Annotated in this window: 57 protein-coding genes and 1 tRNA gene (1 of these 58 only partly in view); 39 read left to right on the top strand and 19 right to left on the bottom strand. The window is 67.2% G+C overall.

The genetic code is table 11. The features are described from left to right. Positions 1–50: 50 nt before the first annotated feature. Positions 51–374, bottom strand: coding sequence for a ferredoxin FdxA (gene fdxA, locus FJU31_RS10095; RefSeq protein ID WP_079221482.1), 324 nt, complete (start codon positions 372–374; stop codon positions 51–53). Positions 375–562: 188 nt separating this feature from the next. On the opposite strand from fdxA, the gene FJU31_RS10090 reads away from it, so the two are divergent. Beyond that, complete coding sequence (locus FJU31_RS10090) at positions 563–1,987, top strand: sugar porter family MFS transporter (protein WP_150454632.1); 1,425 nt, start codon at positions 563–565, stop codon at positions 1,985–1,987. A gap of 523 nt (positions 1,988–2,510) precedes the next feature. On the opposite strand, the gene FJU31_RS10085 is transcribed toward FJU31_RS10090, so the two are convergent. Continuing rightward, a tRNA-Glu gene (locus FJU31_RS10085) sits at positions 2,511–2,585 on the bottom strand. Positions 2,586–2,637: 52 nt separating this feature from the next. Between FJU31_RS10085 and pcnB the strand changes: the two genes are divergently transcribed. The 6 genes from pcnB (at position 2,638) to pgi (ending at position 8,249) form a co-directional block, all read left to right on the top strand. Continuing rightward, positions 2,638–4,017 carry a polynucleotide adenylyltransferase PcnB gene (gene pcnB / locus FJU31_RS10080; protein WP_150454631.1) on the top strand — a complete coding sequence of 460 codons (1,380 nt, stop codon included), beginning with the start codon at positions 2,638–2,640 and terminating at the stop codon, positions 4,015–4,017. Between the two features lie 3 nt (positions 4,018–4,020). Next, positions 4,021–4,506, top strand: a complete 486-nt coding sequence (gene folK, locus FJU31_RS10075; protein WP_150454630.1) for a 2-amino-4-hydroxy-6-hydroxymethyldihydropteridine diphosphokinase — start codon at positions 4,021–4,023, stop codon at positions 4,504–4,506. 34 nt (positions 4,507–4,540) lie between these two features. After that, positions 4,541–5,356 (top strand): 3-methyl-2-oxobutanoate hydroxymethyltransferase, encoded by an 816-nt coding sequence (gene panB / locus FJU31_RS10070; protein ID WP_150454629.1) that lies wholly within the window; start codon positions 4,541–4,543, stop codon positions 5,354–5,356. Further along, positions 5,353–6,192: a pantoate--beta-alanine ligase gene (gene panC, locus FJU31_RS10065; protein ID WP_150454628.1), complete on the top strand. Its 840-nt coding sequence runs from the start codon at positions 5,353–5,355 to the stop codon at positions 6,190–6,192. Before panB ends, panC begins: the two co-directional genes overlap by 4 nt. A gap of 165 nt (positions 6,193–6,357) precedes the next feature. After that, complete coding sequence (panD, locus tag FJU31_RS10060; protein WP_006432456.1) at positions 6,358–6,738, top strand: aspartate 1-decarboxylase; 381 nt, start codon at positions 6,358–6,360, stop codon at positions 6,736–6,738. Then, positions 6,735–8,249: a glucose-6-phosphate isomerase gene (gene pgi, locus FJU31_RS10055; RefSeq protein ID WP_150454627.1), complete on the top strand. Its 1,515-nt coding sequence runs from the start codon at positions 6,735–6,737 to the stop codon at positions 8,247–8,249. Before panD ends, pgi begins: the two co-directional genes overlap by 4 nt. A gap of 318 nt (positions 8,250–8,567) precedes the next feature. On the opposite strand, the gene FJU31_RS10050 is transcribed toward pgi, so the two are convergent. After that, positions 8,568–9,131, bottom strand: coding sequence for a response regulator transcription factor (locus FJU31_RS10050; protein ID WP_005409063.1), 564 nt, complete (start codon positions 9,129–9,131; stop codon positions 8,568–8,570). After that, a complete protein-coding gene (locus tag FJU31_RS10045) occupies positions 9,128–10,354 on the bottom strand; it encodes an ATP-binding protein (protein WP_108768512.1) in 1,227 nt (408 codons plus the stop codon). The genes FJU31_RS10050 and FJU31_RS10045 overlap by 4 nt, the downstream gene beginning before the upstream one ends. 114 nt (positions 10,355–10,468) lie before the next feature. Between FJU31_RS10045 and ispG the strand changes: the two genes are divergently transcribed. The 3 genes from ispG to FJU31_RS10030 all read left to right on the top strand — a co-directional run bounded on the left by ispG (position 10,469) and on the right by FJU31_RS10030 (position 13,312). Continuing rightward, complete coding sequence (ispG, locus tag FJU31_RS10040) at positions 10,469–11,734, top strand: flavodoxin-dependent (E)-4-hydroxy-3-methylbut-2-enyl-diphosphate synthase (RefSeq protein ID WP_150454626.1); 1,266 nt, start codon at positions 10,469–10,471, stop codon at positions 11,732–11,734. Next, entirely contained in the window at positions 11,715–12,464 is a 750-nt protein-coding gene (locus FJU31_RS10035) for a phosphatase PAP2 family protein (protein WP_150454625.1), read from the top strand. Before ispG ends, FJU31_RS10035 begins: the two co-directional genes overlap by 20 nt. A gap of 200 nt (positions 12,465–12,664) precedes the next feature. Further along, complete coding sequence (locus FJU31_RS10030) at positions 12,665–13,312, top strand: response regulator (protein WP_116865046.1); 648 nt, start codon at positions 12,665–12,667, stop codon at positions 13,310–13,312. Positions 13,313–13,410: 98 nt separating this feature from the next. On the opposite strand, the gene eda is transcribed toward FJU31_RS10030, so the two are convergent. From eda to zwf, 5 genes are all read right to left on the bottom strand, one after another. Further along, on the bottom strand, positions 13,411–14,070 hold the full coding sequence (gene eda, locus FJU31_RS10025; protein WP_150454624.1) for a bifunctional 4-hydroxy-2-oxoglutarate aldolase/2-dehydro-3-deoxy-phosphogluconate aldolase: 660 nt from the start codon (positions 14,068–14,070) through the stop codon (positions 13,411–13,413). Positions 14,071–14,297: 227 nt separating this feature from the next. Continuing rightward, positions 14,298–16,214, bottom strand: a complete 1,917-nt coding sequence (edd, locus tag FJU31_RS10020) for a phosphogluconate dehydratase (RefSeq protein ID WP_150454623.1) — start codon at positions 16,212–16,214, stop codon at positions 14,298–14,300. Positions 16,215–16,271: 57 nt separating this feature from the next. Next, positions 16,272–16,994 (bottom strand): 6-phosphogluconolactonase, encoded by a 723-nt coding sequence (pgl, locus tag FJU31_RS10015; RefSeq protein ID WP_150454622.1) that lies wholly within the window; start codon positions 16,992–16,994, stop codon positions 16,272–16,274. Further along, on the bottom strand, positions 16,991–17,998 hold the full coding sequence (glk, locus tag FJU31_RS10010; RefSeq protein ID WP_150454621.1) for a glucokinase: 1,008 nt from the start codon (positions 17,996–17,998) through the stop codon (positions 16,991–16,993). The genes pgl and glk overlap by 4 nt, the downstream gene beginning before the upstream one ends. Further along, the gene (gene zwf / locus FJU31_RS10005; protein ID WP_150454620.1) at positions 17,995–19,431 is read right to left on the bottom strand and encodes a glucose-6-phosphate dehydrogenase; all 1,437 of its coding nucleotides are present in this window, start codon (positions 19,429–19,431) and stop codon (positions 17,995–17,997) included. Before zwf ends, glk begins: the two co-directional genes overlap by 4 nt. Positions 19,432–19,784: 353 nt before the next feature. On the opposite strand from zwf, the gene FJU31_RS10000 reads away from it, so the two are divergent. Beyond that, a complete protein-coding gene (locus tag FJU31_RS10000; RefSeq protein WP_150454619.1) occupies positions 19,785–20,867 on the top strand; it encodes an ABC transporter ATP-binding protein in 1,083 nt (360 codons plus the stop codon). Between the two features lie 117 nt (positions 20,868–20,984). Here the strand turns inward: FJU31_RS10000 and ygfZ are convergent, their stop codons facing one another. Further along, positions 20,985–21,860, bottom strand: coding sequence for a CAF17-like 4Fe-4S cluster assembly/insertion protein YgfZ (ygfZ, locus tag FJU31_RS09995; protein ID WP_150454618.1), 876 nt, complete (start codon positions 21,858–21,860; stop codon positions 20,985–20,987). 39 nt (positions 21,861–21,899) lie between these two features. Here ygfZ and FJU31_RS09990 point away from each other — a divergent pair, with 39 nt between their 5' ends. The 10 genes from FJU31_RS09990 (at position 21,900) to FJU31_RS09945 (ending at position 29,254) form a co-directional block, all read left to right on the top strand. Further along, positions 21,900–22,073, top strand: coding sequence for a DUF1674 domain-containing protein (locus FJU31_RS09990; RefSeq protein ID WP_150454617.1), 174 nt, complete (start codon positions 21,900–21,902; stop codon positions 22,071–22,073). A gap of 57 nt (positions 22,074–22,130) precedes the next feature. Beyond that, positions 22,131–22,523, top strand: a complete 393-nt coding sequence (gene sdhC / locus FJU31_RS09985) for a succinate dehydrogenase, cytochrome b556 subunit (RefSeq protein ID WP_079221502.1) — start codon at positions 22,131–22,133, stop codon at positions 22,521–22,523. After that, entirely contained in the window at positions 22,520–22,906 is a 387-nt protein-coding gene (gene sdhD / locus FJU31_RS09980) for a succinate dehydrogenase, hydrophobic membrane anchor protein (protein ID WP_079221503.1), read from the top strand. The genes sdhC and sdhD overlap by 4 nt, the downstream gene beginning before the upstream one ends. A 31-nt stretch (positions 22,907–22,937) precedes the next feature. Continuing rightward, entirely contained in the window at positions 22,938–24,728 is a 1,791-nt protein-coding gene (gene sdhA / locus FJU31_RS09975) for a succinate dehydrogenase flavoprotein subunit (protein ID WP_108768523.1), read from the top strand. Between the two features lie 69 nt (positions 24,729–24,797). Continuing rightward, positions 24,798–25,583, top strand: a complete 786-nt coding sequence (locus FJU31_RS09970) for a succinate dehydrogenase iron-sulfur subunit (RefSeq protein ID WP_079221505.1) — start codon at positions 24,798–24,800, stop codon at positions 25,581–25,583. A 73-nt stretch (positions 25,584–25,656) separates the two neighbouring features. Continuing rightward, positions 25,657–25,905: an FAD assembly factor SdhE gene (locus FJU31_RS09965; RefSeq protein WP_150454616.1), complete on the top strand. Its 249-nt coding sequence runs from the start codon at positions 25,657–25,659 to the stop codon at positions 25,903–25,905. Beyond that, positions 25,856–26,305 (top strand): hypothetical protein, encoded by a 450-nt coding sequence (locus FJU31_RS09960; RefSeq protein ID WP_150454615.1) that lies wholly within the window; start codon positions 25,856–25,858, stop codon positions 26,303–26,305. Before FJU31_RS09965 ends, FJU31_RS09960 begins: the two co-directional genes overlap by 50 nt. Before the next feature lie 23 nt (positions 26,306–26,328). Continuing rightward, entirely contained in the window at positions 26,329–27,570 is a 1,242-nt protein-coding gene (locus tag FJU31_RS09955) for a lipoprotein-releasing ABC transporter permease subunit (RefSeq protein ID WP_108768526.1), read from the top strand. Next, complete coding sequence (gene lolD, locus FJU31_RS09950) at positions 27,563–28,276, top strand: lipoprotein-releasing ABC transporter ATP-binding protein LolD (RefSeq protein ID WP_150454614.1); 714 nt, start codon at positions 27,563–27,565, stop codon at positions 28,274–28,276. Before FJU31_RS09955 ends, lolD begins: the two co-directional genes overlap by 8 nt. 531 nt (positions 28,277–28,807) lie before the next feature. Beyond that, positions 28,808–29,254: a DUF6491 family protein gene (locus FJU31_RS09945; RefSeq protein ID WP_150454613.1), complete on the top strand. Its 447-nt coding sequence runs from the start codon at positions 28,808–28,810 to the stop codon at positions 29,252–29,254. A 64-nt stretch (positions 29,255–29,318) separates the two neighbouring features. Here FJU31_RS09945 and FJU31_RS09940 read toward each other — a convergent pair whose 3' ends face one another. Genes FJU31_RS09940 through ftsY form a run of 3 tightly spaced genes read right to left on the bottom strand, consistent with a single transcriptional unit; the run spans position 29,319 to position 32,082 of the window. Further along, a complete protein-coding gene (locus FJU31_RS09940) occupies positions 29,319–29,588 on the bottom strand; it encodes an oxidative damage protection protein (RefSeq protein WP_150454612.1) in 270 nt (89 codons plus the stop codon). A 5-nt stretch (positions 29,589–29,593) separates the two neighbouring features. After that, positions 29,594–30,718, bottom strand: coding sequence for an A/G-specific adenine glycosylase (mutY, locus tag FJU31_RS09935; RefSeq protein ID WP_150454611.1), 1,125 nt, complete (start codon positions 30,716–30,718; stop codon positions 29,594–29,596). 53 nt (positions 30,719–30,771) lie between these two features. Beyond that, positions 30,772–32,082, bottom strand: coding sequence for a signal recognition particle-docking protein FtsY (gene ftsY / locus FJU31_RS09930; RefSeq protein ID WP_150454610.1), 1,311 nt, complete (start codon positions 32,080–32,082; stop codon positions 30,772–30,774). A 130-nt stretch (positions 32,083–32,212) separates the two neighbouring features. Here ftsY and FJU31_RS09925 point away from each other — a divergent pair, with 130 nt between their 5' ends. After that, on the top strand, positions 32,213–32,509 hold the full coding sequence (locus FJU31_RS09925; protein WP_150454609.1) for a flagellar basal body protein: 297 nt from the start codon (positions 32,213–32,215) through the stop codon (positions 32,507–32,509). A gap of 155 nt (positions 32,510–32,664) precedes the next feature. On the opposite strand, the gene htpG is transcribed toward FJU31_RS09925, so the two are convergent. Beyond that, positions 32,665–34,551: a molecular chaperone HtpG gene (htpG, locus tag FJU31_RS09920; RefSeq protein WP_150454608.1), complete on the bottom strand. Its 1,887-nt coding sequence runs from the start codon at positions 34,549–34,551 to the stop codon at positions 32,665–32,667. Between the two features lie 312 nt (positions 34,552–34,863). On the opposite strand from htpG, the gene FJU31_RS09915 reads away from it, so the two are divergent. From FJU31_RS09915 to FJU31_RS09880, 8 genes are all read left to right on the top strand, one after another. Continuing rightward, entirely contained in the window at positions 34,864–35,433 is a 570-nt protein-coding gene (locus FJU31_RS09915; RefSeq protein ID WP_150454607.1) for a hypothetical protein, read from the top strand. Continuing rightward, positions 35,411–35,956, top strand: a complete 546-nt coding sequence (locus FJU31_RS09910) for a hypothetical protein (protein ID WP_150454606.1) — start codon at positions 35,411–35,413, stop codon at positions 35,954–35,956. Before FJU31_RS09915 ends, FJU31_RS09910 begins: the two co-directional genes overlap by 23 nt. 160 nt (positions 35,957–36,116) lie before the next feature. Continuing rightward, on the top strand, positions 36,117–36,695 hold the full coding sequence (gene rsmD, locus FJU31_RS09905; protein ID WP_150454605.1) for a 16S rRNA (guanine(966)-N(2))-methyltransferase RsmD: 579 nt from the start codon (positions 36,117–36,119) through the stop codon (positions 36,693–36,695). A gap of 26 nt (positions 36,696–36,721) precedes the next feature. Beyond that, entirely contained in the window at positions 36,722–37,231 is a 510-nt protein-coding gene (gene coaD, locus FJU31_RS09900; RefSeq protein ID WP_008267036.1) for a pantetheine-phosphate adenylyltransferase, read from the top strand. 78 nt (positions 37,232–37,309) lie between these two features. Beyond that, a complete protein-coding gene (locus tag FJU31_RS09895) occupies positions 37,310–37,801 on the top strand; it encodes a hypothetical protein (RefSeq protein WP_150454604.1) in 492 nt (163 codons plus the stop codon). Positions 37,802–37,932: 131 nt separating this feature from the next. Beyond that, positions 37,933–38,214 carry a YfhL family 4Fe-4S dicluster ferredoxin gene (locus FJU31_RS09890; RefSeq protein ID WP_079221516.1) on the top strand — a complete coding sequence of 94 codons (282 nt, stop codon included), beginning with the start codon at positions 37,933–37,935 and terminating at the stop codon, positions 38,212–38,214. Beyond that, positions 38,211–39,941 carry a gamma-glutamyltransferase gene (ggt, locus tag FJU31_RS09885; protein ID WP_150454603.1) on the top strand — a complete coding sequence of 577 codons (1,731 nt, stop codon included), beginning with the start codon at positions 38,211–38,213 and terminating at the stop codon, positions 39,939–39,941. Before FJU31_RS09890 ends, ggt begins: the two co-directional genes overlap by 4 nt. A 119-nt stretch (positions 39,942–40,060) precedes the next feature. Beyond that, positions 40,061–40,951, top strand: coding sequence for an MBL fold metallo-hydrolase (locus FJU31_RS09880; protein ID WP_150454602.1), 891 nt, complete (start codon positions 40,061–40,063; stop codon positions 40,949–40,951). Positions 40,952–41,030: 79 nt separating this feature from the next. On the opposite strand, the gene FJU31_RS09875 is transcribed toward FJU31_RS09880, so the two are convergent. Both FJU31_RS09875 and upp read right to left on the bottom strand, forming a co-directional pair. Beyond that, positions 41,031–41,321 (bottom strand): PsiF family protein, encoded by a 291-nt coding sequence (locus FJU31_RS09875; protein WP_150454601.1) that lies wholly within the window; start codon positions 41,319–41,321, stop codon positions 41,031–41,033. A gap of 163 nt (positions 41,322–41,484) precedes the next feature. Then, a complete protein-coding gene (upp, locus tag FJU31_RS09870) occupies positions 41,485–42,117 on the bottom strand; it encodes a uracil phosphoribosyltransferase (protein ID WP_079221521.1) in 633 nt (210 codons plus the stop codon). 179 nt (positions 42,118–42,296) lie between these two features. On the opposite strand from upp, the gene FJU31_RS09865 reads away from it, so the two are divergent. The 4 genes from FJU31_RS09865 to FJU31_RS09850 are packed head-to-tail and all read left to right on the top strand — an operon-like array spanning position 42,297 to position 47,933. Then, the gene (locus FJU31_RS09865; RefSeq protein ID WP_425473677.1) at positions 42,297–44,831 is read left to right on the top strand and encodes a TonB-dependent receptor; all 2,535 of its coding nucleotides are present in this window, start codon (positions 42,297–42,299) and stop codon (positions 44,829–44,831) included. Further along, the gene (locus FJU31_RS09860) at positions 44,831–45,946 is read left to right on the top strand and encodes an NHL repeat-containing protein (protein ID WP_150454599.1); all 1,116 of its coding nucleotides are present in this window, start codon (positions 44,831–44,833) and stop codon (positions 45,944–45,946) included. The genes FJU31_RS09865 and FJU31_RS09860 overlap by 1 nt, the downstream gene beginning before the upstream one ends. 44 nt (positions 45,947–45,990) lie before the next feature. Then, a complete protein-coding gene (locus tag FJU31_RS09855; RefSeq protein WP_246161283.1) occupies positions 45,991–47,307 on the top strand; it encodes a purple acid phosphatase family protein in 1,317 nt (438 codons plus the stop codon). Between the two features lie 11 nt (positions 47,308–47,318). Beyond that, positions 47,319–47,933 (top strand): inorganic diphosphatase, encoded by a 615-nt coding sequence (locus FJU31_RS09850; RefSeq protein ID WP_150454597.1) that lies wholly within the window; start codon positions 47,319–47,321, stop codon positions 47,931–47,933. Positions 47,934–47,984: 51 nt separating this feature from the next. Here FJU31_RS09850 and FJU31_RS09845 read toward each other — a convergent pair whose 3' ends face one another. Beyond that, positions 47,985–48,569 (bottom strand): SMI1/KNR4 family protein, encoded by a 585-nt coding sequence (locus FJU31_RS09845; protein WP_150454596.1) that lies wholly within the window; start codon positions 48,567–48,569, stop codon positions 47,985–47,987. A gap of 109 nt (positions 48,570–48,678) precedes the next feature. On the opposite strand from FJU31_RS09845, the gene FJU31_RS09840 reads away from it, so the two are divergent. Further along, complete coding sequence (locus FJU31_RS09840; protein WP_150454595.1) at positions 48,679–50,094, top strand: cryptochrome/photolyase family protein; 1,416 nt, start codon at positions 48,679–48,681, stop codon at positions 50,092–50,094. Positions 50,095–50,232: 138 nt separating this feature from the next. Next, the gene (locus FJU31_RS09835) at positions 50,233–50,928 is read left to right on the top strand and encodes a YiaD family glycine zipper/OmpA-like lipoprotein (RefSeq protein WP_079221528.1); all 696 of its coding nucleotides are present in this window, start codon (positions 50,233–50,235) and stop codon (positions 50,926–50,928) included. A gap of 248 nt (positions 50,929–51,176) precedes the next feature. Here the strand turns inward: FJU31_RS09835 and FJU31_RS09830 are convergent, their stop codons facing one another. Continuing rightward, positions 51,177–51,902: an SDR family oxidoreductase gene (locus tag FJU31_RS09830; RefSeq protein WP_150454594.1), complete on the bottom strand. Its 726-nt coding sequence runs from the start codon at positions 51,900–51,902 to the stop codon at positions 51,177–51,179. Positions 51,903–52,021: 119 nt separating this feature from the next. Between FJU31_RS09830 and FJU31_RS09825 the strand changes: the two genes are divergently transcribed. Next, a complete protein-coding gene (locus tag FJU31_RS09825) occupies positions 52,022–52,912 on the top strand; it encodes a LysR family transcriptional regulator (protein ID WP_150454593.1) in 891 nt (296 codons plus the stop codon). Positions 52,913–53,070: 158 nt separating this feature from the next. Here FJU31_RS09825 and FJU31_RS09820 read toward each other — a convergent pair whose 3' ends face one another. After that, entirely contained in the window at positions 53,071–54,099 is a 1,029-nt protein-coding gene (locus FJU31_RS09820; RefSeq protein ID WP_150454592.1) for a LysR family transcriptional regulator, read from the bottom strand. Between the two features lie 146 nt (positions 54,100–54,245). Here FJU31_RS09820 and FJU31_RS09815 point away from each other — a divergent pair, with 146 nt between their 5' ends. Both FJU31_RS09815 and FJU31_RS09810 read left to right on the top strand, forming a co-directional pair. Continuing rightward, the gene (locus tag FJU31_RS09815; RefSeq protein ID WP_150454591.1) at positions 54,246–54,473 is read left to right on the top strand and encodes a hypothetical protein; all 228 of its coding nucleotides are present in this window, start codon (positions 54,246–54,248) and stop codon (positions 54,471–54,473) included. Continuing rightward, positions 54,470–54,749, top strand: the start of a protein-coding gene (locus FJU31_RS09810) for an SDR family NAD(P)-dependent oxidoreductase (RefSeq protein ID WP_150454590.1). The gene runs 491 nt beyond the window's last position; 280 of the gene's 771 nt are visible here — the first part of the coding sequence; the start codon lies at positions 54,470–54,472; its stop codon lies off the right edge, out of view. The genes FJU31_RS09815 and FJU31_RS09810 overlap by 4 nt, the downstream gene beginning before the upstream one ends.

Here is a 54,749-nt window from a genome sequence, read left to right as displayed (position 1 = left end):
CAGAAAAGGGCGCCGCAAGGCGCCCTTTTCGTTGCCGCAACAGGCGCTTCTCAGCGCTCCAGCAGCGGCAGCTTGTCCGGCTTGCCGTCCCACTCGCCGGCATCGGCGGGCGGATCCTTGCGCACGGTCAGCACCGGCCACTCCTTGGCGAGCTCGGCATTGAGGCCCACGAACACTTCCTGGCCGGCCGGCACATCGTCCTCCGGGAAGATCGCGTTGACCGGGCACTCCGGCTCACAGAGGGTGCAGTCGATGCACTCGTCCGGGTCGATCACCAGGAAGTTCGGGCCTTCATGGAAGCAGTCCACGGGGCACACTTCCACGCAATCGGTGTGTTTGCACTTGATGCAGTTTTCGGTGACGACAAAGGGCATGGGCGGGGCTGGAATCGCTTACTGAACGCGCCAATTCTAGAACAGGTTGGGCCCCGTTGTCGGCCCAGGGGCAGGGAAGGGCCGCCAAGGCTCGGGGGACGGCCCATTGGCGTGGTCGCGGGGCTGTGCGACGCTGCGCCGTCAGCCCGGCCTTGCGCGGCCGCTTTCCCATTCCAGCAGGATCTTCCATGAGCCCAGCCCAGACCGCCACCGCCGCCTACGGTGGTGAAAACACCGCCTTCATCGTCCTGATCAGCTGCGTGGCCACCCTCGGTGGCTTCCTGTTCGGCTTCGACAGTGGCGTGATCAACGGCACCGTCGACGGCCTGCGCCAGGCGTTCAATTCCAGCGAGGCGGCCCTGGGCTTCGAGGTGGCGTCGATGCTGCTGGGCTGCGCGATCGGTGCGCTCGTGGCCGGGCGCCTGGGTGACCTGCTGGGCCGGCGCAGCGTGCTGATCATCTCGGCGGTGCTGTTCCTGCTGTCGGCGCTGGGTGCCGGCGCGGCGCATGCTTCGTGGCTGTTCGTGGCCGCGCGCATGGTAGGCGGCTTCGCCGTGGGTGCGGCCAGTGTGATGTCGCCGGCCTACATCGCCGAAGTGGCCTCGGCCCGCTACCGCGGCAAGCTGGCCACAGTGCAGCAGATGGCGATCATCAGCGGCCTGTTCGCGGCTTTCCTCAGCAACTTTCTGCTTGCCCGCGCGGCGGGTGCCTCCACCGAGGTGCTGTGGTTGGGGCAGGAGGCGTGGCGCTGGATGTTCTGGATGCAGGCGATTCCGTCGCTGCTGTTCCTGGTGCTGCTGCTGGCCATCCCGGAAAGCCCACGCTTCCTGGTCGCCAAGGGCCGCCAGGCGCAGGCCGAGGCAGTGCTGGTGAAGTTGTACGGCGCGGCCGAGGCCCGCATCAAGCGCAGCGAGATCGAGGGCAGCCTGGCCCAGGACCAGCACCGGCCGAGCTTTGCCGACCTGAAGGACAAGGCCACGGGGCGCCTGCGCAGCATCGTCTGGGTGGGCATTGGCCTGGCCGTATTGCAGCAGCTGGTGGGCATCAACGTGGTGTTCTACTACGGCGCGGTGCTGTGGCAGGCGGTGGGCTTCTCGGAAAACGATGCGCTGCTGATCAACGTGCTGTCCGGCGCGCTGAGCATCGGTGCCTGCCTGGTGACGGTGCTCCTGATCGACCGCATCGGCCGCAAGCCGCTGCTGTGGGTCGGTTCGGTGGGCATGGCCGTTGCGCTGGCGCTGATGGTGGTGGCCTTTGCCAGCGGCAGTCTGGTCGATGGCAGGCTGCAGCTGTCCGACGGCATGGGCCGGTTGGCGCTGGTGGCGGCCAACGTCTACGTGGTCTTCTTCAACATGTCCTGGGGCCCGGTGATGTGGGTGATGCTGGGCGAGATGTTCCCGAACCAGATCCGCGGCTCGGCGCTGGCGGTGGCCGGCGCGGCGCAGTGGACGTCGAACTTCGCCATCACCGTCACCTTCCCGATGCTGCTGGCCGGCATCGGCCTGGCCGGCGCCTACGGCATCTATACCGTGGCGGCCTTCCTCTCCATCTTCTTCGTGGTCCGCTACGTGCGCGAAACCAAGGGCAAGGAACTGGAGCAGATGGAAGGCTGACGCGCCTTGGCTTCGGAGGCGCTGCGTTCGCGCCTCCCGGCTACGTGGGGGAGGGGGCAGGCCGCCCTCTCCAGGACACGCAAAATCCCCGCCATGGGGCTCGTTGGCGCCATCCATGGCGCCAATGGTCCTGGAGAGGGCGGCCTGCCCCCTCCTGACAGTTTTATGGTGCGTGCGGCAACCGCGGGTCAATGGCCGATTGCTGCCGCAGTGCGCGATCAACTGTCCGGAGACGGTGGGGTCACCCAGGCCAGGACCGCAGGCGCCATGGGTTGGGCGCATGCGCCCGACGGGTTGGGCAGGAGCCCAACCCCGGTCTTGCCGTGTGCGCAGGACAGCGCACGCGAGCAAGGCGCCATCGAGCACCATGGATGGGCTTTTGCGTGTCCAGGCCAGGGTGGCCCGCCCCCTCAAGCGCAGGAACAGGCGGGCGCCGCAGCGACCAACCCACCGCAGCCATCAAACCCCGGAAAACGGAAAAGCCCGCACGAAGGCGGGCTTTTTCGGTTCCTGCTGCTGCGACTGGTGCTCCCTAGGGGACTCGAACCCCTGTTTTAGCCTTGAGAGGGCCACGTCCTAACCACTAGACGAAGGGAGCATAAAATTGTCGCTGCCGAGGCAGGAGCGCTAGTATATGCACCTCGATGCCATTGGGCAATCCCGAAACTTCAACCGGAAGCGCCAACATCAATTCCTCTGCTCCATCACCGTTCAGCCTGCGCGTCATCCCGCGCGACCAGCACACGATCTCCCGCAAGGACATCAGCCCGAACGCTCTGCGCGTGCTGTACCGCCTGCGCGATTCCGGCTTCGGCGCCTATCTTGTCGGTGGCGCCGTGCGCGATCTGCTGGTCAATGGCCGCCCCAAGGATTTCGACGTCGCCACCGACGCCACGCCCGAACAGGTCAAGCAGCTGTTCCGCAACTGCCGCCTGATCGGCCGCCGTTTCCGCCTGGCCCACGTGGTCTTCGGCCGCGAGATCATCGAAGTCGCCACCTTCCGCGCCAACAGCGATGACGGCAGCGGCGACCGCGAAATGGAAAACGGCATGCTCGTGCGCGACAACGTGTACGGCACCATCGAAGACGACGCCGTCCGCCGCGACTTCACCTGCAACGCCCTGTACTACGCCATCGAGGATTTCTCGGTGCGCGATTACACCGGCGGCTTCGAAGACGTGCAGGCGCGCCTGATGAAGCTCATCGGCGACCCCGTGCAGCGCTACCAGGAAGACCCGGTGCGCATGCTGCGTGCGGTGCGCCTGGCCGCCAAGCTCGGCTTCCAGATCGAAGAAGGCACCGCCGCACCGATCCCGCACCTGGCCAACCTGCTCAACGAGGCCGCCCCGGCGCGCCTGTTCGAGGAAGTGCTGAAGCTGTTCCTGTCCGGGCACGGCGTCGCCAGCTTCGAGGGCCTGGAACGTTACGGCCTGTTCGACGTGCTGTTCCCGGAGAGTGGCAAGGCCCTCAAGTCCAACCGCACCGGTGCGCTGCGCCGCATGCTGGTGGAAGGCCTGGCCAATACCGATGCGCGCGTGGCCAATGACGAGCCTGTCTCGCCGGCGTTCCTGTTCGCACTGCTGCTGTGGCCGGCGTACTGCCGTGCCCAGGCAAGCCTGCTCAAGCAGGGCGTGGCGCCGGAAGAGGCGCAGCGTCGCGCCGCCGACCGGGTCACCGTGCAGCAGCTGAGCACCATCGCTCTGCCGCGCCGCTTCTCGCTGCCGATGCAGGAAATCTGGCTGCTGCAGTCGCGCTTCAGTTCGCGCCAGCGCAAGCGCGTGTTCCGCACGCTCACCCATCCGCGTCTCCGCGCCGCGTTCGATTTCCTGGCCCTGCGCCAGGTCGCCTCGGCCGAGCACGAAGCCGACGTGGCGTTCTGGCGCGAAGCGCAGGCGCAGTCCGGGCATGAGCTGGAATCCTCGCTGGATGCCATCCACACCGATGGCGGGGACGAAGAGGGTGGGGCACCGCGCAAGCGTCGCCGCCGTCGTCGTCGCACCGGTGCGGCCGCCGGCGGCGCCGCCGAGTAAGCCATGACCCTTGCCTGGATCGGCCTGGGGGCCAACCTGGGTGACGCGGTCACCACCGTCCGCGCGGCCATCGCCGCGCTGGATGGCCTGCCCGGCACGCAGCTGCGGCAGGCCTCGCGCCTGTACGCCACGCCGGCCTGGGGCAACGAAAACCAGCCGCCGTTCGTCAACGCGGTCGCGGGGGTCGAGACCACCCTGGCCGCCGGCGATCTGCTGCAGGCGATGCTCGCGCTGGAACAGCAGTTCGGCCGCGTGCGCGACCCCGCCGTGCACTGGGGCCCGCGCGCGCTCGACCTGGACCTGCTTCTGTACGGCCGGCAGGTGCTGGATGAGCCCTGCCTGCAGGTGCCGCATCCGTACCTGCACGAGCGTGCGTTCGTGCTGGTGCCGCTGGCCGAAATCGCCGTGGATCTGGTCATTCCCGGCCATGGCCGCGTACGGGATGCAGTGATGCGGGTGGATGCCTGCGGGATCGCGCCGATCAGGTGATAATGCCCGGGTTATCTCTTCCGGTTATCAGTACATGAGCACTCACGCAGACAGCAAGCCCTGGACCGTTCCTGCCCTGGTCGACGCCAAGCGCACTGGCCAGAAGCTGGTCATGTTGACCGCCTACGACGCTGGTTTCGCCCGCACCTTCGATGCAAACGGCGTTGATCTGATCCTGGTCGGCGATTCGCTGGGCATGGTGGTGCAGGGCCATGACTCCACTCTGCCGGTGACCGTGCCCGAGATGGTCTACCACACCCGTGCGGTGTCCAGCGTGCTGCAGCGTGCGCTGCTGGTGGCGGACCTGCCGTTCGGCGCCGACGCCACCCCGGAACGCGCGCTGGACGCTTCGCTGCAACTGCTGCAGGCCGGTGCGGAGATGGTCAAGATCGAAGGTGCCGGCTTCAAGGTCGACATCGTGCGCTACCTGGTCGAGCGAGAGATTCCGGTGTGCTCGCACCTGGGCCTGACTCCGCAGTCGGTGCTGCGCCTGGGCGGCTTCAAGATCCAGGGCCGTGGCGATGCCGCGCGCCAGCTGGTGGAAGACGCCAAGGCCGTGGCCGCGGCGGGTGCCACGCTGATCGTGCTCGAATGCATGCCGACCCCGGTGGCCGCGGAAGTGACCGCCGCCGTCGACGTGCCGACCATCGGTATCGGTGCCGGCCCGCACTGCGATGGCCAGGTGCTGGTGCTGCACGATTTCATCGGCCTGGACAGCGGCCACCGCCGTCCGAAGTTCGTCAAGGACTTCCTGGCCGAAGGCGGTTCGGTGGCCGGTGCCACCCGCGCCTATGCGGATGCCGTGCGCGACGGCAGCTTCCCCGACGAACAGCACGCCTACGCCCAATGATCCAGACCTTCAACGAGCTCGGCGCGCTGCGCGGGCAGATCGCGCAGTGGAAGCAGCAGGGCATGCGCGTGGCGCTGGTGCCGACCATGGGCAACCTGCACGGCGGCCACCATTCGCTGGTGACCCTGGCGCGGCAGTACGCCGACAAGGTCGTGGCCAGCATCTTCGTCAACCCGACCCAGTTCGGGCCGAACGAGGACTTCAGCCGCTACCCGCGCACGCCCGAGGCCGACGTGGCCGGGCTGGAGCAGGTGGGCTGCGATGCGGTGTGGCTGCCCAGCGTCGAGGCGATGTACCCGCTGGGCGTGGACAAGACCACGCAGATGCACGCCCCGGGCGTAAGCGAAGTGCTGGAGGGCGCCAGCCGCCCCGGTCACTTCGATGGCGTCTGCACGGTAGTCGCGCGCCTGTTCCTGCAGGTGCAGCCGGACGTGGCCGTGTTCGGCCGCAAGGACTACCAGCAGCTGGCCGTGATCAAGCAGATGGTGGCCGAGCTGTCTTTCCCGATCCAGATCGTCGGTGCCGAGATCGTGCGTGACGATGACGGCCTGGCCAAGAGCTCGCGCAACCAGTACCTGGACGCCGGCCAGCGCCCGCTGGCCACCACCCTCCACCGCACCCTGCTGGGCATGCGCGAGGGCTACGTGGCCGGGCAGGCGCGTGCGCAGATCGAGGCCGATGCCACTGCCGCGCTGCAGGCTGCCGGCTTCCTGGTCGACTACGCCGTGCTGCGCACCCCCGAGCTGACCGAGCCGACCTTTGACGGGGGCGGCCGGGTGGCGCTGATCGCTGCCCGCCTGGGCGGCACCCGGTTGATCGACAACCTGGAATTCTGAGTTCCGCTCGACGAGGGTAGCGCCGGGCCATGCCCGGCGGACCACGACCCGCTGCCGCTGTGCTCGCCGGGCATGGCCCGGCGCTACCTGAACGGGTTGCCGGCCGTGATGCCCCGCTCCGCGCGGGTGCTAGAATCCCCGCTTTCCTTTGCGTTGTGCCGTGCCATGCATCTGTCCCTGCTGAAGACCAAGATCCACCGCGCCACCGTTACCCATTCCGAGCTGAACTACGAAGGCTCGATCGCCATCGACGACAACCTGCTGGCTGCCACGGGCATCCGCGAGTTCGAGCAGGTGCACATCTGGGACGTGACCAACGGTGCGCGCTTCTCGACCTACGCCATCCGTGCCGAAGCCGGCAGCGGCGTGGTGTCGCTCAACGGTGGCGCTGCACGCCACGTGCAGGTCGGTGACATCATCATCATCGCTGCGTTTGCCAGCATGACCGAGCAGGAAGCCGACAGCTTCAAGCCGAAGCTGGTGTACGTGGACGGCAACAACCAGATCACCCACACCAACGACACGATCCCGACCCAGGCCGCATGACAAACAACAACGGATTCGACTCGCTGCATTCCCACGCCCAGCGCCTGAAGGGCGCAAGCATCCCCAGCCTCCTCGCCGCCGAGCCCGGCCGCGTGCAGGACCTGGCGCTGCGGGTCGGTCCGTTGTACGTCAATTTCGCCCGGCAGAAATACGATGCCGCGGCGCTGCAGGCGTTGCTGGCACTCGCCGCCGACCGGGATGTCGGCGGTGCCATCACCCGTCTGTTCCGCGGCGAGCAGGTCAACCTGACCGAAGGCCGCGCTGCGCTGCACACCGCGCTGCGTGGGGATGGGGTTGATGCGCCGGTGGCGGCCGAGGCCTATGCCACCGCGCGCGAAATCCGCCAGCGCATGGGGGTGCTGGTGCGCGCGCTGGAAGACAGCGGCGTGACCGACGTGGTCAGCGTCGGCATCGGCGGTTCCGACCTGGGCCCGCGTCTGGTGGCCGATGCGCTGCGCCCGGTCACCGGTGCGCGCCTGCGCGTACATTTCGTGTCGAACGTGGACGGCGCCGCCATGCAGCGCACGCTGGCCACGCTGGATCCGGCCAAGACTGCCGGCATCCTCATTTCCAAGACCTTCGGTACCCAGGAAACCCTGCTCAACGGGCAGATCCTGCACGACTGGCTGGGTGGCAGCGAGCGCCTGTACGCGGTCAGCGCCAACCCCGAGCGTGCGGCCAAGGCCTTCGCCATCGCCGCCGATCGCGTGCTGCCGATGTGGGACTGGGTGGGTGGCCGTTATTCGCTGTGGTCGGCGGTCGGTTTCCCGATCGCGCTGGCCATCGGTTTCGAGCGTTTCGAACAGCTGCTGGACGGTGCCGCGCAGATGGATGCGCACACGCTGGACGCGCCGCTGGAGCGCAACCTGCCGGTGCTGCACGGCCTGACCGACATCTGGAACCGCAACGTGCTGGGCCACGCCACGCACGCGGTGATGACCTATGACCAGCGCCTGGCGCTGTTGCCGGCCTACCTGCAGCAGCTGGTGATGGAAAGCCTGGGCAAGCGCGTGCAGCGCGACGGCCAGCCGGTCACCACCGACACCGTGCCGGTATGGTGGGGCGGGGCGGGTACGGATGTGCAGCACAGCTTCTTCCAGGCGCTGCACCAGGGCACCAGCATCATCCCGGCCGACTTCATCGGCTGCGTGCACAACGATGATCCGTACACGGTCAACCACCAGGCGCTGCTGGCCAACCTGCTGGCGCAGACCGAGGCGCTGGCCAATGGCCAGGGCAGCGATGACCCGCACCGTGATTATCCGGGTGGCCGCCCGAGCACGCTGATCCTGCTGGATGCACTGACCCCGCAGGCGCTGGGCGCGCTGATCGCCATGTACGAACACGCCGTGTACGTGCAGTCGGTCATCTGGAACATCAACGCCTTCGACCAGTTCGGTGTCGAGCTGGGCAAGCAGCTGGCCAGCGGCCTGCTGCCGGCGCTGCAGGGTGAGGAAGTGGCGATTGCCGATCCGATGACCCGCGAAATCCTGGCGCAGCTGAAGCGCTGAGGTACGGCCGCCGGGCATGGCCCGGCGCTACCCTCGTTACGCCGGTAGCGCCGGGCCACGCCCGGCGAACGCAATGCCCGCCTGGTAGCGCCGGGCCACGCCCGGCGAACGTAATGTCCGCCCGGTAGCGCCGGGCCGTGCCCGGCGAACGTAATGTCCGCCCGGTAGCGCCGGGCCGTGCCCGGCGAGCGTAATGTCCGCCCGGTAGCGCCGGGCCGTGCCCGGCGAACGTAATGTCCACCCGGTAGCGCCGGGCCATGCCCGGCGAACGCAATGCCCGCCTGGTAGCGCCGGGCCACGCCCGGCGGATTTGCCGCGTCAGCGGCTCGGGTCGCGTTCCGGGCTCGGCCGCTTGGCCAGCTTGCGCTGCAGCGAGCGTCGGTGCATGCCCAGCAGGCGCGCGGCGGCCGACACGTTGCCGCCCGTCTCATGCATCGCCTGCTGGATGTGTTCCCACTGCAGGCGGCTGATCGGCGTCATCGCGTCGGGCACTTCCATTTCGCCGTCATCGGCCGGGCCGTCGTCTTCCTCGCCCAGTGCACGCAGGATCATCGGGACCGTTGCCGGCTTCGGCAGGTAGTCGTCCGCCCCCAGCTTGATCGCCTCCACCGCGGTGGCGATGCTGGCGTAGCCGGTTACCAGCAGGATCCGCATGTCCGCGCGCAGGGCACGCAGCGGCTGGATCAGCGCCAGGCCCGAATCGCTGCCCAGCTTCAGATCGATCAGCGCGAACGCCGGCGGGTGCTGGCGGGCCAGAGCCAGCGCGCTGGCGGCATCCTGCGCGGTCTGCGTTTCCAGGCCCTTGCGGGCCAGGCTGCGCTGCAGCGTGCGCAGGTACAGTTCGTCGTCGTCGACCAGCAGGCCGAGGGTTGAGGCACTCATGGGGTTTCCTCGTGGGGAGCCAGGGGCAGGCGGAAGCCGACGCGGCTGCCGGCGCCTTGCGCCGGGCGCATCCACATTTCGCCCTGCAGGCGTTCAATGGTGGCGTGGGACAGGGCCAGGCCGACGCCCATGCCCTCACTCTTGCTGCTGCCGAACAGCTTGCCCGGCAGCACCGCGGCGCGCGCATTGAAGCCATGGCCGTAGTCGCGCACTTCGCCGATCAGGTCCTCGCCGTCGATGCGCAGCTCCAGGTCCACGCGCGGTCGCCCGGCCTGTTCGCCGGCATCGGCGGCGTTGTTCAGCAGCACCATCAGCAGGTGCCCAACGCCGGGGTCCAGCGGCAGGCGCAGCGGTGCATCGTCATTGCGGTGCAGATCGATGGTCGGGCGCACCAGGCGCCACTGTTCCAGCACCTGCTGGGCGCTGGAATGGCTGCGGCCCGGGCCGTCGGTGGAGGCCGGTGCGGCCAGCGCCAGCACGCGCTCACGGCATTGCACAAGCAGTTCGCGCAGGGTTTCCATGTCCTCGCGGACTTCCGGTTCTTCACTGCGCTCGGCCACATCGTCGGCGAGCAGGGTCATGGTCGCCAGCGGGGTGTTCAGCTCGTGCGCCACCGACGCGGCGTGCGTGGCCAGGGCGACGATGCCCTCGTTGCGGGCGAAGCGCTCGCGCAGCGCCGACAGTTCCAGTTCGCGCACGCGCAGGGCCATCGCCAAGCGGGTGGAGAAGGTCAGCACCACCGCCGCCGACAGCAGGAAGTTGGCGACCACGCCCCAGCGGTTGAGGTCGAGCGCGCGGAAGTAGCCGCTCGGCAGCGGCTGCCCGAACAGGCCGCTGGCGGCATAGCCGAGCAGGCAGGCGGTGGCCACCGCCAGGGCCCAGCGCAGGGGCAGGGCGAAGGCGGCCAGCGCGATCAGGATGAGAAACAGCGAGCCGAAGGGGTTGGCGATGCCGCCGCTCCAGCCGACCATCCAGGTCAGGATGATGACGTCGACCAGGATATGGCCGAACGCGGTCAGCGGCGCGGTGTCGTCGGGCTCCGGGCGCAGCTGCGTATACAGGTTGAACACGGCGAGCACGGCCACGCCCGCCCACAGCGGCAGCTGCGGCAGCGGCAGGCCAAGGACCCAGGTGGCGACCAGGATCGTCGCGGCCTGGCCGGCCACGGCCAGCCAGCGCAGGCTGCACAGGGTACGTAGGAAGGGGGCGTCGGGACCGGTCATGCCCGACCATCGTATGCGTTCACCGGGCAACCTGCCTGCGACAATCGGCCGCAGACGTGCCGACGGCTGAATGGGAATCGCCCGGAATGCAGGGCCGGGCGGTAGAATGCGCCCATGCACGACGCCGTCACCCGCCCGACCCAACCCTTCGATGCCACCGCCTGGTCCCGTCGCCAGACCCATGCCGTCCAGATCGGCGGGGTCACCGTAGGTGGCGGCAAGCCCGTGGTGGTGCAGTCGATGACCAACACCGACACCTCCGACGTTGCCTCCAGCGTGAAGCAGGTGGCCGAGTTGTGGCGGGCCGGTTCGGAAATGGTGCGCTTGACCGTCAACACTGTCGAGGCGGCCGCGGCCATTCCGCGCATCGTCGACAAGCTGGCGATGATGGGCATCGACGTACCCCTGATCGGCGACTTCCACTACAACGGCCATCAGCTGCTGACGGCCGAGCCGGCCTGCGCCGAAGCGCTGGCCAAATACCGCATTAACCCGGGCAACGTCGGCTTCGGCAAGAAGAAGGACCTGCAGTTCGCCCAGTTGATCGAATTCGCCATCCGCTACAACAAGCCGGTGCGCATCGGCGCCAACTGGGGTTCGTTGGACCAGGCCCTGGCGGCGAAGCTGATGGACGAGAACAACCACCGCGAACACCCCTGGGACGCCGGCCGCGTGCTGCGCGAGGCGCTGATCCGTTCGGCGCTGGATTCGGCCGAGCAGGCGGTGGAGATCGGCCTGCCGCGCGATCGCATCATTCTGTCGGCCAAGGTCAGCGGCGTGCAGGAACTGATCGCGGTGTACCGCGACCTGGCCCAGCGTTCGGATTTCGCCCTGCACCTGGGCCTGACCGAAGCCGGCATCGGCAGCAAGGGCATCGTCGCTTCGGCGGCGGCGCTGAGCGTGCTGCTGCAGGAGGGCATCGGTGACACCATCCGCATTTCGCTGACGCCCGAGCCGGGGCAGTCGCGTACGCAGGAAGTGATCGTCGCCCAGGAACTGCTGCAGACCACCGGCCAGCGCGCCTTCACCCCGCTGGTCACCGCCTGCCCGGGCTGCGGCCGCACCACCTCCGAGTTCTTCCAGGAACTGGCCAAGGTCGTGCAGAACCACGTGCGCGAGAAGATGCCGGTCTGGAAGGTGCAGCACCCCGGTGCGGAAAACATGACCCTGGCGGTGATGGGCTGCATCGTCAACGGCCCGGGTGAGTCGCGCCACGCCAACATCGGCATTTCCCTGCCGGGCACCGGCGAAACACCGGCCGCGCCGGTGTTCGTCGACGGCGAGAAGAAGGTGACCCTGCGTGGCGACAACATCGCCCAGGAATTCGTTGCCCTGATCGACGATTACGTCGAACAGAAGTATGTCCGGATCGGCGGGTAAGCCGCCTATCCTGGCCGCGCCGGAACCGGCGTCCGGCTTCCGACACTGGATGGGGCGCAATACGTGGCGCCTGGTGCTGCTGTTTGCCGGCGTGCTGCTGCCGCTGGCCGGCTTCGTCGCCCTGGCAGATGAAGTGCACGAGTTCGAGTCGTTCCACTTCGACGCCCCGCTGCTGTGGCAGATGCACGGGCTGCATTCGCCGTGGCTGGACCGTTGCTTCGTGCTGCTGTCGAAACTGGGGTACGAGTGGTTCCTGATCCCGACGGACGTGCTGATCGCTGGCGCGCTGCTGTGGCGGCGGCGCTGGCGCGAGGCGACCTTCGTGGCGGTGTGCTTCGTCGGCTCGGCGCTGCTGAACATGGGCAGCAAGCAATTCTTCCAGCGCGACCGCCCTAGCCTGTGGGAATCGATCGCGCCGGAATCGACGTTCAGCTTCCCCAGCGGCCACGCGATGGGCACCATGACCCTGGCCGCGACCCTGGTGCTGCTGGCGTGGAACACCCGCTGGCGCTGGCCGGTGCTGGTGCTGACGCCGCTGTTCAGCCTGCTGGTCAGCCTCTCGCGGGTCTATCTCGGGGTGCATTACCCCTCCGATATCCTCGCCGGATGGTGTGCGGCGCTGGTTTGGGTGGTAGGGTGCTATCTGGTCATGTTCAGTCGCCGGCAACCTTGGCGACGCAGCGGTTCGCCGCCATCAGCGGCCAGCGAAGCGATCGCAACAGGGGAGTGACGTGGATGCCCCTTCGGGGACGTCCATGCAGCAGCGGGTTGTTTCGTTGTTACGGGTTCTGTGGGACAGGGGGCAACATCGATGTGCGAAGAATGTGATGCGCAAGGCAGAACGCCGTTTTTGCGCAGTCATCGTGCTTGCGGTGCGCGCATGCCCTGCCTAGCGTGGCCCGCAATGGCCGCATTCGAAGAGGTACGTGAATGACGATTCGAGTCTACCTGGTGGACGACCACGCGCTGGTCCGCACCGGTATGAAGATGATCTTGTCGAGTGAAACCGACATCGAGGTGGTGGGCGAAGCCGAGACCGGCGAAGACGGCTTGCGCGAGATCCGCCAGCTGCTGCCGGACGTGGTGCTGTGCGACCTGCACCTGCCCGGCGTCAGCGGCATGGAAGTGACCGAACGCATCGTCCGAGGCCACCGTGCCACGCGCGTGGTGATCGTGTCCGTGCTGGAAGACGGCCCGCTGCCGAAGCGACTGCTGGAAGCGGGCGCCGCCGGCTACATCGGCAAGGGCTGCGATGCGCAGGAACTGCTGCGTGCGGTGCGTGACGTCGCGGCCGGGCGCCGTTACCTGGGCACCAGCATCGCGCAGAACCTGGCGCTGTCCACGGTGGAAGGCAATGCCTCGCCCTTCGATACGCTGTCGCCGCGCGAGCTGGAAGTGGCGCTGCTGCTGACCCAGGGCCTGCGCCAGGAAGACATCGCGCGGCGCTTGAGCCTGAGTGCGAAGACGGTGAACACGCACAAGGCGCGGTTGTTCGAGAAGATGGGGATCAGCGACAACATTGCGTTGGCGCGCATGGCCAGCCAGTACGGGTTGGTGGATCCGGCACGGCCGCTGTAACTGATTCGGACTTCTGTAGAGCCGAGCCCATGCTCGGCTGCCTTCCGGTCCGCAGGCGCGGAGCCGAGCGTTGGCTCGGCTCTACACCTGGGTTGGGCTCAGTGGCCGCGGACGCGCTTGATGATCTTCGCGGCGTCGGCGGCGCTGGCGCGCACCTTGTCCCACGCGCCGTCGGCGATCCAGTTGCCCGGGACCATCCACGAGCCACCGATGCAGACCACGTTCTTCTGCTCGAGGTACTCGGCGGCGGTGTTTTCGGTGATGCCACCGGTCGGGCACAGCTTGAGGTCGGCGACCGGGCCGGCCAGGCCCTTGATCATCGCCAGGCCACCCACGGCCGTGGCCGGGAACAGCTTGCACACGCGGAAACCGCGCGCGTAGAGCGAAAGCAGCTCGGTCGGCGTGGCCGCACCTGGCACCACCGGCAGCGGTGCCGCCGCCAGTGCATCGGCCAGCACTGGCGGCGTACCCGGCGTCACCAGGAAATCCGCGCCCGCATCGATCGACTGCTGCATCTGCTCCACGGTCAGCACCGTGCCCGCACCCACCACCACATCGGGCAGCTCGCGCTTGAGCATCGCCAGCGCTTCCATCGCCACCGGCGTACGCAGCGTCAGCTCGATGGCCGGCAGGCCACCCTCCAGCAGCGCCGCACTCACCGCACGCGCCTGGTCAAGCGTATGAATCGTCACCACCGGCAGGATGCCCGCCGCATGCAGCAGTTCCGCCGCCTTCACCTGATGTTGTTCGATACCCATGCTTTTGCCCTTGCTCTTGTTTGTGCTTTTCAGTGATCACTTCGCGGCGCGAGGGCGCCAGCAAACTGTCCGGAGGCGGTGGATAGGCCCCACCAGGACCGCAGGCGCCATGGATGGCGCCTACGAGCCCCCATGGATGGGTTCACGGCGTGTCCTGGTGGGGCCTATCCACCGCCTCAACCAGGACACTGACCGCCAACGCGAACCCGCAGCGCTCTTCCAACAACTCAGGCGTCTTTTGCCTCATGCGGCGCCGCCGCTGCCGCAGCATCGTGCCCCAGCTCATATTCCGCATCGTAATCCCACGGCCCACCATCGGCCGCCGCCGGCCCGCACGAAATCGAAATCGCCCCCTGGTCCGCCGGACCCACCACGCGACGGTTGATCGCGAACAGGTTGCGGCCGAGGTCATGCGCCGCCGGTGCCGTGTTCGGCGCCAGCGAACGCGCCGCCCACTCGGCCGCATCCACCAGCACTTCCAGCGTGCCGGCTTCACCGTCCAGGCGGATCATGTCGCCTTCGCGCACCTTGGCCAGCGGGCCACCGCGCGCCGCCTCCGGCGTCACGTGGATCGCCGCCGGGATCTTGCCCGATGCACCGGACAGACGACCGTCGGTGACCAGCGCCACGCGCCGGCCCTGGTTCTGCAGCAGGCCCAGCAGCGGCGCCAGCGAATGCAGTTCCGGCATGCCGTTCGCACGCGGGCCCTGGTAACGCACCACCGCCACGAAATGCTCGGGCAGCAGGCCACCGGCGTGCAGCTTGTTCAGCACCTGCGGCGCGTCGACCACCACGGCCGGTGCCTCGATGGTGCGGTACTGCGGCTTCACCGCCGACAGTTTGATCAGGGACTTGCCCAGGTTGCCGCGCAGCAGGCGCAGGCCACCCTGGCTTTCGAACGGGTTGTCGACGCTGCGCACCACTTCTTCATCGGCGCTGCGTTCCAGGCCCGGCAGGTACACCAGCTTGCCATCGCGCAGCTGCGGCTCGCGGGCGTAGTCGGCCATGCCGCCACGGGCCACGCTGACGATGTCGCCGTGCATCAGGCCGGCCTTGATCAGCTCGCCGAACACGAACGCCGGGCCACCGGCCGCGGCGAAGCGGTTCACGTCGGCTTCGCCGTTCGGATAGACGCGGGCCAGCAGCGGAACCAGCTGCGACAGCTCGTCGAAATCGTCCCAGGTCAGCACGATGCCGGCGGCGCGGGCCACGGCGACCCAGTGGATCGTGTGGTTGGTCGAACCGCCGGTGGCCATCAGCGCGATGACCGCGTTGAGGATCGCGCGCTCGTCGATGATGCGGCCCAGCGGACGGAAATCGTCGCCCAGCGCGGTGATGTCCAGCGCACGCTCGGTGGCTTCCCGGGTGAGCGCATCGCGCAGCGGCGTATCCGGGTTGACGAAGGATGCGCCTGGCAGCTGCACGCCCATCGCTTCCAGCAGCACCTGGTTGGAATTAGCGGTGCCGTAGAAGGTGCAGGTGCCGACGCCGTGGTACGAGGCGGACTCGGCTTCCAGCAGTTCCTCGCGGGTGGCTTCGCCGGCTGCATAGCGCTCGCGCACTTCGGCCTTCTGCTTGTTCGGGATGCCCGGGGTCATCGGGCCGGCCGGCACGAACACCGCTGGCAGATGGCCGAAGGCCAGTGCGCCGATCAGCAGGCCCGGCACGATCTTGTCGCACACACCAAGGTGGATCGTGGTGTCGAACATATCGTGGCTGAGGCCGATGGCCGTGGCCTGCGCGATCACATCGCGCGAGAACAGCGACAGTTCCATGCCGCCACGACCCTGGGTCACGCCGTCGCACATCGCCGGCACCGCGCCGGCCACCTGCGCGGTGGCGCCGAGTTCACGCGCGATCTCGCGGATCTGCTCCGGGTAGGTCTCGAACGGCTGATGCGCCGACAGCATGTCGTTGTAGGCGGTGATGATGCCCAGGTTCGGGGTCACGCCGCCGCGCAGGCGGCTCTTGTCGGTCGTGCCGCAGGCGGCGAAGCCGTGGGCGAGGTTGCCGCAGCTCAGGCGGCTGCGGAACGGGCCATCGCGCAGGGCGGCGTCGATCGCGGCCAGGTAGGCGGCGCGCGACGCGGCGCTGCGGCGGATGACGCGATCGGTGATGGCTTGCAGTTGCGGATGGAGGCTCATTGGCTACCAGCGTTCAAGGTGGCGAGAGGCAAGCGGCAGCGGACGCCGCCGCCGACGTCAATCAGCCCAGTGCACGCGCAGGCGCGCGCCGTCCAGGTTGATTGCATTGAGGATCGGGTACTGCTGCGGGTCGTTGCTGTCCAGCGCCTGGCGCAGGACCTGCAGCTTCTGCTTGCCGCGCAGCAGCAGCAGGCGCTGGCGGCACTGGCCCAGACCGCGCGGGGTCAGGGTGATGCGCAGCGGCCACTGGTTGGCACCGGGGCAGCCGGTGGCGTCCAGCGCGGCGTAGGGCAGGGTGCTTTCCAGGGCGCGGGCCAGATCCTTCGCGCCCGGGAACAGCGAGGCGGTATGGCCATCGTTGCCCATGCCCAGCGCCACGAGGGTCGGCGGCTGGCTGTGCTCGGCCTGCAGGTTGGCGGTGTATACGCATTCGGGCAGCGGCTTGCCGATGCGCACCAGCGGATCGAAGTGGGCACCTTCGGCGCGCTTGAGCAGGTGCTCGCGTACCAGCCAGGCATTGCTGTCGCGATCCTGCGGCGACAGCCAGCGCTCATCGGCCAGGCTCACTTCGACCCGGTCCCAGAGCACGTCCAGCTCGGCCAGCGCCTGGTACACCGGCGCCGGGGTGGTGCCACCGGACAGCAGGATGCGGGCGCGGCCCACTTCGTTGATGTCGTGGTTGATCGCCTGGGCCATTTCGGCGGCCACGGCTTCGATCCAGCCATCGGCATCGCCATGGCTGATGAAGTCGATGCGGTCGTCGTGGAAGACAGCATTCATACGGCAACTCCTGGTGCGTCACGTTCGGCGTCGGCAGCATAGGCGGCGGCACCCAGCAGCCCGGGGCAGGGGTGCATGATCGCCAGCGACGGCACCCGCGCCATGATCGAAGAGAACCGGCCCTTGTGTTCGAAGCGCTGGCGGAAGCCGGAATGCTGCAGCGAATCAAGCATCTTCGGCACCAGGCCACCGGTCAGGAACACGCCGTCCCAGGCACCCTGCACCAGCACCAGGTCACCGGCGATGGCGCCGAACACGGCACAGAACACGTCCACTGTGCGCATCGCCTGCGGGTCGCCCAGCGCGGCGCGGGCGGTGACATCGGCCGGCTGCAGCTGGCCCGGATCGAAGCCTGCCATTTCGCAGACCGCCCGATGGATGTTGACCAGGCCAGGCCCGCAGATCAGGCGCTCGTTGGAGACGCGGCCAAACTGCTCGGAGAGGATTTCCAGGATGCGGATCTCCTCGGGCGTGCCCGGCGGGAAGCTGACGTGGCCACCTTCGGTTTCCAGTGCGTAGCCACGGTGGTGGCGCACGATGAGCCCACCGACCCCGAGCCCGGTACCCGGTCCGATCACGCCGTAGTTGCGCGGCTCGCCCGGTGCGGCCGGGGCCCAGTGCGCGCCGCCGATCTGGACCACGTCATGCGGCTGCAGCAGGGCCACGGCCATCGCCTGGGCAGCGAAGTCATTGATCAGATGCAGTTCGTCGAAGCCGAGCATGGCGGCGGTGCGGCTGCGCGAGATCACCCACGGGTGGTTGGTGATGCGTGCTTCGTCACCGTCCACGCGGCCGGCCACCGCGAACACACCGCGGCGGGCGGTGGCACCCACCTGTTCCAGGTAGTGGCGCGCGGCATCACCCAGCGAGGGGAACTCGGCCACGGCGTACTCGCGGATGCTGTCCTTCTGCAGGGGCGCGTCCAGCGAGGTGTCGGCGAGGGCGAAGCGGGCGTTGGTGCCGCCGATGTCGGCGACCAGCACGGGCTGGCTGCCGACACTCATGCCGATGCTCCGCTGTCCGCGGCGTCAACACCCTGCGGCAGGAAGTCGGTGGCGTTGTCCGGACCCCACTGGCCGGCCGGGTAGGGTTCCAGCGGCAGGTTGGCGGCCTTCCAGGCATCGGCCACGCTGTCGATCCAGGCCCACGCCGCGCGCACTTCGTCATCGCGCACGAACAGGGTGTGGTTGCCGTTGAAGGCATCCAGGAACAGGCGCTCGTAGGCGATGCGGCGATGCAGGCCGGTCGGCACGGACAGTTCCAGTTCCAGCGGGTGCAGCTCCAGCGCGCCCCATTCCGGGCCGGCCAGGCTGCTCATCAGGCCCAGTTCGATGTTTTCCTGCGGCTGCAGCTGGAACACCAGGCGGTTCGGCGCGGCCTGTGCACGCTGCGGGCGCTCGAACAGCCAGTGGGTGACCGGCTTCAGCGTGACCACCACGCGGGTGGTGCGCTCGGGCAGGCGCTTGCCGGTGACCAGGTGGAACGGCACGCCGCTCCAGCGCCAGTTGTCGATGTGCGCGGTGACGCCGGCGAAGGTTTCCACGTCGCTGCCTTCCGGCGGCTGGTAGGCCTGGGCCGGCTGGCCGTTGATGCTGCCGGCGGTGTAGCGGCCGCGGATGCTGTCACGGGCGGCATGCTTGGCGTCCAGCGGGCGCAGGGCGCGCAGCACCTTGACCTTCTCGTCGCGGATGCGATCGGCTTCCAGCGAGGCCGGCGGTTCCATCGCCACCATGCACAGCAGCTGCAGGATGTGGCTCTGCACCATGTCGCGCAGCGCGCCGGAGCGGGCGTAGTACGCGTCGCGGCCGTCGACGCCTTCGCTTTCGGCCACCAGGATGTGCACCGATTCGATGTAGTTGCGGTTCCACACTGCTTCCAGCAGCGTGTTGCCGAAGCGCAGGGCGATCAGGTTCTGCACCGCCGCCTTGCCCAGGTAATGGTCCAGGCGGAACACGCGGTCTTCGTCGATCCACTGGCCGATGGTGGAGATGATCTCCTCGGCGCTTTCGCTGTCGCTGCCGATCGGCTTTTCCAGCATCAGGCGCGACGGCGCTGCGAGGGCGCCGCCCTTGGCCAGGCCCTCGCAGGTGGAGATGTACAGGCCCGGCGGGATGGCCAGGTAGCTGACGCAGCGGCGGTCGACCAGGTCGGAGACGGCGGCGGCGACCGAGTCGACGTCGCGCAGGTCCACCGAGCGGTAGTCGATGCGGCGCAGCAGGGAGGCGATGTCCTCCTGGCTGGCCATCGGCATGGCCTGCTGCAGGCGCGGCCGCAGGATATCGTGGAAGGCTTCGGTGTCATGGCCGGACAGGGCCAGCGCACGGATGCGGAAGTCCTCCGGCAGCAGGCCGTCGCCAAGCAGGCGCAGCAGCGAAGGGAACAGATAGCGCTGGGCCAGGTCGCCTGTGGCACCAAACAGGAAGAGGGTGTCGTGCATCGCTCGAGTTTCAGATCCGGGTGACATCGTTGTCAATCGCTTCATGGCTGGGTTCAGGGGACATCCGCGCTACTGTCTGTCCGAGGCTCGATGGGGGCGGATTTCCGGCGGGCCGGAACACCGTTCCATTCGTAACCACTACGACGATGACCTTTCGTCTGGTCGTCGAAGCAGATCGGCGCGCACCGACGTTCGGATAGTGCCACGTGAAAACGTTTACATGGCAGAATGGGCAACTGTATTCGATTGCAGTGGTCGCCGTCATGCGGCAGCTGCGCAATCATCACTGCCATCGGGAGGGCCGAGGCAGTCCCCAATGACAGCCCGGCGTCGGGCGGACTGGATAGATTGAAATGGCAAAAGTGCAGTTGCAGGGTGTGCGCAAGGTCTACGACAACGGCCAGGTCGCGGTGAAGGACGCCACCTTCGAGGTCGCCGATGGCGAGCTCATGGTGCTGGTCGGACCGTCCGGCTGTGGCAAGTCGACCCTGCTGCGGATGGTGGCGGGTCTTGAGGAGATCAGCGGTGGCACGCTGACCATCGGCGACCGGGTGGTCAACGATGTGGCGCCGAAGGATCGCGACATCGCCATGGTGTTCCAGAGTTATGCGCTGTACCCGCACATGACCGTGGCCGAGAACCTGGCCTTCGGCCTGAAGCTGCGCGGCCACGACAAGGCGACCATCGACAAGCGCATCGCCGAGGCGGCGCAGACGCTGGGCCTGACCGAGATGATGGACAAGCTGCCCAAGGCGATGTCCGGTGGCCAGCGCCAGCGCGTGGCCCTGGGCCGTGCACTGGTGCGCGAGCCGGCGGTGTTCCTGCTCGACGAGCCGCTGTCCAACCTGGATGCCAAGCTGCGCCACAGCGTGCGTACCGAGATCGCGCAGCTGCACCGCAAGCTGGGCACCACCATGATCTACGTGACGCATGACCAGGTCGAAGCGATGACCCTGGGCCAGCGCATCGTGGTGCTGAAGGACGGCATCATCCAGCAGATCGACACGCCGATGGCGCTGTACGACCGCCCGGCCAACCTGTTCGTGGCCGGCTTCCTCGGCAGCCCGGCAATGAACGTGCTGCGCGGCACGCTGCAGGGCGATGCCGGCGGCGTGACCGTGGTCGATGGCGAGTGGCGCGCGCCGCTGGGCCAGGCCACTATCGATCCGGCATGGCTGCAGAAGTCGATTGCCGTGGGCGTGCGTCCGGAGCACCTGCAGCCGGCGACCGCCGACGATACGCATGCGTTCACCGCACGCATCGAGGGCATCGAGCCGGTCGGCAACGAGATCTTCGTCAACCTCAGCAGTGGCAAGCATGCGCTGACGATGCGTGTGGCGCCGCAGTCGTTGCCGGGCGTGGGCGAGGACATCCGCGTGGCGATCCACCCGCAGGGCCTGCATTTCTTCGATGCGCAAAGCGGCGAACGTCTGTAAGCGGCGGTAGCGCCGGGCCATGCCCGGCGTCATGAACGGCGTGCGGACCAACGGTCCGCACCCTCCCGATTGTGTAGAGCCGAGCCCACGCTCGGCTGCTTCATCCGGGGTAAAACCTCAGCGCCCCAGGCCGTCCAGCAGCGGCATGCGCTGCGCGGCCACGCCGCCCACCTGCAGTTCGGCGTCGCTGGTTTCCAGCGGCAGCACTGCCAGGGCCAGGTCGCCGGCCACGCTGGCAATGCTGCCCAGCGCCGCACCGTCCTGCTGCACGCCATCGCCGGCCTGTGCCGGGGCGGCGGTATGCAGCAGCTGCACCGCACGCTTCGCTTTGCCAAGGAAATGGGTGCGGGCCACGATTTCCTGGCCCGGGTAGCAGCCCTTCTTCACGCTGTAGCCGTTCAGCCGGTCCAGGCCCAACTGCTGCGGCGTCCACACTTCGCGCTGGCTCTCATCCAGGCGCGGCAGGCCGAAGCGCAGGTCGGCCTGGCGCCAGGCCAGCGCGAACGCGGCTTCATCGGCCTCGCTGCCGGCCGCAAATCCCTCAGCCGGACCAATGCGCAGGGTGCGCGGCAGGGCATCGCTGCCCAGGTCCAGCTCCCAGCCCGCCTCGCCACCCCCGGTGATCGCTGCGCCACTGGCCGCTTCCGGTGCGGTGAAGGCACCGGCCACGGCCAGATCCGCGTGCACCTGCAGCTTCACCTTGCGGCGGAACACGAAGCGCTGCAGTTGCGACGCAATCGCATCTGCATCGCCATCGGCCAGCACCAGCATCACGTGATCCTCGGCCAGCCGCAGCAGCTGGAACACCGCCAGGGTGCGGCCCTTGGCGCTCAGCCACGCGCTCCATTGCCAGTGCTGCAGGGGCAGGGCGGTGACGTCGCTGCTGAACTGGGCATGGGCGAAAACGGCCGCATCCACGCCCTGCAGGCTCAGCAGCTGGTGGCCGGGCAGGCGCGGATATGCGACGAAAGCAGGGGGAAGGTTGTCAGGCACGTGAACGAGGTCTAAAATTTGTGCGTTGCGAGACCGAACATGATAGGCCAAACAACCCCCACTCCCGACGACGAAACTGAAGCCCCGCTGGCTCCCGCAGCACCTGTGCCCGTGGAAAAACCAGAGGTGGAAGAGGAATTCGGCGGCCGCGGCGGACTTGATCCGGTGCGGTATGGCGATTGGGAGAAAAACGGACGCTGCATCGATTTCTGATCAGCATTGAGCCAACGCGGCATCGTGCCGCCCAGCCGAGACAACGAGCCCAGCGAAATGGCGACCAGACAACGCCCCCTATCCCCGCACCTCCAGGTGTATCGCTGGCAGATTCAGATGGCCACCTCGATCCTGCATCGAGCCACTGGCGTCTTTCTGTCCGTGGGTGCCCTCATCATCGCTGCCGGCCTGCTGGCCCTGATGATGGGCCCCGATTCGTGGAACTGCTTCACCGGCCATGCCGGGGCCTGGTATGGCCGCGTGTTCCTGTTTGCGTGGACATGGTCGTTCGCCTATCACCTGTGCAATGGCATCCGCCACGTCGTGCAGGACTTCGCCGTTGGTTTCAGCATCCCGGCCTTCGTCCGCAGCAGCTGGATTTCGGTATTCGGCAGCCTGGTGATCACCGCGCTGGTCTGGGCCTACGTGTTGTTCGGAGGTGCCGCATGAGCAAGTTCCGTACCCCGCTGAAGAACGTGCGCGGCCTTGGCTCGGCCAAGACCGGTACCGAGCACTTCGTGCACCAGCGCCTGACCGCCGCCGCTCTGGTGGTGCTGGGCCTGTGGTTCCTGGTGTTCGTGGTGCGCATGGCCGGCGCCGATTACGCCACGGCTGTGGCCACCATCGCCAAGCCGTGGAATGCCGTACCGCTGATCGGCCTGCTGATCACCATGTTCTGGCACGCACAGCTCGGCATGCAGGTCGTGCTGGAAGATTACATCCACGAATCGCTGCTGGCCCTGGTGCTGCAGACCGCGGTGAAGTTCGTCGCCGTGCTCGGCATGATCGTCAGTGTGTTTGCGGTGGGCCGCATCGCCCTCGGCGTTGCCTGAGCCCAGGCACCAAGACAGGAATCCAGACTAGATGTCCGCTTACAAGATCACCGAACACAAGTACGACATGGTCGTGGTGGGCGCCGGCGGCGCCGGCCTGCGCGCCACGTTCGGCCTTGCCGCCAAGGGCCTGCAGACCGTGTGCCTGACCAAGGTCTTCCCGACCCGTTCGCACACCGTCGCTGCACAGGGTGGCATTTCCGCCGCGCTCGCCAACATGGGCGAAGACGATTGGCGCTACCACTTCTACGACACCATCAAGGGCTCGGACTGGCTGGGCGACCAGGACGCCATCGAGTACATGTGCCGTGAGGCCATCCCGGCCATCATCGAGCTCGAGCACTACGGCGTGCCGTTCAGCCGCACCGCCGAAGGCAAGATCTACCAGCGCCCGTTCGGCGGCATGACCACCAAGTACGGCGAAGGCCCGGCGGCGCAGCGTACCTGCGCGGCGGCCGACCGTACCGGTCACGCCATGCTGCACACCCTGTACCAGCAGTCGCTCAAGCACGACGCGCGCTTCATGATCGAGTACTTCGCACTCGACCTGATCTTCGATGACGAAGGCGTGTGCCGTGGCGTGCTGGCCCTGGACATGGCCGACGGCACGCTGCACCTGTTCCGCGCCCAGGGCGTGGTGCTGGCCACCGGCGGCTACGGCCGTGCGTACTTCAGCGCCACCTCGGCGCACACCTGCACCGGCGACGGTGGCGGCCTGGCCATGCGTGCCGGCATCGCCATGCAGGACATGGAGTTCGTGCAGTTCCACCCGACCGGCATCTACGGCGCCGGCTGCCTGATCACCGAGGGTGTCCGCGGTGAAGGCGGCATCCTGCGCAACAGCAGCGGCGAGCGCTTCATGGAGCGCTACGCACCGCACTACAAGGATCTGGCCTCGCGTGACGTGGTGGCCCGTTCGATGACCATCGAGATCCGCGAAGGCCGCGGCGTCGGCGAGCACAAGGATCACATCCTGCTCGACCTGACCCACCTCGGCCCGGGCGTGATCGACGAGAAGCTGCCGGGCATCGCCGAAAGCGCCCGCATCTTCGCCGGCGTCGACGTCCACAAGCAGCCGATCCCGGTCATCCCGACCGTGCACTACAACATGGGCGGCATCCCGACCAACTTCCACGGCGAAGTCGTGCGCAAGGATGGCGACAACCCCGATGCCGTGGTGCCGGGCCTGTACGCCATCGGCGAAGCGGCCTGCGTGTCCGTGCACGGCGCCAACCGCCTGGGCTCGAACTCGCTGCTCGACCTGGTGGTGTTCGGTCGTGCCGTGGCCAACCGCTGCGCGGAGACCATCAAGCCGGGCGCTGCGCACAAGCCGCTGCCGGCCGATGCCTGCGACAAGGCACTGGGCCTGCTGGACAAGCTGCGTTACGCCAATGGCGATACGCCGACCTCGGTCATCCGCGACAACATGCAGCGCACGATGCAGGCCGACGCCGCCGTCTTCCGTACCAGCCAGACGCTGAAGGAAGGCTGCGAGAAGATGGCGACCGTGTTCGACTCGTTCCAGGACGTGAAGGTCAGCGACCGTTCGCTGGTCTGGAACTCGGACCTGATCGAGACCTACGAGCTGAACAACCTGCTGCTCAACGCGGTGGCGACGATCAATTCGGCCGAACAGCGCAAGGAAAGCCGTGGTGCGCACGCGCACGAGGACTTCCCGGACCGCGACGACGTCAACTGGCACAAGCACACGCTGGTCACCGTCGACGAGAAGGGCAAGTGCAGCTTCGACTACCGTCCGGTGCACATGTACACGCTGACCGACGAGGTCGACGTGGTGCCGCCGAAGCCGCGCGTGTACTGATCGCGACCCCCGCCTACCATGCAATCCGCGCCTTGATGGCGCGGGCCGCCTGAGCCAACGAGAGCAGCCATGGCCGAGTTTTCACTCCCCAAGAATTCCAAGGTCACGAAGGGCCAGCACTTCCCCGCCAAGAGCGGTGGCAAGAACCTGCGCACCTTCAAGATCTACCGCTGGAGTCCGGACGACGACAGCAATCCGCGCACCGATACCTATGAGATCGATCTGGACGCCTGCGGCCCGATGGTTCTGGACGCGCTGATCAAGATCAAGAACGAGATCGATCCGACCCTGACCTTCCGTCGCTCCTGCCGCGAAGGTATCTGCGGTTCGTGCGCGATGAACATCGACGGCACCAACACCCTGGCCTGCACCCGCGCCATCGCGGACTGCGGCAAGAAGGAAGTGCCGATCTACCCGCTGCCGCACATGAGCGTGGTCAAGGACCTGGTTCCGGACCTGACCCACTTCTACGCGCAGTACGCCTCGATCAAGCCGTGGATCCGCACCCAGACCCCGGCACCGCCGGACCGTGAGCGCCTGCAGTCGCCGGAAGACCGCAAGAAGCTCGACGGCCTGTACGAGTGCATCCTGTGCGCCTGCTGCTCGACCAGCTGCCCGAGCTACTGGTGGAACGGCGAGCGTTACCTGGGCCCGGCGATCCTGCTGCAGGCCTACCGCTGGATCATCGACTCGCGCGATGAGGACACCGGTGCGCGCCTGGACGATCTGGAAGATCCGTTCAAGCTGTACCGCTGCCACACCATCATGAACTGCGCCCGGACATGCCCGAAGGGCCTGAACCCGGCGCTGGCGATCGCCGAGATCAAGAAGCTGATGATGGAACGCCGCGCCTGATACGGCGCCGCGTTGTTGCATGACCGCAGCAGAGCCACGCCATGCGTGGCTTTGCTGTATCTGGAGAAACACGATGGACGAAGACACCCTGCTGAAGAAGCTGCGCTGGCGCTGCCGCCGCGGCATGCGCGAGCTGGACCAGCTGTTCGGCCGCTACCTCGACCGTGAATGGAGCACTGCACCGACTGAAGAGCGCGAGGTTTTCCTGTTCCTGCTCGAGTGCGAGGACGATAAGTTGTGGCGCTGGTTCATGGGCTACGAGGCCTGCCCGCATGCCCACGCCGTGCCCCTCATGCAGAAGATCCTCGCCCTCAAGGCTTGAGTGGCGACCCTCGCGGCTGCAGGCCGGCGCGCAGGCGCTGGTACTGCTGGCCGCGCCTTGGCTGCTGCGCGCCTCGGCCCTTCCCGAAGACCGGTACTGGCTGGTGCTGGCGGTGGCCTGGCTGCTGGGCCTGGCCCAACTGGGCTGGCGACTGCGTCGGCCCGCACGCAGGCTTGAGCTGACCACGCTGCCGGCGCCGCTGCAGCTGGATGGCGCCGATATCGACGCGCCGCGGCTGGTGGTGCGCGGCCCCTGGCTGCTGCTGCACTGGCGTGTCGACGGCCAGCGCGGGCGCCTGTTGTTCTGGCCGGACGTGCTCAGCCACCGGCAGCGACGTGAACTGCGACTGGCCGTGTCCGCACGCAGCGTTTCACGCCGACCCCGTACGATGGCACCATAGACTGAATTGACTGGCGTGCCTGCATGTTCAAACCCATTCCCGTGGCCATCGGCCTGCGCTACCTGCGCGCCAAGCGCCGCAACGGCTTCATCTCCTTCATCTCGATGGCATCGATCCTGGGCATCGCGCTCGGCGTCACGGTGCTGATCACCACCCTGGCGGTGATGAGCGGTTTCCAGAAGGAAATCCGCAGCCGCCTGCTGCAGATGACCGCCCACACCACCATCAGCCGCGACGGCGAGCCGATGCCGGACTGGATGCGCGTGGTCGACGTGGCCAACAAGGATCCCCGCGTGGCCGGTGCCGCGCCGTACATCGAGATCCAGTCGATGATCAGCGGCCCGCGCGTGCAGGGTGCGATCATCCAGGGCATCGATCCGGCGCTCGAGCCGAAGGTCTCGGTGATCGACAAGAAGATCACCAAGGGCAGCTATGACAGCCTCAAGCCGGGCAGCTTCAACCTGCTGCTGGGCAAGGAGCTGGCCATCTGGCTCGGCGTGGACGTGGGCGACCAGGTGCTGGTGACGTTCGCCGAAGTGCAGGGCACCCCGGCCGGCGCGGTACCACGGATGAAACGCTTCACCGTCAGTGGCCTGTTCGAGGCCGGCTACAACGAGGTCGACCGTGGCGTAGGCTTTGCCAACATGAAAGACCTCGAGCGCGTGCTGCGCTCCGACGGTGCCACCGGCGTGCGCCTGAAGCTGCACGACATGGACCGCTCGCTGGAAGTGGGCGTGGACCTGGCGCAGAACCTGGGCGGCGCGTACCGGGTGAGTGACTGGACCCAGCAGAACGCCAACCTCTACCACTCGCTGCGCATGGAGAAGGTGGTGATGGGCATCCTGCTGTCGCTGATCATCGCGATGGGTGCCTTCAACCTGGTCTCCTCGCAGGTGATGCTGGTGACCGACAAGCAGGCCGACATCGCCATCCTGCGCACGCTGGGCCTGACACCGGGCGGGGTGATGCAGGTGTTCATGGTGCAGGGCTCGCTGATCGGCATCTTCGGCACGCTGGCCGGCCTGATCGGTGGCATCACCCTGACCTTGAACCTGGAGCGCATCCTCGGTGCCATCGAGTCGCTGTTCAACGTCAAGCTGCTGCCGGAGGACGTGTACTACATCACCGGCCTGCCGACCGACATGCAGACCGGCGATATCGTGGCGATCACGCTTATCGCGTTGCTGATGAGTTTCCTGGCCACCCTGTATCCCGCCTGGCGGGCAGCACGCACCCAGCCGGCGGAGGCCCTGCGCTATGAATAAGGTCGTCAACCGCGGCGATGAAGTGATCCGTGCCGAGGGCCTGGGCAAGACCTACGCCGAAGGCCGCATGCAGACCCCGGTGTTCGACAGGCTGGACCTGAAGGTCAATGCCGGCGAAACGGTGGCGATCATCGGTGCCTCCGGCGCCGGCAAGAGTACCCTGCTGCACCTGCTGGGTGGCCTGGATGTGCCGACCGCAGGTGAGGTGTTCGTCACCGGCCAGCGCATGTCGACCTTGTCGGACACTGCGCGTGGCCTGCTGCGCAATCAGGCGCTGGGCTTCGTATACCAGTTCCACCACCTGCTGCCGGAATTCACCGCGCTGGAAAACGTGATGATGCCGGTGATGCTGGCCGGTACCGGCGTGCCTGAAGCCAGCCAGCGTGCGACCGCGCTGCTGGAAGCGGTGGGCCTGGGCCATCGCCTGGACCACAAGCCGGGCGAACTGTCCGGTGGCGAGCGCCAGCGTGCCGCCGTGGCGCGTGCGCTGGTCAACCATCCGGCCTGCGTGCTCGGCGATGAGCCGACCGGCAACCTGGATGACCGCACCGCAGCCACCGTGTTCGAGCTGATGCTGGAACTCAACCGTGCCCGCCACACCAGCCTGGTGCTGGTGACCCACGACCGCAGCCTCGCGCGTCGCCTGGACCGCGTGCTGGAGCTGCGCGAAGGGCGCCTGCACGCACTGGCACACGCTGACGTCTGAGGCGCTGGCCTCGGTCTGGTAGATGCCGACCTTGGTCGGCTGCTTTTGCAGGGCGTTCGCCAACCAAGGTTGGCGACTACCAGACGCGGGGGCTGGCCTCGGTCTGGTAGATGCCGACCTTGGTCGGCTGCTTTTGCAGGGCGTTCGCCAACCAAGGTTGGCGACTACCAGACGCGGGGGCTGGCTTCGCTCTGGTGGATGCCGACCTTGGTCGGCTGCTTTTGCAGGGCGTTCGCCAACCAAGGTTGGCGACTACCAGACGCGGTGGCTGGCTTCGCTCTGGTGGATGCCGACCTTGGTCGGCTGCTTTTGCAGGGCGTTCGCCAACCAAGGTTGGCGACTACCAGACGCGGTGGCTGGCTTCGCTCTGGTAGATGCCGACCTTGGTCGGCTGCTTTTGCAGAGCGTTCGCCAACCAAGGTTGGCGCCTACCGGGCCGCGCCGACCGGCGGCTGAATCGGGCCGCCGGCCGTTGCGCCGGCGTTGCCAGGCCGGGCGCATGATGTGCGCAGTTCCCCGCTGGAGATCGCCATGAAGACCCCTTTGCTGATCGCCGGCCTGTGCCTGGCGCTGGCCGCTTGCGCCACCACCGGCCTGACCAGTGCCGACCGCCTGGAGCTGTACCGCGTCCACGCCGGTCCGGCGCAGAAGGACATGCAGTTCCTGGGCACGCTCAATGGCTGGACCGAGCTGGGTGACAGCGCGCTGGCGGTCTGGACCAAGCCCAGCGAAGCCTACCTGCTGGAACTGACCGGGCCGTGCCCGGATCTTTCGTATGCGCCTGCCATCGGCCTGACCAGCCACATGGGCCGCGTCAGCGCGCCGTTCGACAGGGTGATCGTACGCGACCCGACCGGCGGCCCGCGCCTGCCGTGCTTCATCAAGACGATCCGCAAGCTGGACGTCAAATCGCTGCGCGCGCAGGAAAAGGACATGCGCCAGGCGCAGGTGCAGGAGCGCGAAGAACCCGCGAAGTAATCGGGTAGCGCCGGGCCATGCCCGGCGGATATCTGGTCGCCGGGCATGGCCCGGGGCTACGGGCTCAGGCTTCGGGGGTGAAGCCGGCCGGCTTTTCGGCGTCTTTCTCGAACAGGAACTTGACCAGCTCCGCTTCCAGCATCGCGCGGTGCTCCGGCTTGCGAGGCGACAGGCGGTTTTCGTTGATCAGCATGGTCTGGTGTGCCAGCCAGGCCGCCCAGGCGTGCTTGCCGATGTGGTTGAACACGCGCTGGCCCAGGTCACCGGGGTAGGGCACGAAGTCAAGGCCCTCGGCATCGCGTTGTTCGTACTGGCAGAAGACGGATCGGGGCATGGCACTCACTCGTGGTTGCGGGGTTTGGTGGCTCTGCGTTTCGGCGCCTTCACCGGCGTGCCGTCCAGCAGCTTGCGGATCGGCGCGGGCAGGCCCAGCGCCGGAAGCTCATCAGCGGCGACCCAGCGCAGCGCGGGTTCCTCCACGCGCAGGCCGCGCACCTGCCGCGACAGTACCTGCAGCTGCAGCCGATAGTGGCTGAACGTGTGCTGCAGCACCGGCAGTTCCTCGGCCTCTTCCAGCGAACCGTCGACATGGGCGTCGAACCAGTCCTGCAGGTCGCTGCCAGCGTCGGCCTGCGGCAGCGTCCACAGCTGCGCCCAGATACCGGTGTCCGGGCGCTTCTGCAGCAGCACGCGCTGCTGGGCGTCGCGCAGCAACAGGGCCACGGCCTCGCGCTCGGGCAGGGTCTTGCCGGGTTTCGGCGTGGGCAGGTCGGCGGTGCGGCCTTCGCGGCGTGCCACGCAGTCTTCCTGCATCGGGCAGATCACGCAGGCCGGCTTGGCACGGCTGCACACGGTTGCGCCCAGGTCCATCTGCGCCTGGGTGTAATCGGCCATTCGCCCGGCCGGCACCTGCGCTACATGCGCTTCGGCCAGCGGCCACAGCTGTTTCTCTATGGCCGGAAGCCCGGGGAAGCCCTCGATGCCGTGATAGCGGCTGAGCACGCGCTTGACGTTGCCATCGAGGATCGCGAACGGGTCGTTCCAGGCCTGGCTGAGGATCGCGCCAGCGGTGCTGCGGCCGACGCCGGGTAGGGCGTGCAGGGCATCGAAATCGCGCGGCAGGTCGCCATCGTGCAGCTCCACGCAGCGCTTGGCCGCGGCGTGCAGGTTTCGGGCGCGGGCGTAGTAACCGAGGCCGGCCCACTGCGCCATCACCGCGTCGTTGCTTGCGGCGGCCAGGTCGGGCAGGGTCGGGAAGTGCTGCAGGAACCGCTGGAAATACGGAATGACCGTGGTCACCTGGGTCTGCTGCAGCATGATCTCCGACAGCCAGACCCGGTAGGGGCTGCGCGGATGCTGCCAAGGCAGATCGTGGCGGCCGTGGTCATCGAACCAGTGCAGCAGACGGGCGACGAAGCCGTCTGCGGGGTCGGTTGCGGCGCTGGCGTGCGGCTGGCGGGGCATGGGTGTTCCGCGATAGTGCAGTAGAGCCACGCCATGCGTGGCTGAACCGCGTATCAGGCGCCCAGCGCCTCAGGCAGCAGGGCGTCGACAAAGGCTTCCGGGTCGAACACGCGCAGGTCTTCCGGGCGCTCGCCGATGCCGGCAAAGCGGATCGGAATGCCGAACTCGCGGGCCAGGGCAAAGACCACGCCACCCTTGGCGGTGCCGTCCAGCTTGGTCACCACCAGGCCGGTTACCTTCACCGCGGCATTGAACTGGCGCAGCTGCGAGAGCGCGTTCTGGCCGGTAGTGCCGTCGATGACCATCAGCACTTCGTGCGGAGCGGTCTCGTCGATCTTGCCGAGCACGCGGCGGATCTTGCCCAGCTCGTTCATCAGGCCGGACTGGGTATGCAGGCGACCGGCGGTATCGGCGATCAGCACCGAGGTGCCGCGAGCCTTGCCGGCCTGCAGGGCGTCGTAGGCCACCGAAGCGGCGTCGGCGTTCTGCCCCTGGGCAACCACCGCCACGCCGTTGCGCTCACCCCAGGCCTGCAGCTGGGCCACGGCGGCGGCGCGGAAGGTATCGCCGGCGGCCAGCATCAGGCTGTGGCCCTCGTCCTTGAAGCGCTTGGCCAGCTTGCCGATGGTGGTGGTCTTGCCGACGCCGTTGACGCCGACGGTGAGCACCACGAAGGGCTTGGCGTTGCGGTCGATCACCAGCGGCTTGGCGACCGGCTGCAGGATTGCGATCAGTTCGCTGCGCAGCGCGGCGAGCAGCGCATTGGCATCGACGAATTCGCGCGACTTCATGCGCTTGCGCAGGCCCTCGACCAGGTCGGTAGTAGCGCCCACGCCGACGTCGGCAGTGATCAGTGCGGTTTCCAGCTCGTCCAGCAGGTCGTCGTCGAGCTTGGGATTGCGCGAGAACAGGCCGCCGAAGCTGCGGGCGATGACGCTGTTGCGCAGGCGCTCGCGCCAGCCGGGCTTGCCGGCCGGAGCCGGGGCTGCATCGACCAGCACCGGCAGGTCCGTGGCAGGTGTGGCCGGCGCTTCGGCCGGGGTGACCGGGGCCAGCGGCGCGAGCACGGCGGCCGCAGCCAGGGCCTCGGCTTCGAAGTCCTCCGGAGCAATGACGCGTTCCGGGGCCGGGGCCGGGGCCGGCGGCGCAGCGGCGACCGGCGGCTCGGGCGCTACGACAGGCGCAGGCGCGGGCGTGGCGGCCTCGACGCTGGCCGGCGCGGCGATCGGGGCGGCCGGGGCTTCTTCGACCGGGGCAGCGGACGGGAACGCCGCCGCCAACTCCTCAGTCGAGTAATGCTGGGTCTTGGGCACGTCCGGCGTGGCGGCGTCCTGGGGCTTCTTGCGGCGGAAAAAACTGAGCATTGGCAAAAGGCGCTGAAATCAGAGGGATATGCTACCACTCGGGCCCGTTGACCCGGTGTGGACTCAAGGTTGCGCAGGTCCGGCCGTTAACCGGTCCGAGGGGCTGCGCAGGGTGGCCTGGAGACCGCCGATGAACGTGATGGAAACTGCGCTGTCCGGAATGCGTGTGGCCCAGCAGGGCGTGCAGGTGGCCGCACACAACGTGGCCAACCTCGCCACGCCGAACGCGCAGCGTCTGCAGTTGCAGCGCAGCCCGGTGGAGCAGGGCGGGGTGGAAACCACCGTCAATGCCACCGATCCGGACTCGACGGCGCCGCTGGGCGACCTGCTGGCGGCCAGGGCCGAAGTGCTGGCGTTCGCCGCCAACGCCACGGTGATCCGCCGCCAGGACCAGATGCTGGGCTCGCTGCTGGATCGCAACGCCTGAGACGACTGGCCTTGGTGGGTGTCAACCTTGGTTGACACGCCTTTGAAGCGCCAACCAAGGTTGGCATCTACCAGAGCAGGAATGCCAACCAAGGTTGGCATGTACCAAAGCATCACCCGGTAGCGCCGGGCCATGCCCGGCGCCCACCCCATCAATCAGGCCGACAGCTCCAGCAGCAGCTTGTTCAGGCGCGCCACGTACGCACCCGGATCCTTCAGGCTGTCACCGGCGGCCAGCGCGGCCTGGTCGAACAGCACCCGGCCCAGGTCGTCGAAGCGCGAGCCATCGGCTTCGGCATCGAGCTTGGCGATCAGCGGGTGGCCCGGGTTGATCTCCAGCACCGGCTTGCTCTCCGGCACCTTCTGCCCGCTGGCTTCCAGGATCTGGCGCATCTGCAGGCCGAGGTCCTGTTCGCCGATGGCCAGCACCGCCGGCGAATCGGTCAGGCGGTGCGAAACGCGCACTTCGGCCACGTCATCGCCCAGCACCGACTTCAGGCGCTCGACCAGGCCCTGCTTGTCCTTTGCTGCCGCTTCCTGTTCCTGCTTGTCGGCTTCGCTTTCCAGCGCGCCCAGGTCGAGGTCGCCACGGGCGATATCGACGAAGCCCTTGCCGTCGAAATCGGTCAGGTAGCCCATCAGCCACTCGTCGATGCGATCGGTCAGCAGCAGCACTTCCACGCCCTTCTTGCGGAACACTTCCAGGTGCGGGCTGTTGCGCACCTGGCTGTAGCTCTCGCCGGTCAGGTAATAGATCCTGTCCTGGCCCTCGGCCATGCGGCCGATGTAGTCAGCCAGCGACACGCTCTGTGCATCGGCCTCGCCACGGGTGGAGGCGAAGCGCAGCAGGCCGGCCACCTTCTCGCGGTTGTTGTAGTCCTCGGCCGGGCCTTCCTTCAGCACCTGGCCAAATTCCTTCCAGAACGTGGCGTACTGCTCCGGCTTGTCGGCGGCCAGCTTTTCCAGCATGTCCAGCGAGCGCTTGGTCAGCGCGGCCTTCATCGAATCGATGACCGGGCCGGACTGCAGGATCTCGCGCGAGACGTTCAGCGACAGATCGTTGGAATCGACCACGCCCTTGATGAAGCGCAGGTACAGCGGCAGGAACTGCTCGGCCTGGTCCATCACGAACACGCGCTGCACGTACAGCTTCAGGCCCTTCGGCGCGTCGCGGTGGTACAGGTCGAACGGCGCGCGGCCGGGCAGGTACAGCAGCGAGGTGTACTCGAGCTTGCCTTCGACCTTGTTGTGGCTCCACGCCAGCGGATCGCTGTGATCGTGCGCGACGTGCTTGTAGAACTCGGTGTACTCGGCGTCGCTGATCTCGGTGCGCGGGCGGGTCCAAAGCGCGCTGGCACGGTTGACGGTTTCCCACTCGCCGGCGGCGTCGTCGCCTTCCTTCGGCATCTGGATCGGCAGGCCGATGTGGTCGGAGTACTTCTTGAGGATGCTGCGCAGGCGCCAGCCATCGGCGAAGTCGTGCTCGCCGTCCTTCAGGTGCAGGACGATGCAGGTGCCGCGCTCGGCCTTGTCGATGGTGGCCACGTCGAAATCGCCTTCGCCACGCGAGGTCCAGCGCACGCCCTCGGCGGCAGCCAGGCCGGCGCGGCGCGAGGTCACTTCCACTTCGTCGGCGACGATGAAGGCGCTGTAGAAGCCGACGCCGAACTGGCCGATCAGCTGCGAATCCTTCTTCTGGTCGCCGGACAGCTGGCGCAGGAAGTCGCCGGTGCCGGATTTGGCGATCGTGCCGAGGTGGGCGATGGCTTCGGCGCGGCTCATGCCGATGCCGTTGTCTTCGATGGTGATGGTGTGGGCGGTGGCGTCGAAGCTGACGCGCACGCGCAGTTCGCTGTCGCCTTCCAGCAGGGCAGGCTGGGTCAGGGCTTCGAAGCGCAGCTTGTCGGCGGCGTCGGCGGCGTTGGAGACCAGCTCGCGGAGGAAGATCTCCTTGTTGGAATACAGCGAGTGGATCATCAGCTGCAGCAGCTGCTTGACCTCGGTCTGGAAGCCAAGGGTTTCGGTCTGGGGGGTCTCGGTCATCGATAGGGCTCCGTGTGCAATGCCGCGCCAGCGCGTGCGGCCTGGCCAAGGGGTATGGCTGATTGTCCCGAAATCAAGGGGTGGGTCGGGCAAGGGGGGCTCTGCTTTCCACTGGAACCTCGCGCTGGGTCGCTTCTGCCATGTCGGCGGGTTGGCAATAGCCCGGCGAGTACTACCCAGTTCGTAGGCGATGGCTGGGCATTACGCTCGCAGAGAAGGCATCGCGGGAAAATGCCCGATATGTCGCCTTCACACTCTTGTGTGACCCCGCAAAGTCGTGCACGGTCGTGACACAATTCCCGGAGCGCATCCATGGCGATCTTCCCAATGGCAAGGCATCTGGATTTCGATCACTTCCTGAAGGAGCAGAATGCAGCGCGGTCCGGCAGTGGCAACCTGACCGAGCGCAGGAACCAATGGCTGGAGAAGATCGAGCTTCTGTACACGAGGGTCCAGGAGATCCTTTCTGCGTACATTGAAAGCGGCGCCATGAAGATCACTGTGTTCAGCTTGGAACTTCGTGAAGAGAGGCTCGGCAGCTATCAGGCGCCGGGTTTGAGCATCGACCTGGGAGGCAGCAGCGTCCGCTTCGTTCCCATAGGAACGATCCTGCTTGGGTCGCCCGGAAGGGTGGACCTGGTGGGGCTGAATGGGAACGTCCGCTTCGTACTGACCTTGCCGGACGCAGAGGAACCGATGCTTTTTGGGTGGACCTCCTCCGAAGAGGCTCCCTCCGATAGATATTCGAAACCGACAGATTTGGCCGCATACGTCTGGAAAGTGTCCACCTCACCACCCCGGATCCGCTATCGCAGGCTTGATGCCGAGTCCCTGCAGTCGGCCATCATGGAAGTCACCCGTGGCCACTCCATTCGTCGTTAATCCGGATGTTCCCAATTACATGCAGGTGATGGGCCATCACGTGACCGCCCATGCCGCCATCGGGCTGCACTTCTCCGAATCGAATCCAGATAATGCCGACCTGTCACGGAAGGAGCTGGAAACGCTCCGCGCGGCATGTCTGCAGGTGCAGCAGCACCGGGACATGATGGCGCTGCTGGCTTTTCTGGAAGCATGTTTCCGCTTGGATTACGCAAGCAGAAAGCGTTTGAATCTCAAGGATGGGCTGTCCAAGGTTCTCACCAAACTGTTCAATCGCAAGCGCAACAAGGCCGCGCTGATGGACGATATCGTCAAGGCTTGGCTGCAGCAGGGCGTACTGACCCATCACCAGTACGACCGGATCAACAGCGCATTCCAGCTTCGGCACTGGATCGCCCATGGCCAGTACTGGTCCCCGGCGAAGATCAAGCCGCACGACCTGTGGGAAGTGACCGAGTTCGTCGAGAGCCTGGTCAATGCGCGGCTGTTCCAGAGCGATGGAATCGACCTGGCGGGAGCTTGACCTGGCTGTGAGGCGGATACCCCCTCCATCCCTTGGAAAGCCCGCTGTTGAGTTTGTACTCAGCCGAGCAAGTTCGACACTACGGGGTTCCAGGCGCCGCCCGGGCGACTACAATCCCGCCCATGCTGAATTTTCCGAATACCCTCCACCGAGGCAGCCGGTGAGCGGCCGTGGTGGCAATGACGGCCAGGTCCGCATCATCGGCGGGCGCTGGCGCAATACCCGCCTGCCGGTGCCGACCCTGCCGGGCCTGCGGCCCAGCAGCGACCGCGTGCGCGAAACCCTGTTCAACTGGTTGCTGCCCAAGCTCGGCGGGGCCCGGGTGCTGGACCTGTTCGCCGGCAGCGGCGCGCTGGGCCTGGAAGCCGTTTCGCGCGGTGCGGCCCACGCCACCCTGGTCGAGCGCGATGCCCAGCTCGGCCGCAACCTGACCGCCGCCGTCGCCAAGCTGCAGGCGGACGAGCAGGTCAGCGTGGTCCAGGCCGATGCCCTGAGCTGGCTGCGGAGCGCGCCGGCCCAGCAGGCTACCCTGGTGTTCATCGACCCGCCCTTCGGCGACGGCCTGTGGCCGGACGTGCTCGCCCAGCTGCCGCGCCACCTTGCCGCCGATGCCTGGCTGTACCTGGAATCCCCGGCCGGCCACGTGCCCGTGCTGCCGCCGGATTGGCTGCTGCACCGCGAGGGCGGCACCCGCGAGGTGCGCTTTGCCCTGTACCGCCGCGCCACTGCTACACTTTGACCTCATCTGAAGATCTGCTACCGCCCATGACCGTGGCCAACCGCCGCATCGCCGTCTACCCCGGCACGTTCGACCCCATCACCAATGGTCATATCGATCTGGTGAGCCGGGCCGCGCCGTTGTTCGAAAAGGTCGTGGTCGGCGTGGCGCAGAGCCCGTCCAAGGGCCCGGCGCTGCCGTTGGAGCAGCGCGTGCAGCTGGCCCGGGGCGCCCTGGGCCATCACAGCAATGTCGAGGTCATCGGCTTCGACACCCTGCTGGCCCATTTCGTACGTTCGGTCCAGGGCGGGGTCCTGCTGCGCGGCCTGCGCGCGGTGTCCGACTTCGAATACGAATTCCAGATGGCGAGCATGAACCGCCACCTGATCCCGGAGGTCGAGACCCTGTTCCTGACCCCTGCAGAGCAGCACAGCTTCATTTCGTCCTCGCTGGTCCGCGAGATCGCCCGCCTGGGAGGCGACGTGTCCGGTTTCGTGCCGGCCGCCGTGCTCGAGGCGCTGCGCAAGGTCCGCGAAGCGAAGTCGGCGCAGTCGTAAATCCTGCCCGCGCGGCAGGGCCAGTAGTACCACGCACCCCCATTACGTAAACCACACGCACCACTCGGGAGGAAACCCATGAACACCACCATGCGCGCGATGCTGATCGCTTCGTTTGCCCTGGCCTTCACCGCCTGCAAGAAGGAAGAGGCCGCTCCGGTCGAAGACGCCAAGCAGGCCCTGGTCGCTCCGGCCAAGGAAGACGATGCAGGCTGGAAGAAGTACCTGCAGGAAGTGGCGATCCAGAACATGGGCAACATCACCAACAGCCCGTTCCTGTATTACCTCTCGCCGGAATCGGACCCGGACTTCCAGGCCAAGTACGAGCGACAGACCGAAAGCGCGACCCAGGCCGTGGCCCGTGGCGTGCAGCCGGGCAACATGCTGGCCTTCGGTTCGTCGGCCTCGGCCAAGATGGCTGACATGATCCAGGCCGTGTTCAAGGACGTCTCGCCGGATTCGATGAAGGGCGTGCGCGTCGTCTTCATCGGCCAGTCCGCTGACAACGCCCGCGTGCAGGCTGCCGTGCAGCCGACCGGCGCCGAGTACATTTTCGTCGAAGCCAAGTAAGACCGTGCCATGGCGGCCATGCTCCGGCATGGCCCGGGCGGCGCTCCGCAAGGGCGCCGCTGCCGACCTGACCGACCCGCGCGCCCGCGCGGGCCGGTCCTTGTCCCAAGGCGCGGGCGAGGAGTATCGCCATGTCGCTGAAAATCAACGAGCTCTGCGTCAACTGTGACGTCTGCGAGCCGGCCTGCCCGAACCAGGCCATTTCGATGGGTGAAACCATCTACCTGATCGACCCTGCGCGCTGCACCGAATGCGTGGGTCACTTCGACGAGCCACAGTGCGTGGTCGTCTGCCCGGTCGAATGCATCGATCCGGACCCGGAGATCGTGGAAACGGAAGTCCAGCTGCTGGCCAAGTTGCGCCGACTGCAGCACGATCACCCCGAACTCTACGCGGAGCCCCCATCCGAATGAAGACGCTGATCGTCCGCCCCCTGCTGCTGCTCGGCCTGGTGCTGAGCCCGCTGGCCTGGGCCGAAACCACCGCCCGTGCCGAACGCCCTGATGGCGCGGCCATCGCCAGTGGCCATGCGCTGGCCACCCAGGCCGGCATCGACATCCTGGCGCAGGGCGGCAACGCCTTCGACGCCGCGGTGGCGGTGTCCTCCACCCTGGCCGTGGTCGAGCCGATCAGCTCGGGCCTGGGCGGCGGCGGCTTCTTCCTGCTGCACGATGCGGCCACCGGCAAGGACATCATGCTGGATGCGCGCGAGACCGCCCCGGCGGCTGCGACCCCGCAGGCGTTCCTGGACAAGCAGGGCAACCTGGACCGCGACCGCTCGGTCAACGGCCCGTGGTCGGCCGGCATCCCGGGCCTGCCCGCCGCGCTGGTGGAACTGTCGGCCAAGCACGGCAAGCTGCCGCTGTCGGCCTCGCTGCAGCCGGCCATCCGCATCGCCCGCGAAGGCTTCCCGGTCTATGACCGCATGGCCAAGGGCTATGCCTCGCGCCGCGAGGTGATGGAACGCTTCCCCGGCACGCGCGAGGTCTACCTGCGCAACGGCAAGCCGATCGCTACCGGCGATCTGTTCAAGCAGCCTGAGCTGGCACAGACCCTGGAGCGCCTGGCGGCCGGCGGTCGCGATGGCTTCTACAGGGGCCAGACCGGCAAGCTTCTGCTGGAAGGCGTGAAGCAGGCCGGTGGCAAGTGGACGGCCGACGAGCTGGCCGGCTACCAGGTCAAGCTGCGCGAGCCGATCGTGTTCGACTACAACGGCTGGAAGATCACCACCGCGCCGCCGCCGTCGTCCGGTGGCATCGCTCTGGCCAGCATGCTGCAGATCCTGGAAGGCTGGGACATCAAGCAGATGGATGCGGCCCATCGCACCCACCTGGTGGTGGAAGCGATGCGCCGCGCCTACCGCGACCGCACCTTCTTCCTCGGCGATCCGGATTTCGTGCAGATCCCGCAGAAGGTGCTGACCAGCAAGGATTACGCGCAGGGCCTGCGGGCCACGATCCACCCGGACAAGGCCACCCCCAGCGACCTGCTCTCGGGCAACCCGACCCCGCTGGAAGATGACGAGACCACGCACTTCTCGATCATCGACCGCGATGGCAACCGCGTCGGCGCCACCCAGACCGTCAACCTGCTGTACGGCTCGGGGCTGATTCCCAAGGGCACCGGCGTGCTGCTGAACAACGAGATGGACGACTTCGCGCTGAAGCCGGGTACCCCCAATGCCTTCGGTGTGATGGGTTATGCGGCCAATGCACCGAAGCCGGGCAAGCGCATGCTCAGCTCGATGACGCCCACCTTCATGGAGAACGCCGACAAGGTGGTGGTGCTTGGCACCCCGGGCGGCAGCCGCATCATCACCATGGTGCTGCTGGGCATCCTCGGCTATGACGCCGGCCTGGACGCGCAGCAGGTGGCCGCGTTGCCGCGCTACCACCACCAGTGGTTGCCGGACCTGATCGAGGCCGAGAGCGATGCCTTCGACGCCGATACCGTGAAGCAGCTGCAGGCGATGGGCCACAGGATCGATCTGCCGGGCGACGTCGCCGCCGGCGGCCGCGGCTCCAGCCACGTGTGGGGCAACCTGCAGACGGTGGAGTGGGACCGCAAGGCCAACAAGCTCTACGGCGGCAGCGATCCCCGCAACCCGGTGGGCGGCGCCCAGGTCGTACCGGCGCACTGAGGCGGCGGTAGCGCCGGGCCATGCCCGGCGAAGCAGGAATCACCAGACCCCGCCACCCGGCGGGGTTCTGCATTTTGCGGCTAGCGATTATTTAACGGGGTGCCCTCGATAATTGCCGCATGAAACTCTGGTCGATTCGTGGGAACTCGCAGCGCCTGGATGGCGGCGCGATGTTCGGCAACGCGCCGCGTGCGGTGTGGGAAAAGTGGGCGGCACCGGACGAGCTCAATCGCATCGAGCTGGCGTGCCGTGCGCTGCTGGCCAGCCCGCTGGATGGCAAGACCGTGCTCTTCGAGACCGGCATCGGTGCGTTCTTCGACCCGCGCATGCGTGACCGTTACGGCGTGCAGGAAAGCCAGCACGTGCTGATCGATTCGCTGCGCGAAGCGGGTTTCGAGCACGAGGACATCGACGTGGTGGTGCTCAGCCACCTGCACTTCGACCACGCAGGCGGCCTGCTGGCGGCATGGAGCGAAGGGCGTTCGCCGGAACTGCTGTTTCCCAACGCGACCTTCGTGGTCGGTGCGCAGCACTGGCAGCGGGCGCTGCAGCCGCATCCGCGCGACCGGGCCAGCTTCATTCCCGAGCTGCCGGGCCTGCTGCAGGCCACGGGCCGCCTGGAAGTGGTGGAGGGCGAGTACGCCAAGGTGCTGGGCAGCAGCGTGCGCTTCAGCTACAGCGACGGCCATACGCCGGGCCTGATGCTGGCCGAGATCGTCGGCCACGCGGATGCCGGCGAGGATGCGCACGGCGGCGTGGTGTTCTGTGCGGACCTGATCCCGGGGCGCTCGTGGGTGCACGTGCCGATCACCATGGGCTACGACCGCAATGCGGAGCTGCTGATCGACGAGAAACGGCGCTTTCTGGAAGACAAGCTGGCGCGCAATGTGCATCTGTTCTTCACCCATGACCCGCAGGTGGCGCTGGCGCAGCTGGGGCGGGATGAGAAGGGGCGTTTCGTGACCCTGCATGAGCAGGGGGAGCTGAAGGCGCGGGCGTTGGGCCTGTAGAGCCGAGCCGATGCTCGGCTTGCTTTGGGCTTGATCGGCTGAGCCGAGCGTGGGCTCGGCTCTACATCGCCTGTCTGCACTACGAGGCTTTCAGGCAGCTGCTCATGAAGGTCTTGCGGGCGTCACCGGCGAGCTTCTTCGTCGCGGCATCCGCATTGCACTGTTTCATCCGCTCCTGCGGGGTGGTCGCCTTGGTTTCAGTAGCGTGGCCGCTGAGGCACGCGCTCTGCGCGGTCTTGTAGGCGTCGCCCTTCAGCCCTTTGTTCTTGGCCGAGCAATCGGCCATGCGCTGCTGTTGCGGGGTGGCGGCGGTGGCGGCCAAGGGCAGGCCGATGAGCAGGGCAGCGGCCAGCAGGAACGAGGCTTTCATGGCATCTCCAGGGCGAGCGGTGCGGGGTGCGCGGAGCATTCGCCTGCTGGCCGGAAGACGACGTGAAGATGGATCTGGGGGCAGAGCCCTTCCTGCGGAAGGGATCCGACCCCGGGGTCAGATTCCATTGCGATGGCAATGGGCTCTGACCCCAGCCGCAGGATCACACCACGCGGGTACCGAAGATACGGTCGCCCGCATCGCCCAGGCCCGGCAGGATGTAGCCCTTGTCGTTGAGCTGGGCATCGATGGCCGCGGTGTAGATCTCCACGTCCGGGTGCGCGGCCTTGACCGCCTCAATGCCTTCCGGTGCGGCGACCAGGAAGATGCCCTTGATGCGGCGCGCGCCCGCGCGCTTGAGCATGTCGATGGTGGCGATCAGCGTGCCGCCGGTGGCCAGCATCGGGTCCAGGATCAGCGCATCGCGCTCTTCTAGGCGGCCGGTCAAGCGCTCGAAATAAGGCACCGGCTGCAGGGTTTCCTCATCGCGCTGCAGGCCGACCACGCTCACGCGCGCGGCCGGGATCAGCGACAGCACGCCGCTGAGCATGCCCAGGCCGGCACGCAGGATCGGCACCACGGTGATCTTGGCGCCAGCGATGCGCTGCACGGTCACCGGGCCGGCCCAGCCGGGGAGGGTGTGCGGTTCGGTCTCCAGGTCGGCAGTGGCCTCGTAGGCCAGCAGCGTGCCCAGTTCGTTGGCCAGCTCGCGGAAATCCTTGGTGCTGAGCGCGGCGTTGCGCATCAGGCCGATCTTGTGCTGCACCAGCGGGTGGCGCACTTCGACGATCTTCATGGTCGGGAATGGGGGCTGTAGAGAGGCCTCCATTTTGCCGGATCGGCGCTGCGAAGCCCACGCCGGATGCAATGAATGTGCTGAACGGTGTCACCGCCGTGCAACGTTGCGGACATACCTTGCAGACCCATTCTTCACAGGTATGGGGCTCCACCGTGCACATCAAGACTCCGCTGGCCATGGCCATCACCGTGACCCTGGCGCTGGGGGCCGCGGCACCGCTGCAGGCCGCCGGGCAGCAGGCCTTGGCCGCCACCGGCGCGGTTGCCGCCGATGCGGTCGATCTGGACCGCATCGAAGTGCGCGCGCAGCTCGAATCGCAGGTCCGCGCGGTTGATCTGAAGCGCAGCAGCGACGCCATCGAAGATGCAGTGTCCTCCGATGCCCTGGGCCAGTACCCGGACAAGAACGTGGCCGAGTCGCTGCAGCGCCTGCCGGGCATCAGCGTGACCCGCGACCAGGGCGAAGGCCGCTTCGTGGTCATCCGTGGCCTGGATGCCAACCTCAACAGCGTCAGCATCGATGGCATCGCCGTGGGTACCCCGGAAGATTCCAGCCGCGCCGCGCCGCTGGACGTCATTCCCTCCGATTCGACCGAGCGCCTGCGCGTGGTCAAGTCGCCGACCCCGGACATGCCGGGTGACGCCATCGGTGGCGCGGTCCTGGTCGAATCGGCATCGGGCTTCGACCGCGACGGCCGCAGCCTGCGCGGCAAGATCGAAGCCAGCCACCAGCAGCTGTCCGGCGAGACCAGCCCCAAAGCCTCGTTCAACTACAGCGAAGTGTTCGCCGACACCTTCGGCATCGCGCTGGGCGTGAACTACCAGAACCGCACGTTCGAGTCGGACAACACCGAAGTCGAGTACGACGGTGAGAAGGATGCCGCTCCGGGCGATGTCACTGCGATCAACCTGCAGAACCGCAAGTACGAGATCGAGCGCAAGCGCATCGGTGCCAACCTCAACATGGACTGGCGCCCGGACGAGGACAGCACGTACTACCTGCGCACGCTGTACAGCCAGTTCGACGATGCCGAAACGCGCCAGCGCGTGATCTACAACTTCGACGACGCCGACATGGTCGCCACCGGCACCGACCAGTTCCGCCTGGACGACCTGCCGTCGGATGCGATCCAGAAGCGCATGCGCTACCGCACCAAGAAGGAAAACACCTTTGCTGCCAGCCTGGGTGGCGAGAACAAGCTGACCAACGCGGTGGTCGATTACAGGATCGGTTACACCCGTACCGAAGAGCGCGTCAACGACGAGATGGAAGCGCGCTTCGAACTGGATGCCGACGACCTGTCCGGCACCCTGGACCAGCGCAGCCGCCTGCCGACCTACACGCTCAGCAGCAGCGACTGGATGGACAACGCGAACTACGCGTTCGACCGCTTCGTGATCTCGCCCAAGCAGGTCAACGACGAAGAGCGCAGCGCGCAGGTCAACGTGCGCTTCGACGGCGAAAGCAGCAGCATCAAGTTCGGCCTGCTGGGCCGCTGGCGCGACCGTGATGTCAACGTGGACGAAAGCGAGCTGCGCCGCGGCCCGGACATCGACCTGACCACCTGGACGGCCGCCGACCCGGAACACCGCCACGGCGTGATGGGGCAGGGCATGAGCTCGGCGGCCATGCGCCGCTACTGGGCGCAGAATGGCAGCCGCTACACCGCGCGCCCGCAGGACGTTGCCGGCAACGCCGCCACCTCGCTGGAAGAGGACTACACCGCCAGCGAAGACATCTTCGCCAGCTACGCGATGGGTACTTGGGACATCGGTGCGCTGCGCATCATCGGTGGCGTGCGCGTGGAAAACACCCGCTTCAAGGCCACGGGCAACAGTGTCGAGCTGGACGACGATGACGGCTACACCGTCAACCCGGTGCAGGCCAACCGCAGCTACACCAACGTGCTGCCGGGCCTGCACCTGCGCTACGACGCGGCCGACGACTGGGTGCTGCGCGCCTCGGCCAACAAGACGGTCTCGCGTCCGTCCTTCGGTGACATTTCGCCGCGCCGCGCCCTGAACGCCGGTGACGAAGCGCTGCGCCTGGGCAACCCGCAGCTGGATCCCTACGAATCGAAGAACATCGACCTGTCGGTCGAGAAGTACATCGGCAGCACCGGCATCGTCTCGCTGGGCCTGTTCCACAAGTCCATCGACGGCTACATCGTGGAAACCGTCAGCCAGAACGATCCGGCTTACGACGGCCTCGACGTGACCCGCCCGATCAACGGCCGCAAGGCCACCGTGCGCGGTGCCGAGTTCAACTGGCAGCAGCAGCTGGCGTTCCTGCGCGGCGCGCTGGACGGCCTGCTGGTCGGTGCCAGCGGCACCTGGCTGGACACCAGGTTCGATGCAGGCATCGACGGCCGCGAGGGCGAAGAATTCATGCTGCCGCGCGCTTCCAAGCACGTGTACAGCGCGCACATCGGCTACGAGAAGTACGGCCTGAGCACGCGCCTGGCCGCGGTCTACCGCAGCGAGTACCTGGACACCGTCGGTGCCGGCCGCGCGTTCGACATCTACGTCGCGCCCAACACCCAGCTCGACTTCTCGCTGGATTACAAGTTCACCCCGCGCATCAGCATGCACTTCGAAGCGCAGAACCTGCTCGACAAGCCGCTGGAGCTGTACCAGGGCACCCGTTCGCGCACCCTGCAGATGGAAGAGTACGGCCGGACCTACGCCATCGGCCTGAAGGTGGCCCTGTGATGGCGCGTGGCATGACCCTGCTGGCAGCCGCGATGGCCGCCTGCCTTGCCGCCGGCTGTACGCCGGCGGCCGCTCCGGCCGGCGCCGATGCCGCCGCGAAGGCCCCGGCCGGGACCGCACGCTCGGTGTCGACCATCGCCGAGGCGTTCCTCAGCCCGATGACGCCGGACGACAACATCGATTCGCCGGCGGCCTGGAAGGCACCGGACGGCAGGACCTGGCTGATCGCCACCGCCAAGGCCACCGACAAGCTGGTGGTGTATGACGGCAGCACCGGCCAGCACCTGCGCGACATCGGCACCGCCGGCACCGCGCTGGGCCAGTTCGACCGCCCCAACGGCATCTCGATCACCGACGACCTGCTGTGGATCGTCGAACGTGACAACCACCGCGTGCAGGTGTTCTCGCTGCCCGATTTCACTCCGCTGGCGGTGTTCGGTGCCGACGACCTGCGCAAGCCGTATGGCCTGTGGGTCGACCGCCGCGCCGATGGCTACAGCGTGTACGTCACCGATTCGTGGGACAACGGCGAGGATGCACAGGGCAAGGACATCCTGCCGCCGCTGGCCGAGCTGGACAAGCGCGTGCGCCAGTACCACGTCACCCGCGATGGCGCCAAGGTCGAAGCGACCCTGGCCGCCAGCATCGGTGACACCAGCGAAGCCGGCGCACTGCGCGTGGTCGAGTCGATCTGGGGTGACCCGGCCAACGACCGCCTGCTGATCGCCGAGGAAGACGAAACCTACGCCAGCGAGTTCAAGGTCTACACGATGGCCGGCCGCTTCACCGGCACCACGTTCGGCCGCGATGTGTTCAAGGCGCAGGCCGAAGGCGTGATGCTGCGGACCTGCGGCAGAGACGGCTGGTGGATCACCACCGAGCAGGGCAAGCAGCGCAGCGTGTTCCACCTGTTCGACCGCCATACCCTGAAGCCGGTCGGTGCCTTCCAGGGCAACACGGTCGCCAACACCGATGGCATCTGGATGATGCAGCAGCCGAGCCCGCGCTTCCCGCACGGCGCGCTGTATGCCGTGCATGATGACCAGGGCGTGGTGGCCTTCGACTGGGAAGCCATCGCCAAGCAGCTGTCGCTGCCGCTGGAGTGTGGCGCATGAGCCGTCGTTGCATAAACGCCCTTGCGCTGGGCCTGCTGCTGGCGATGCCCGCACTGGGTTTCGCCGCCGCCGAACCGAACACCCAGGTGCCGGTGGGCAGCCATCACTACGCGGCCACCACCGTGCCGGACCGCATCGTCGCCTCGCCGTCGGTCGATCCCAGCCAGGGCTTCGCCGTGGCCTGGCGTACTGATGACAGCGTGCGTGCGCCGCTGCTGGAAATCGCCCTGGCCGGTGATTCGCCGGCCATCGAGGGCATCCGCCAGGTACGCGCGAAGACCCAGGTGCTGCAGGCCGAGAACGGTGTGTCGCACCACCATCGCGCCGAGGTTGATGGGTTGAAGCCGCACACCCTGTACGTTTACCGCGTGCAGGGCAATGGCAGCTGGAGTGCCTGGAACCAGCTGCGTACGCTGGGCAAGGCCGGCGAGCCACTGACCCTGCTGTACTTCGGCGATACCCAGAACAAGAACCTGAGCCATGTCAGCCGCGTGGTGCGTGCCGCGCAGAAGTTCGCACCGGAGGCGCGCATGAGCCTGTTCGCCGGTGACCTGGTCAGTGGCGGCGACGGCGCCGATGACAGCGAATGGGGCGAGTGGTTCGCCGCCACCAGCTGGCTGGCGCAGGAAACGCTGGTGGCCCCGGCCATCGGCAACCACGAGTACTTCGAAGCGTTCGAGGACACCCCGCAGGAACGCCGCGTGCTGGGCAAGCACTGGCCGGTGACGTTCGCGCTGCCGGGCAATGGTGCTGCAGCGGCTGCCAGCAGCACCTACTGGTTCGATGTGCAGGACGTCCGCGTGGCCGTGCTCGATGGCACCTCCGCGCTGGATCTGGGTACGGCCCAGGCGCAGGCGCAGTGGCTGGACAGGGTGCTGGCCAACAACCCGCACCCGTGGACCATCGTGCTGCTGCACCAGCCGTTCTATTCGCCGCGCGAAGGACGCGAGAACGCCGCCCTGCGCGACGTGCTGCTGCCGGTCGTGCGCCGCCACAATGTCGACCTGGTGCTGCAGGGCCACGACCACACCTACGGCCGCCGCGGCGAAGGCGAGGCCGCCACCCCGCAGTACGTGGTGACGGTGGCCGGGCCGAAGCAGTACCGACTGTCCGGCGAGGCACGCCGGACCATGGATCCGGTGGCCGAGGATACCCAGCTGTTCCAGGTGCTGAAGATCGATCCGCAGCACCTGCGCTACGAAGCACGCACCGTCACCGGCCGGTTGTACGATGCCTTCGAGCTGCGCCGCGATGCCGCCGGCGGCAAGCAGCGGGTGGAACTGCGCGAAAACCGCATCGCCCCGCGCGACTGCCCGCGTGCGCAGACCGCCAAGGGCCGGGCGGACCGTTGCTGGGAATGAGGAGTGACCGCATGAACACAACTCGACGCATCGCCCCGCTGGCCGCCCTCGGCGCAGCCCTGTTGCTGGTGGCCGGTGCCGTGACCGCCGCCGACAGCGTGCTGCATCCGTTCCTGGCAGCGCAGCCGAAGCAGGCCCCGGCCGAAGTGAACCTGGCGGTGGAGATCCCGGCCGGCAGCTTCACCAAGTACGAGATCAAGGAAGATGGTCTCGTCCATGTGGACCGCTTCCAGTCGATGCCGGTGGCCTATCCAGCCAACTACGGCTCGATGCCGCGCACGCTGGCCGGTGACAACGACCCGCTGGATGCGCTGGTGCTGACCCGCGAACCGCTGCATCCGGGAGTGATCGTGCGCTTCCGCCCGATCGGTTACCTGAAGATGATCGATGGCGGCGAGCACGACGAGAAGGTGATCGGCGTGCCCACCGACAAGGTCGACCCGACCTACGCCAACATCCGCGACCTGTCCGATCTGCCCGAGATCGAACGGCAGCGCATCGAGGCGTTCTTCCGGGTCTACAAGGACCTGCCGGCCGGCCGTAATCCGGTGCAGCTCAATGGCTGGGGCAATGCGGCCGAAGCCCGTGCGCTGATCAGCGAGGCGATGAAGCGCTTCGAAAAGTAGATCCACGCCATGCGTGGATGTAGCTCGAGTAGATCCACGCCATGCGTGGATTCAGCCCTGCAGCGTCTCGATGAATGACTCGGCCTGCCGGCGGTCGCCCAGCACCTGGGCCACCGCCTGCACGGCTGCCTCCTGGTGCTCGGCGCGGATGCCGCCATCGTCATCATCGTTGTAGAGATCATTGCCGGCATCGAAGTAGACCGTGCCTGCGGCGGCCAGCGCAGCCATCAGGGTCGGCACATCCGTAGCGATCTCGCCGGCCTCCAGCAGGCCTGCGCCGTGGTGGCTGAACAACACGCGGCCGACATCCAGGTCGAGGATGAACGGATCGGCGCCGCGATCGGCAATCACCAGCCAGTTCGACGGCCAGCTGTCGATCGGCTCGCCGCTGATGCCATTCCAGCGATACCCTGCCTGGTGGCGCCACAGGCGTTGCAGCGGGGGAATCCACACCTCCAGACCGGGAATGGTGATGCCGGCACGGCCGACCTTGGCATTGATCTCGTGGCCCAGTGGCCCGACCTGTGCGTAGAAACGCGCCAGCTCTGGCGGCAGCGGGAACGGGCCGTCCCAGTCACGTCCGTCCTGTGCCTGCAACGGGCCGAAATGGGCGAAGGCAGCGTGCAGGTCATCCATGGCGTCATTGTTCCGGTAACGGGCCCGGCAGCCTAGCAGACGGACCCGCGTGCAATGCCTTCACCGCGGCTGGCTATCATGTGCGCCATCCAGAACGAAGGCGATGCACGTGTCGGTAGCGTTGGTGTGGTTCCGCCGCGATCTGCGGCTGCAGGACAATCCGGCCCTGCAGGCCGCGCTCGATGCCGGCCACGAGGTGGTGCCGGTCTACATCCATGCGCCGCAGGAGGAGGGCGAATGGGTGCCCGGCGCAGCATCGGATGCCTGGCGAAACCGCTCGCTGGCCGCGCTCGATGCCGACCTGCGCGCGCGCGGTTCGGCGCTGGTGCTGCGCAGCGGCGACAGCCTGGACGCGCTGCAGGCGCTGATCGAAGAGAGCGGCGCCGAGGCCGTTTACTGGAACCGCAAGTACGAGCCGGCCACCCAACCGCGCGACGCCAGCATCAAGCGCACCCTGCGCGAGCAGGGCGTTGATGCGCAGAGCTGCAACGGCAGCCTGCTGTTCGAGCCGTGGGATGTCGCCACCCAGCAGGGGCAGCCGTACAAGGTGTTCACCCCTTACTGGCGCAACGTGCTCAGCCACTGGCGCCTGCCTGCGCTGCAACCCGCGCCGAAGAAGCTGGCATCGCACGGCGTCGCCAGCCTCGCGCTGGAGGAGCTGCAGCTGGCGCCGACGCTGGACTGGGACACCGGCTTCTGGGAGCACTGGCAGCCGGGCGAGGCGGGTGCGCTGGAGGCGTTGTCGGTGTTCGAGGATGGCGCCCTGCGCGGGTACCGCGAGCAACGCGACCTGCCGGACCGTGTAGGTACCTCGCGGATGTCGCCGCACCTGCATTTTGGTGAGATTGCACCGTGGCGCATCGCCCATGCGCTGGAAGGCCTGCGCAGCGCCGGCACCGATGCCGACATCGATGGTTACCTGCGCCAGCTCGGCTGGCGTGATTTTGCCTATCACCTGCTGCACCATTTCCCGAAGACGACGAACGAGAACCTCAATCCGCGCTTCGATCGCTTCCGCTGGGCCAATCCCAGCAGCGCGCAGCTGCATGACTGGCAGCGCGGCAACACCGGCGTGCCGCTCGTCGATGCGGGACTGCGCGAACTGTGGCACACCGGCTACATGCACAACCGGGTGCGCATGATCGTCGCCAGCTACCTGTGCAAGCACCTGCGCGCGCACTGGCTGCACGGCGCGCGCTGGTTCTGGGACACGCTGGTCGATGCCGACCTGGCCAACAACACCATGGGCTGGCAGTGGGTGGCCGGTACCGGCGCTGACGCGGCGCCGTATTTCCGGGTGTTCAATCCGGTCACCCAGGCCGAGAAATTCGATCCGCAGGCGCGCTACATCACGCGCTGGGTGCCGGAACTGGCGGCGCTGCCGGTCAAGGCGCGGTTCGCCCCGTGGCAGCACCCGCAGCTGCTGGCGGAGAAAGCGCCCGGTTACCCACGCACGCCGCTGGTGGATCTCGCCGCAGGCCGGGATGCTGCGCTGGCCGCTTACCGGAGCACGGGCGGGCAGTAAAGTGCACGGATGAAGGCCGGCTCAGAAAGCTGAATGCTGCACGTCCGGACGTCACATCCATCATCCCGGCATCGCGCCGGGCTGTATATCCTCCGGACCGTTCACACGCCGCATTGGCCGGCATCCAAGGAGACCACCATGATCCGCAACACCACCCGCAACGTCGCCCTGGCCCTGATGACCGCTGCCGCGCTGACGGCGTGCGCCACCGGCGGCTCCTACGTGCAGAGTGACCAGTACGGCAACCCGACCGAGCAGCAGAACCGCACCGGTCGCGGCGCCCTGATCGGTACCGCCGTCGGCGTGGCTGCAGGCCTGCTGAGCGGCAACAGCGCTACCGAGCGCCGGCAGCACGCGCTGGTCGGTGCCGGCATCGGCGCGCTGAGCGGCGCAGCCATCGGCAACTACCAGGATCGTCAGGAGCGCGCCCTGCGTGAGCGTACCGCCAACACCGGCATCGACGTGCAGCGCCAGGGCGACAACATCACCCTGAACCTGCCGGACGGCATCACCTTCGATTTCGGCAAGTCGGCGTTGAAGCCGCAGTTCTACGGCTCGCTCAATGGCGTGGCCAGCACGCTGAACGAGTACAACCAGACCATGATCGAAGTGGTCGGCCACACCGACAGCATCGGCAGCGACGCGGTGAACAACCGCCTGTCGAAGGAGCGCGCGGATTCGGTGGCCCAGTATCTGGTCGGCCAGGGCGTGCAGCAGGTGCGCATTGAAACCTTGGGCGCCGGCAAGGCCTATCCGATTGCCGACAACAGCACCGACGCCGGCCGCGCGCAGAACCGCCGCGTGGAAATCCGTGTGATTCCGCTCAAGCAGTAACGCGCAGCGTTACTGCTTGAGCCGGTCCGGCCTTGGGCCGGAACGAAAATGCCGCCCTTGCAGGCGGCATTTTTGTGGGTGCCGAGCGTTGCTCGGCACGCTCGACGGCTCCGGCTCGGGCTCTGGTAGGTGCCGACCTTGGTCGGCACGCTCTGGCCTTGTAGAGTCGAGCCATGCTCGACTCCGTAAAAGCAGTCGAGCATGGCTCGACTCTACAAAAAGCAGTCGAGCAAGCTCGACTCTACACATCACCCCGCTGCGGTCGGCCGCACCACGATTTCGTTCACGTCCACATCGCCCGGCTGCTCGATCGCAAACCGCACCGCGCGGCCGATCGCATCAGGCTGCAGCGCGATGGCGCGGTACTGCACCATCGCCTCCGCGGCGACCGGGTCGGTGATGGTGTCGGCCAGCTCGCTTTCCACCACACCCGGGTGGATGCAGGTCACCCGCAGGTCGCGATGCTCCTGGCGCAGGCCCTCGGAGATCGCGCGCACGGCGTACTTGGTCGCGCAGTACACCGCTGCCGTCGGCACCACCGACAGCGCACCGATCGAGGCGATGTTGATGATCTGCCCTTGGCCACGCGCCTGCATGTGCGGCAGCACAGCGGCGATGCCGTGCAGTACCCCGCGAATGTTGACGTCGATCATCCGGTCCCACTCCTCCACCTTCAACGAGGCCATCGGCGAGAGCGGCATGACGCCGGCGTTGTTGACGATCACATCAATGCTGCCGAGTTCCGCAAGCGCGGCGGCGGCGAAGGCCTCGACCTGCGCACGCTGGGTCACGTCCAACGCCTGCACCAGCACCTGCGCGCCTCGCCCGCGCAGTTCGTCGGCCAGTGCCTGCAGGCGGTCCACGCGACGGGCGCCGAGCACGAGGCGCGCGCCGGGCTGCGCCAGTGCGCGGGCAATGCCGGCGCCGATGCCACTGGACGCGCCGGTGATGAGGATGGTTCGGGAAAGGCTCATGGCAGGACTCCTGATCGGATGGAAAGGGTCGGTCTGGACCCGGTGTCGCCACGGTAAATCGATCGCGTTGTCGCGATAAGATGGCGATTGCCGATCAGCGTGTTAAGGATTGCTAACCAATGTCTGTCGATCTCAATGCCCTTGCCGTGTTCCAGCGGGTGGCCGAGTGCCGCAGCTTCACCGGCGCGGCCGACCAGCTGGGCGTGACCCGGTCCGCGGTAAGCCAGACGATCAGCAAGCTGGAACAGGCGCTGGGCATCGCTCTGGTCCTGCGCACCACGCGCAGCGTCAATCTGACCGATGCGGGGCAGGCACTGCTGGCGTCGGTGCGTCCGGCGCTGGCCGAGCTGGATACCGCACTGGAGGCCACCCAACGACGCCAGGCCGCGGTGTCCGGGCAGCTGCGGCTCGCCGTCTCTTCCATCGCCGAAGCCTTCCTTGCCGGACCGATGCTGGCCAGCTTCGCGGCAAAGCACCCCGCGCTGCAGCTGGACATAACGGTGAGCGATGAAGAGTTCGACATCGTCGGCGCTGGCTTCGATGCGGGCGTGCGCCTGGGCGAAGTCATCGCCCAGGACATGGTTGCCGTGCCCGTATCGGCGCGGCAGCGGCAGCTGGTGGTGTGCGCACCGTCGTACCGCGATCAGCACACGCTCCCCGCGCATCCGCGCGAGCTGGCCGAGCATCGCTGCATCGGCTGGCGCAGTGCGCCGGGCAAGGCGCCGTATCGCTGGGAATTCGAGGAGCGCGGCCGCGAGTTCAGTGTCGATGTGCAGCCGGAAATCCCCAGCAACGACATGGGTGTGATGGTGCGCCTGGCGCTGGCCGGCGCGGGCATCGCCATCGGCATGGAAGAGACGTGGCGACCGTGGTTGCAGCGCGGTGACCTGGTGTCACTGCTGGAGCCGTACTGCCCGCGTTTCGCGGGCTTTTTCCTGTATTACCCGAGCCGTCGCCAGGCCGAGCCGAAGCTGCGCGCGCTGGTCGAGCACGTGCTCTCCGACCTATAGAGTCGAGCCATGCTCGACTCTACAAAAGCAGTCGAGCATGGCTCGACTCTACAAAGGCCAGTCGAGCATGGCTCGACTCTACAAAGGCCAGTCGAGCATGGCTCGACTCTACAAAGGCCAGTCGAGCAGTAGATCCACGCCATGCGTGGATGCGTCGATCATGCCGTAGCAGTGACCTTTTCCAGGATGCGCTTGCCACTGCTTTCCAGCGCCGCGTCTTCCTTTTCCTGCTGCTGCCGCGCCAGCTTCGCCGCCGGGCACTGCGCCAGCATGTAGTTGGCGTCGAAGTTGAGCTTCTCCACCAGGAAATCGACGAAGGCACGCACCTTCGGCGAGACCAGGCGGCCGCCGGCAAACACCGCGTTGAAGTCCACTTCCGGCCCGGTCCAGCCGGCCAGCACGCGGCGCACCATGCCCGATTCGACGAACGGCTTGGCCATCACGTCGCCGGTCAGCAGCAGGCCTTCGCCACACACCAGCGCGCCGTTCAACGCCGACATGTCGTTGGCGGTCATCAGCGGCGTCACCGGGAAATCGCGCAGCTCGCCACCGTTCTCGCCCAGCTGCCAGGTGAATCGCGGCGAATTGCCGGTGTGGTATGGCTTGCGCATGGCCAGGATGCGGTGGAACTGCAGTTCTTCGGGGTGCAGCGGCTCGCCGTAGCGTTCGATGTAGGCCGGGCTGGCAAACACCTGCGTGCGCAGGCTGCCGAGCTTGCGCGCGACCAGGTTGGAATCGGGCAGGGCGCCGACGCGCAGCGCAAGATCGGCTTCGCCTGCAATCAGGTCCAGCTTCTCGTTGCCCAGGTGCATGTCCAGGCGGATTTCCGGGTACTGCGCATGGAACTGGCCCAGCAGCGGCGCGATCCAGGTGATGCCGATGGCGTAGGGCACGGTGAAGCGCAGCCAGCCACGCGGGCCGGACTGCAGCTGGCTCACCGCGCTTTCGGCTTCTTCAAGTTCGCGCGCGATGCGCTGGCAATGCTCGTGATAGATCGAACCGGCTTCGGTCAGGCCGAGGCGGCGCGTGGTCCGATGCAGCAGGCGCGCACCCAGGCGCGTTTCCAGCTCCTGCACTTTGCGGCTGACCGTGGTCTTGGGCAGGCCGAGCGATTTGGCAGCGGCAATGAAGCTGCCTTGCTCGACCACCTTGACGAAGATCAGCGTCTCGTTGAGATCGTGGGACATGGTCGGGATCCTGGACGGCGGGGATGGGACAATCGTGACAGAACGATTGGACCGGGGACGGGATGATTATTCCCCTTAATCCGGACTAATCAAGTAAAGGTTTGAGGTCTATCGTGGCGCCATTCCTGAAATGGAGCTCGTCCCCCATGAGCCTGCGCAACATTCTTGACCACTTTCGGCGTGCCGGCCAGAACGCTCTGGACCAGGCCATGACCGTGGAAGCCCGTCCAAGTTCCTTGGTACATAAGGATTTCCGGGAGTTTACCGCGCCCGTCCGTAGCCAGCGCGGCAGTTCGATCCGTCTGGTCTCCCGTCAGGGCGATCGGCTGCGTCGAATTGGGACTATCCCGGATTTGGGAGGAAATGTCCCGTGAATGGGATTCTGACGCCCGAAGTCCTGGTCCTCGGCGGCACCGGTGCCGTCGGCCAGGGCGTGGTCGGCGCCCTGCTGGAGGCCGGCAGTCCGGTCCTGGTGGTGGGGCGCGACCCGGGCCGACTGGCGGCACTGCATGAGCTGTTCGCCGACGAGCCGGGCCTGCAGACGATGCTGGGTTCGCTCAGCGACGACGGCTCGGCACGGGTGCTGGCCGAACGCGTGGCGCAGCGTCCGCGCCCGCTGGCCGCGGTGGTCGCGGCGATGGGCGGCCCAT

It is taken from the genome of Stenotrophomonas cyclobalanopsidis, from assembly GCF_008710035.1.
Classification (GTDB): domain Bacteria; phylum Pseudomonadota; class Gammaproteobacteria; order Xanthomonadales; family Xanthomonadaceae; genus Stenotrophomonas; species Stenotrophomonas cyclobalanopsidis.
Note: the sequence above shows the minus strand (reverse complement) of the source record. Positions and strands in the feature narration are given on the sequence as shown.

Bases quoted from the DNA above. Each gene is read 5' to 3' on its own strand.
- ggt (WP_150454603.1), top strand. From the start codon at position 38,211: ATGAAGACGCTGATCGTCCGCCCCCTGCTGCTGCTCGGCCTGGTGCTG.
- FJU31_RS09945 (WP_150454613.1), top strand. From the start codon at position 28,808: ATGAAGACCCCTTTGCTGATCGCCGGCCTGTGCCTGGCGCTGGCCGCT.
- FJU31_RS10050 (WP_005409063.1), bottom strand. From the start codon at position 9,131: ATGAGTGCCTCAACCCTCGGCCTGCTGGTCGACGACGACGAACTGTAC.
- FJU31_RS10090 (WP_150454632.1), top strand. From the start codon at position 563: ATGAGCCCAGCCCAGACCGCCACCGCCGCCTACGGTGGTGAAAACACC.
- mutY (WP_150454611.1), bottom strand. From the start codon at position 30,718: ATGCCCCGCCAGCCGCACGCCAGCGCCGCAACCGACCCCGCAGACGGC.
- panB (WP_150454629.1), top strand. From the start codon at position 4,541: ATGAGCACTCACGCAGACAGCAAGCCCTGGACCGTTCCTGCCCTGGTC.
- FJU31_RS09895 (WP_150454604.1), top strand. From the start codon at position 37,310: ATGAACACCACCATGCGCGCGATGCTGATCGCTTCGTTTGCCCTGGCC.
- FJU31_RS10045 (WP_108768512.1), bottom strand. From the start codon at position 10,354: ATGACCGGTCCCGACGCCCCCTTCCTACGTACCCTGTGCAGCCTGCGC.
- lolD (WP_150454614.1), top strand. From the start codon at position 27,563: ATGAATAAGGTCGTCAACCGCGGCGATGAAGTGATCCGTGCCGAGGGC.
- panD (WP_006432456.1), top strand. From the start codon at position 6,358: ATGCATCTGTCCCTGCTGAAGACCAAGATCCACCGCGCCACCGTTACC.
- sdhC (WP_079221502.1), top strand. From the start codon at position 22,131: ATGGCGACCAGACAACGCCCCCTATCCCCGCACCTCCAGGTGTATCGC.
- pgl (WP_150454622.1), bottom strand. From the start codon at position 16,994: ATGAATGCTGTCTTCCACGACGACCGCATCGACTTCATCAGCCATGGC.
- edd (WP_150454623.1), bottom strand. From the start codon at position 16,214: ATGAGCCTCCATCCGCAACTGCAAGCCATCACCGATCGCGTCATCCGC.
- FJU31_RS09820 (WP_150454592.1), bottom strand. From the start codon at position 54,099: ATGTCCCACGATCTCAACGAGACGCTGATCTTCGTCAAGGTGGTCGAG.
- FJU31_RS09965 (WP_150454616.1), top strand. From the start codon at position 25,657: ATGGACGAAGACACCCTGCTGAAGAAGCTGCGCTGGCGCTGCCGCCGC.
- FJU31_RS09915 (WP_150454607.1), top strand. From the start codon at position 34,864: ATGGCGATCTTCCCAATGGCAAGGCATCTGGATTTCGATCACTTCCTG.
- FJU31_RS09845 (WP_150454596.1), bottom strand. From the start codon at position 48,569: ATGGATGACCTGCACGCTGCCTTCGCCCATTTCGGCCCGTTGCAGGCA.
- FJU31_RS09875 (WP_150454601.1), bottom strand. From the start codon at position 41,321: ATGAAAGCCTCGTTCCTGCTGGCCGCTGCCCTGCTCATCGGCCTGCCC.
- FJU31_RS09815 (WP_150454591.1), top strand. From the start codon at position 54,246: ATGAGCCTGCGCAACATTCTTGACCACTTTCGGCGTGCCGGCCAGAAC.
- htpG (WP_150454608.1), bottom strand. From the start codon at position 34,551: ATGACCGAGACCCCCCAGACCGAAACCCTTGGCTTCCAGACCGAGGTC.
- FJU31_RS09835 (WP_079221528.1), top strand. From the start codon at position 50,233: ATGATCCGCAACACCACCCGCAACGTCGCCCTGGCCCTGATGACCGCT.
- FJU31_RS10035 (WP_150454625.1), top strand. From the start codon at position 11,715: ATGTCCGGATCGGCGGGTAAGCCGCCTATCCTGGCCGCGCCGGAACCG.
- upp (WP_079221521.1), bottom strand. From the start codon at position 42,117: ATGAAGATCGTCGAAGTGCGCCACCCGCTGGTGCAGCACAAGATCGGC.
- pgi (WP_150454627.1), top strand. From the start codon at position 6,735: ATGACAAACAACAACGGATTCGACTCGCTGCATTCCCACGCCCAGCGC.
- eda (WP_150454624.1), bottom strand. From the start codon at position 14,070: ATGGGTATCGAACAACATCAGGTGAAGGCGGCGGAACTGCTGCATGCG.
- FJU31_RS09940 (WP_150454612.1), bottom strand. From the start codon at position 29,588: ATGCCCCGATCCGTCTTCTGCCAGTACGAACAACGCGATGCCGAGGGC.
- FJU31_RS09860 (WP_150454599.1), top strand. From the start codon at position 44,831: ATGGCGCGTGGCATGACCCTGCTGGCAGCCGCGATGGCCGCCTGCCTT.
- FJU31_RS09850 (WP_150454597.1), top strand. From the start codon at position 47,319: ATGAACACAACTCGACGCATCGCCCCGCTGGCCGCCCTCGGCGCAGCC.
- FJU31_RS10030 (WP_116865046.1), top strand. From the start codon at position 12,665: ATGACGATTCGAGTCTACCTGGTGGACGACCACGCGCTGGTCCGCACC.
- FJU31_RS09855 (WP_246161283.1), top strand. From the start codon at position 45,991: ATGCCCGCACTGGGTTTCGCCGCCGCCGAACCGAACACCCAGGTGCCG.
- ispG (WP_150454626.1), top strand. From the start codon at position 10,469: ATGCACGACGCCGTCACCCGCCCGACCCAACCCTTCGATGCCACCGCC.
- FJU31_RS09925 (WP_150454609.1), top strand. From the start codon at position 32,213: ATGAACGTGATGGAAACTGCGCTGTCCGGAATGCGTGTGGCCCAGCAG.
- FJU31_RS09955 (WP_108768526.1), top strand. From the start codon at position 26,329: ATGTTCAAACCCATTCCCGTGGCCATCGGCCTGCGCTACCTGCGCGCC.
- glk (WP_150454621.1), bottom strand. From the start codon at position 17,998: ATGAGTGTCGGCAGCCAGCCCGTGCTGGTCGCCGACATCGGCGGCACC.
- FJU31_RS09825 (WP_150454593.1), top strand. From the start codon at position 52,022: ATGTCTGTCGATCTCAATGCCCTTGCCGTGTTCCAGCGGGTGGCCGAG.
- FJU31_RS09865 (WP_425473677.1), top strand. From the start codon at position 42,297: ATGGCCATCACCGTGACCCTGGCGCTGGGGGCCGCGGCACCGCTGCAG.
- folK (WP_150454630.1), top strand. From the start codon at position 4,021: ATGACCCTTGCCTGGATCGGCCTGGGGGCCAACCTGGGTGACGCGGTC.
- FJU31_RS09880 (WP_150454602.1), top strand. From the start codon at position 40,061: ATGAAACTCTGGTCGATTCGTGGGAACTCGCAGCGCCTGGATGGCGGC.
- coaD (WP_008267036.1), top strand. From the start codon at position 36,722: ATGACCGTGGCCAACCGCCGCATCGCCGTCTACCCCGGCACGTTCGAC.
- ftsY (WP_150454610.1), bottom strand. From the start codon at position 32,082: ATGCTCAGTTTTTTCCGCCGCAAGAAGCCCCAGGACGCCGCCACGCCG.
- sdhD (WP_079221503.1), top strand. From the start codon at position 22,520: ATGAGCAAGTTCCGTACCCCGCTGAAGAACGTGCGCGGCCTTGGCTCG.
- zwf (WP_150454620.1), bottom strand. From the start codon at position 19,431: ATGCACGACACCCTCTTCCTGTTTGGTGCCACAGGCGACCTGGCCCAG.
- FJU31_RS09890 (WP_079221516.1), top strand. From the start codon at position 37,933: ATGTCGCTGAAAATCAACGAGCTCTGCGTCAACTGTGACGTCTGCGAG.
- FJU31_RS10000 (WP_150454619.1), top strand. From the start codon at position 19,785: ATGGCAAAAGTGCAGTTGCAGGGTGTGCGCAAGGTCTACGACAACGGC.
- FJU31_RS09960 (WP_150454615.1), top strand. From the start codon at position 25,856: ATGCCCACGCCGTGCCCCTCATGCAGAAGATCCTCGCCCTCAAGGCTT.
- FJU31_RS09830 (WP_150454594.1), bottom strand. From the start codon at position 51,902: ATGAGCCTTTCCCGAACCATCCTCATCACCGGCGCGTCCAGTGGCATC.
- fdxA (WP_079221482.1), bottom strand. From the start codon at position 374: ATGCCCTTTGTCGTCACCGAAAACTGCATCAAGTGCAAACACACCGAT.
- panC (WP_150454628.1), top strand. From the start codon at position 5,353: ATGATCCAGACCTTCAACGAGCTCGGCGCGCTGCGCGGGCAGATCGCG.
- FJU31_RS09990 (WP_150454617.1), top strand. From the start codon at position 21,900: ATGATAGGCCAAACAACCCCCACTCCCGACGACGAAACTGAAGCCCCG.
- sdhA (WP_108768523.1), top strand. From the start codon at position 22,938: ATGTCCGCTTACAAGATCACCGAACACAAGTACGACATGGTCGTGGTG.
- FJU31_RS09970 (WP_079221505.1), top strand. From the start codon at position 24,798: ATGGCCGAGTTTTCACTCCCCAAGAATTCCAAGGTCACGAAGGGCCAG.